41 protein-coding genes and 1 pseudogene (1 of these 42 running past the window's edge) are annotated in these 40,498 nt (G+C 71.3%); 22 read left to right on the top strand and 20 right to left on the bottom strand.

All coding sequences use genetic code 11. The features are described 5' to 3' along the window. The first annotated feature begins 213 nt into the window (after positions 1 to 213). Positions 214 to 1,245 carry a cation diffusion facilitator family transporter gene (locus Ato02nite_RS10290; protein WP_213006203.1) on the top strand — a complete coding sequence of 344 codons (1,032 nt, stop codon included), beginning with the start codon at positions 214 to 216 and terminating at the stop codon, positions 1,243 to 1,245. Positions 1,246 to 1,374: 129 nt separating this feature from the next. On the opposite strand, the gene Ato02nite_RS10285 is transcribed toward Ato02nite_RS10290, so the two are convergent. Then, the gene (locus tag Ato02nite_RS10285) at positions 1,375 to 4,080 is read right to left on the bottom strand and encodes an ATP-dependent RNA helicase (RefSeq protein ID WP_213006202.1); all 2,706 of its coding nucleotides are present in this window, start codon (positions 4,078 to 4,080) and stop codon (positions 1,375 to 1,377) included. 125 nt (positions 4,081 to 4,205) lie between these two features. Here Ato02nite_RS10285 and uraD point away from each other — a divergent pair, with 125 nt between their 5' ends. From uraD to Ato02nite_RS10250, 7 genes are all read left to right on the top strand, one after another. Continuing rightward, entirely contained in the window at positions 4,206 to 4,715 is a 510-nt protein-coding gene (uraD, locus tag Ato02nite_RS10280) for a 2-oxo-4-hydroxy-4-carboxy-5-ureidoimidazoline decarboxylase (protein WP_213006201.1), read from the top strand. Next, positions 4,702 to 5,064 (top strand): hydroxyisourate hydrolase, encoded by a 363-nt coding sequence (gene uraH / locus Ato02nite_RS10275; RefSeq protein ID WP_213006200.1) that lies wholly within the window; start codon positions 4,702 to 4,704, stop codon positions 5,062 to 5,064. The genes uraD and uraH overlap by 14 nt, the downstream gene beginning before the upstream one ends. Before the next feature lie 4 nt (positions 5,065 to 5,068). Beyond that, positions 5,069 to 5,929 (top strand): factor-independent urate hydroxylase, encoded by an 861-nt coding sequence (gene pucL / locus Ato02nite_RS10270; protein ID WP_213006199.1) that lies wholly within the window; start codon positions 5,069 to 5,071, stop codon positions 5,927 to 5,929. Beyond that, on the top strand, positions 5,926 to 7,275 hold the full coding sequence (locus Ato02nite_RS10265; protein WP_213006198.1) for an 8-oxoguanine deaminase: 1,350 nt from the start codon (positions 5,926 to 5,928) through the stop codon (positions 7,273 to 7,275). Before pucL ends, Ato02nite_RS10265 begins: the two co-directional genes overlap by 4 nt. Before the next feature lie 176 nt (positions 7,276 to 7,451). Beyond that, entirely contained in the window at positions 7,452 to 8,918 is a 1,467-nt protein-coding gene (locus tag Ato02nite_RS10260; RefSeq protein WP_213006197.1) for a DUF1996 domain-containing protein, read from the top strand. 449 nt (positions 8,919 to 9,367) lie between these two features. After that, positions 9,368 to 10,915 carry a malate synthase A gene (aceB, locus tag Ato02nite_RS10255; protein WP_213006196.1) on the top strand — a complete coding sequence of 516 codons (1,548 nt, stop codon included), beginning with the start codon at positions 9,368 to 9,370 and terminating at the stop codon, positions 10,913 to 10,915. A 3-nt stretch (positions 10,916 to 10,918) separates the two neighbouring features. Beyond that, entirely contained in the window at positions 10,919 to 12,049 is a 1,131-nt protein-coding gene (locus tag Ato02nite_RS10250; RefSeq protein WP_213006195.1) for a DUF6986 family protein, read from the top strand. Positions 12,050 to 12,106: 57 nt separating this feature from the next. Here Ato02nite_RS10250 and Ato02nite_RS10245 read toward each other — a convergent pair whose 3' ends face one another. Together Ato02nite_RS10245 and Ato02nite_RS10240 are read right to left on the bottom strand one after the other, a co-directional pair. Continuing rightward, positions 12,107 to 12,751 (bottom strand): response regulator, encoded by a 645-nt coding sequence (locus Ato02nite_RS10245; RefSeq protein ID WP_213006194.1) that lies wholly within the window; start codon positions 12,749 to 12,751, stop codon positions 12,107 to 12,109. Next, on the bottom strand, positions 12,751 to 13,953 hold the full coding sequence (locus Ato02nite_RS10240) for a sensor histidine kinase (protein WP_246606416.1): 1,203 nt from the start codon (positions 13,951 to 13,953) through the stop codon (positions 12,751 to 12,753). The genes Ato02nite_RS10245 and Ato02nite_RS10240 overlap by 1 nt, the downstream gene beginning before the upstream one ends. A 110-nt stretch (positions 13,954 to 14,063) precedes the next feature. Between Ato02nite_RS10240 and Ato02nite_RS10235 the strand changes: the two are divergent. The 4 genes and pseudogenes from Ato02nite_RS10235 to Ato02nite_RS10220 all read left to right on the top strand — a co-directional run. Next, a pseudogene (locus Ato02nite_RS10235) lies at positions 14,064 to 14,723 on the top strand (ABC transporter ATP-binding protein); the annotation flags it as partial. A gap of 56 nt (positions 14,724 to 14,779) precedes the next feature. Next, positions 14,780 to 15,742, top strand: a complete 963-nt coding sequence (locus Ato02nite_RS10230; RefSeq protein ID WP_213006191.1) for an ABC-2 membrane transporter-related protein — start codon at positions 14,780 to 14,782, stop codon at positions 15,740 to 15,742. Between the two features lies 1 nt (position 15,743). Then, entirely contained in the window at positions 15,744 to 16,286 is a 543-nt protein-coding gene (locus Ato02nite_RS10225; RefSeq protein WP_213006190.1) for a YciI family protein, read from the top strand. A gap of 20 nt (positions 16,287 to 16,306) precedes the next feature. Further along, positions 16,307 to 16,609: a hypothetical protein gene (locus Ato02nite_RS10220; RefSeq protein WP_213006189.1), complete on the top strand. Its 303-nt coding sequence runs from the start codon at positions 16,307 to 16,309 to the stop codon at positions 16,607 to 16,609. Here the strand turns inward: Ato02nite_RS10220 and Ato02nite_RS10215 are convergent. The 6 genes from Ato02nite_RS10215 to Ato02nite_RS10190 form a co-directional block, all read right to left on the bottom strand. Beyond that, entirely contained in the window at positions 16,606 to 17,142 is a 537-nt protein-coding gene (locus tag Ato02nite_RS10215) for a hypothetical protein (protein ID WP_213006188.1), read from the bottom strand. The two genes, Ato02nite_RS10220 and Ato02nite_RS10215, sit on opposite strands and share 4 nt — an antisense overlap. A 71-nt stretch (positions 17,143 to 17,213) precedes the next feature. Beyond that, positions 17,214 to 18,380 (bottom strand): FAD-dependent monooxygenase, encoded by a 1,167-nt coding sequence (locus Ato02nite_RS10210; protein ID WP_213006187.1) that lies wholly within the window; start codon positions 18,378 to 18,380, stop codon positions 17,214 to 17,216. A 132-nt stretch (positions 18,381 to 18,512) separates the two neighbouring features. Next, on the bottom strand, positions 18,513 to 19,154 hold the full coding sequence (locus tag Ato02nite_RS10205; RefSeq protein WP_213006186.1) for a PadR family transcriptional regulator: 642 nt from the start codon (positions 19,152 to 19,154) through the stop codon (positions 18,513 to 18,515). 42 nt (positions 19,155 to 19,196) lie between these two features. Beyond that, a complete protein-coding gene (locus Ato02nite_RS10200) occupies positions 19,197 to 20,987 on the bottom strand; it encodes a glycoside hydrolase family 15 protein (protein WP_213006185.1) in 1,791 nt (596 codons plus the stop codon). Between the two features lie 161 nt (positions 20,988 to 21,148). Next, positions 21,149 to 22,000: a DUF5995 family protein gene (locus Ato02nite_RS10195; RefSeq protein WP_213006184.1), complete on the bottom strand. Its 852-nt coding sequence runs from the start codon at positions 21,998 to 22,000 to the stop codon at positions 21,149 to 21,151. 63 nt (positions 22,001 to 22,063) lie between these two features. Further along, positions 22,064 to 22,459 carry a nuclear transport factor 2 family protein gene (locus Ato02nite_RS10190; RefSeq protein ID WP_213006183.1) on the bottom strand — a complete coding sequence of 132 codons (396 nt, stop codon included), beginning with the start codon at positions 22,457 to 22,459 and terminating at the stop codon, positions 22,064 to 22,066. A gap of 44 nt (positions 22,460 to 22,503) precedes the next feature. Here Ato02nite_RS10190 and Ato02nite_RS10185 point away from each other — a divergent pair, with 44 nt between their 5' ends. Then, positions 22,504 to 23,052: a TetR/AcrR family transcriptional regulator gene (locus Ato02nite_RS10185; RefSeq protein WP_213006182.1), complete on the top strand. Its 549-nt coding sequence runs from the start codon at positions 22,504 to 22,506 to the stop codon at positions 23,050 to 23,052. A 37-nt stretch (positions 23,053 to 23,089) separates the two neighbouring features. Then, positions 23,090 to 23,767, top strand: a complete 678-nt coding sequence (locus Ato02nite_RS10180) for an HAD family hydrolase (RefSeq protein ID WP_213006181.1) — start codon at positions 23,090 to 23,092, stop codon at positions 23,765 to 23,767. Positions 23,768 to 23,862: 95 nt separating this feature from the next. Here Ato02nite_RS10180 and Ato02nite_RS10175 read toward each other — a convergent pair whose 3' ends face one another. From Ato02nite_RS10175 to Ato02nite_RS10160, 4 genes are read right to left on the bottom strand one after another with little or no spacing between them, the layout of a single operon-like run. Continuing rightward, positions 23,863 to 24,438, bottom strand: coding sequence for a dihydrofolate reductase family protein (locus Ato02nite_RS10175; protein WP_246606415.1), 576 nt, complete (start codon positions 24,436 to 24,438; stop codon positions 23,863 to 23,865). Positions 24,439 to 24,457: 19 nt separating this feature from the next. Continuing rightward, positions 24,458 to 25,447 (bottom strand): allantoicase, encoded by a 990-nt coding sequence (gene alc, locus Ato02nite_RS10170; RefSeq protein WP_213006180.1) that lies wholly within the window; start codon positions 25,445 to 25,447, stop codon positions 24,458 to 24,460. 3 nt (positions 25,448 to 25,450) lie between these two features. Then, positions 25,451 to 26,749, bottom strand: coding sequence for an allantoinase AllB (allB, locus tag Ato02nite_RS10165; protein ID WP_213006179.1), 1,299 nt, complete (start codon positions 26,747 to 26,749; stop codon positions 25,451 to 25,453). Positions 26,750 to 26,803: 54 nt separating this feature from the next. Continuing rightward, positions 26,804 to 27,559: a transglutaminase-like domain-containing protein gene (locus tag Ato02nite_RS10160; RefSeq protein WP_213006178.1), complete on the bottom strand. Its 756-nt coding sequence runs from the start codon at positions 27,557 to 27,559 to the stop codon at positions 26,804 to 26,806. A gap of 68 nt (positions 27,560 to 27,627) precedes the next feature. Between Ato02nite_RS10160 and Ato02nite_RS10155 the strand changes: the two genes are divergently transcribed. Continuing rightward, the gene (locus Ato02nite_RS10155) at positions 27,628 to 28,884 is read left to right on the top strand and encodes a protein-L-isoaspartate O-methyltransferase family protein (protein ID WP_213006177.1); all 1,257 of its coding nucleotides are present in this window, start codon (positions 27,628 to 27,630) and stop codon (positions 28,882 to 28,884) included. Here Ato02nite_RS10155 and Ato02nite_RS10150 read toward each other — a convergent pair. Beyond that, complete coding sequence (locus Ato02nite_RS10150) at positions 28,833 to 30,386, bottom strand: phospholipase D family protein (protein ID WP_213006176.1); 1,554 nt, start codon at positions 30,384 to 30,386, stop codon at positions 28,833 to 28,835. The two genes, Ato02nite_RS10155 and Ato02nite_RS10150, sit on opposite strands and share 52 nt — an antisense overlap. A 104-nt stretch (positions 30,387 to 30,490) precedes the next feature. Between Ato02nite_RS10150 and Ato02nite_RS52485 the strand changes: the two genes are divergently transcribed. Further along, positions 30,491 to 30,625: a hypothetical protein gene (locus Ato02nite_RS52485; RefSeq protein WP_281419716.1), complete on the top strand. Its 135-nt coding sequence runs from the start codon at positions 30,491 to 30,493 to the stop codon at positions 30,623 to 30,625. Here the strand turns inward: Ato02nite_RS52485 and Ato02nite_RS10145 are convergent. Both Ato02nite_RS10145 and Ato02nite_RS10140 read right to left on the bottom strand, forming a co-directional pair. Further along, positions 30,615 to 31,292, bottom strand: a complete 678-nt coding sequence (locus Ato02nite_RS10145) for a class I SAM-dependent methyltransferase (protein WP_246606414.1) — start codon at positions 31,290 to 31,292, stop codon at positions 30,615 to 30,617. The genes Ato02nite_RS52485 and Ato02nite_RS10145 overlap by 11 nt on opposite strands. A 66-nt stretch (positions 31,293 to 31,358) precedes the next feature. Further along, complete coding sequence (locus Ato02nite_RS10140; protein WP_213006175.1) at positions 31,359 to 32,555, bottom strand: aminopeptidase; 1,197 nt, start codon at positions 32,553 to 32,555, stop codon at positions 31,359 to 31,361. Positions 32,556 to 32,792: 237 nt separating this feature from the next. Between Ato02nite_RS10140 and Ato02nite_RS10135 the strand changes: the two genes are divergently transcribed. Beyond that, a complete protein-coding gene (locus Ato02nite_RS10135) occupies positions 32,793 to 33,239 on the top strand; it encodes a DUF6232 family protein (RefSeq protein WP_213006174.1) in 447 nt (148 codons plus the stop codon). Between the two features lie 3 nt (positions 33,240 to 33,242). Here Ato02nite_RS10135 and Ato02nite_RS10130 read toward each other — a convergent pair whose 3' ends face one another. Then, positions 33,243 to 34,157, bottom strand: a complete 915-nt coding sequence (locus Ato02nite_RS10130; RefSeq protein WP_213006173.1) for a helix-turn-helix domain-containing protein — start codon at positions 34,155 to 34,157, stop codon at positions 33,243 to 33,245. A gap of 206 nt (positions 34,158 to 34,363) precedes the next feature. Between Ato02nite_RS10130 and Ato02nite_RS10125 the strand changes: the two genes are divergently transcribed. Beyond that, positions 34,364 to 34,564 carry a DUF397 domain-containing protein gene (locus Ato02nite_RS10125; RefSeq protein WP_213006172.1) on the top strand — a complete coding sequence of 67 codons (201 nt, stop codon included), beginning with the start codon at positions 34,364 to 34,366 and terminating at the stop codon, positions 34,562 to 34,564. On the opposite strand, the gene Ato02nite_RS10120 is transcribed toward Ato02nite_RS10125, so the two are convergent. Then, entirely contained in the window at positions 34,550 to 35,185 is a 636-nt protein-coding gene (locus Ato02nite_RS10120; RefSeq protein WP_213006171.1) for a DUF5753 domain-containing protein, read from the bottom strand. The genes Ato02nite_RS10125 and Ato02nite_RS10120 overlap by 15 nt on opposite strands. Before the next feature lie 218 nt (positions 35,186 to 35,403). On the opposite strand from Ato02nite_RS10120, the gene Ato02nite_RS10115 reads away from it, so the two are divergent. The 3 genes from Ato02nite_RS10115 to Ato02nite_RS10105 are packed head-to-tail and all read left to right on the top strand — an operon-like array spanning position 35,404 to position 38,240. Further along, positions 35,404 to 36,783, top strand: coding sequence for an alpha/beta fold hydrolase (locus Ato02nite_RS10115; RefSeq protein ID WP_213006170.1), 1,380 nt, complete (start codon positions 35,404 to 35,406; stop codon positions 36,781 to 36,783). 46 nt (positions 36,784 to 36,829) lie between these two features. Continuing rightward, positions 36,830 to 37,270: a MarR family winged helix-turn-helix transcriptional regulator gene (locus Ato02nite_RS10110; RefSeq protein ID WP_213006169.1), complete on the top strand. Its 441-nt coding sequence runs from the start codon at positions 36,830 to 36,832 to the stop codon at positions 37,268 to 37,270. Position 37,271: 1 nt separating this feature from the next. Further along, positions 37,272 to 38,240: a pirin family protein gene (locus Ato02nite_RS10105; protein WP_213006168.1), complete on the top strand. Its 969-nt coding sequence runs from the start codon at positions 37,272 to 37,274 to the stop codon at positions 38,238 to 38,240. Between the two features lie 10 nt (positions 38,241 to 38,250). Here the strand turns inward: Ato02nite_RS10105 and Ato02nite_RS10100 are convergent, their stop codons facing one another. Both Ato02nite_RS10100 and Ato02nite_RS10095 read right to left on the bottom strand, forming a co-directional pair. After that, positions 38,251 to 39,471 (bottom strand): enolase C-terminal domain-like protein, encoded by a 1,221-nt coding sequence (locus Ato02nite_RS10100; RefSeq protein WP_213006167.1) that lies wholly within the window; start codon positions 39,469 to 39,471, stop codon positions 38,251 to 38,253. Further along, positions 39,468 to 40,310, bottom strand: a complete 843-nt coding sequence (locus Ato02nite_RS10095; RefSeq protein ID WP_213006166.1) for an NAD-dependent epimerase/dehydratase family protein — start codon at positions 40,308 to 40,310, stop codon at positions 39,468 to 39,470. Before Ato02nite_RS10095 ends, Ato02nite_RS10100 begins: the two co-directional genes overlap by 4 nt. A gap of 110 nt (positions 40,311 to 40,420) precedes the next feature. Between Ato02nite_RS10095 and Ato02nite_RS10090 the strand changes: the two genes are divergently transcribed. Then, positions 40,421 to 40,498 carry the start of a hypothetical protein gene (locus Ato02nite_RS10090; protein WP_213006165.1) on the top strand. Its footprint extends 327 nt past the window's final position, so the window shows 78 of its 405 coding nt (coding positions 1-78); it begins with the start codon at positions 40,421 to 40,423; its stop codon lies off the right edge, out of view.

Genomic DNA, 40,498 nt, shown 5'->3' with positions numbered 1-40,498 from the left:
TGCGCGAGAGTCGCGGCACGTGCCGGTGTAGCGCGGCGCTGGCGTGGTGACGGCGGCCGGGTGATGGTGCGGTTGTCGACGGTGTCGCCCGTACCGGAAAGTGGGTTCGATTCTCGCGACCTCAGCCCCGAAGGCAGCTAGGCCTTGGTTGTTGCAGGTCGTTGGCGGTTGCCGCATTGTCGCGGAGCAACCCCCGCGCCTATCCTGAATGCCATGGACACGCACCAGCACGGCGGCCGGTGGCATCGCGTCAAGCACCTGATCACGCCGCACTCGCACGACAGCGCCGACCAGGTCGACTCCGCCCTGGAAGCGTCCCGGGCGGGCATGCGGGCCCTGTGGATCTCGCTCGGTGTGCTCGGCGCGACGGCGGCGGCGCAGGCGTTGATCGTGGTGTTCTCCGGCTCGGTCGCGCTGCTCGGCGACACCCTGCACAACGTCGCCGACGCGCTGACCGCGGTGCCGCTGGGCATCGCGTTCTGGCTCGGGCGGCGGGCGGCCACGCGGGCGTACACCTATGGTTTCGGCCGGGCCGAAGATCTTGCCGGCATCGTCATCGTGCTGGTCATCGCGGCGTCCTCGGTGACCGCCGCCTGGTTCGCGATCGACCGCCTGCTCGACCCTCGCACCATGACCCACCTGCCTTGGGTTCTCGGCGCCGGGCTGGTCGGCTTCGCCGGCAACGAGGTCGTGGCGCGCTACCGCATCACCGTGGGCCGGCGCATCGGCTCGGCCGCGCTGGTCGCCGACGGCCTGCACGCCCGCTCCGACGGCTTCACCTCGCTCGCCGTCGTGTTCGCCGCCGCCGGTGCCGGGCTCGGCTGGTCCTGGGCCGACCCGGTGGTCGGGCTGGTCATCACCGTGGCGATCGCGTTCGTGCTCAAGGACGCCGCCCGTGAGGTCTACCGCCGGCTCATGGACCGGGTCGATCCGGAGATCGTCGACCGGGCCGAGGAGGCGCTGCGGGCGATTCCCGGCGTCCGCGACGTGTCCGGGCTGCGCCTGCGCTGGATCGGCCACCGCATGCACGCCGAGGCGGCCGTCGTGGTCGGCGCCGACCTGAGCCTGCTGGCCGCGCACGAGATCGCCGCCGACGCCGAACACCAGCTCACCCACCACGTTCCGCGCCTGGTCAGCGCCACCGTCCACGTCGACCCGGACAGCCACCCGGGCGGCGAACACCACCTCGACCTGTCCCACGAGCGCCGCCACCGCCTGGCGGCAGCCACACGCCTAGCCTCCTAGGACGCCTGGGCCGGTTGTGCCGGCCCCGCGCGGCCGACACGCGCCTCGGCCGGGCCGGGCCAGTCGTGCCGCTCAGCCGGCGCTGGACCGGTCGTGCCGCTCGGCCGGCGCTGGACCGCTTGCGCTGGGTCAGCGGGAGCGGGGATTGACGCGTTTCGTCGGCTGGGCGGTGGTCGGGTCCTCGGGCCAGGGGTGGCGCGGGTAGCGGCCGCGGAGCTCGGCGCGAACCTGCGGGTATCCCTGCTGCCAGAACGACGCCAGGTCGCGGGTGACGGCCACCGGGCGCCCGGCCGGGGAGAGCAGGTGCAGGAGCACCGGGATCCGGCCGTCGGCCAGCTTCGGCGCGTCCTTCCAGCCGAAGGCCTCCTGCACCTTCACCGCCAGCACCGGCGCTTCCACATCGGAATAGTCCACCCGGACCCGGGAGCCGCTCGGCACCGGCAACCGCTCCGGTGCCACCTCGTCGAGCCGGCCCGCCACCGACCACGGCAGCAGCCGCCGCAGGGCCGCCGTCACGTCCAGCTTCGCCAGGTCGGCCCGTCGCCGCGCCGAACTCCGTTCCAGCCACTCGGCGGCCTGCCCGAGCAGTGCCTCGTCGGACACGTCCGGCCACGGATCGCCCAGCGCCGCGTGCGCGAACGCCAGCCGTTCCCGCAGCTCGACCGCGGTGCGTGACCAGGTCAGCAGGCCCAGTCCTTCGCGGCGCAGCCCGTCCGCCAGCGCGTCCCGCACCAGGGCCGGGTCGGGCTGCGCGATCCGCCGTTCGACCAGGGTGATCGCGCCGAGCCGTTGCACGGTGCGGGCCACCACATCGCCGTCCACCCAGGCGATCTCGGCGGTCTCGGTCAGCAGGGTCGCGGCGGCCTCCCGTGCGGTCGCCTCGTCGAGCGGTGCGCCGGCCCGGATGCGCGCCGTCCGGGCCCCGGCCGTGCGGTCGGCCGAGGCCACGGCCAGCCACGTCACTCCGCCGAGCGCGCTGCCCGGCCCCAGGTCACCGGCGGTGCCACCGGCCATGAGATACGACCGTCCACCGGCTTCCCGCACCCGGGCCACCCGCTCCGGATAGGCCAGCCCGACAACCAGCCCGGCCGCCAGATCATCCGGCACCCACCCGGCCGCCGCCTCTTCCCGCCGCCGGCTACCTCCACCGCCCGACCCACCCGCGCCGCTGCCGCTGCCGCCGCCGCTGCCGTCGGGCCTGGTGCCGCTGGCGGCGTCGCTGCTGCTGGCCGGAACAGAGTTGCCACCGGTGGCTGCCGTTGCCGGAATCGTGGTTGGGCTCTCCGCTGTGCCGGTTATGTCCGGCTCCAGGGCGGCGGCGGTGTCGGCCACCTCCGGGGCGGAGATGTCGTCGCTCGGCGTACGGTCCAGGGCTGCCGTCAGGCGGCGGACCTCGGACCGCCAGGTCGGGTCGCCGCCCGAGCGGGCCTGCCGCCACGCGGCGACCAGGTCGTCGGTGGTCGCCCGGTCGTCGTCGAGCAGGGCGACGATCTCGGCGGCCCGGCGGGGGCCGACCAGGGGCGCGCCGTCGTGCAGGGCCCGGGCCAGGCGTGGGTGCAGGCCGGCGTCGGCCAGGGCGCGGCCGCGGGCCGTGATGCGGCCGGATTCGTCCACCGCGCCCAGGTCGTGCAGGGTGCCGACCGCGGTCTGCATGGCTCCGGCGGGCGGGGCGTCGGGCAGCGCGAGGCCGCTGCCGTCGGGGTGCCCCCACAGCGCCAGATCCAGGGCGAACCCGGTCAGGTCGGCCGCCGCGATCTCCGGTTCCGGCTGGGCCGGCAGCCGGTCGTGCTGGGCTTGCGACCAGCACCGGTAGACCCGGCCGGGTGCTTCCCGGCCGGCCCGGCCGGCTCGCTGGGTCGCGGACGCCCGGGACACCGGCACGGTGACCAGGGCGCCGAGACCGCGCGCGTGGTCCATGCGGGGCACCCGGCTCAGGCCGGCGTCGACCACGGCCCGCACGCCGGGCACGGTCAGGCTGCTCTCGGCGACCGCGGTGGCCAGCACGACCCGCCGCCGCGGCCCGGGGCGCAGCGCGGCGTCCTGAATGGACCCGGGCTGCCGGCCGTGCAGCGGGATCACGTCGGCGTCGACCCCGCCGAGCCGGCCGGCCACCGTGTCGATCTCGCGGGCGCCGGGCAGGAAGACGAGGACGTCGCCGTCGCCGTCGGCCAGGGCGCGCCGGGTCGTGGCGGCCACGTGGTCGAGCAGGCGCGGGTCGACGCGCAGGCCGAGCGGCGGCGAGATCGGGGTGGCCGGGGGTGCCCAGTGCACGTCGACCGGGAAGAGGCGGGACTCGGCGCTGACCACGGGTGCGCCGCCGAGCACCTCGGCCAGGCGTTCCGCGTCGGCGGTGGCCGAGGTGGCCAGCAGCTGGAGATCGGGGCGCAGGGCGGCGCGCACCTCGACCAGGAACGCCAGGGCCAGGTCGGTGTCGAGATGCCGCTCGTGGCACTCGTCGAGGACGACCACCGTGGTGCCGGCCAGCTCCGGGTCGCGTTGCAGGCGGCGGACCAGGACGCCGGTGGTGACGACCTCGACCCGGGTGCGGCGGGAGACGCGGCGCTCACCCCGTACGGAAAAACCGACCTGTTGGCCGACCGCCTCGCCGAGCAACGACGCCATCCGGCGAGCGGCGGCTCGCGCCGCGAGTCGCCGCGGTTCGGCGACCACCACCCGGCCGTGCGTTCCGGCCAGGGCGAGCGGGACCAGCGTGGTCTTGCCGGTGCCGGGCGGCGCCACCAGGACCGCCGCCCCGGAACCGGTCAGCGATTCGCGAATTTGCGGCAGAAGGGTCCGGATCGGCAGATCGGGTAGGGCGGTGTCGGGGAGGAGCACGGGACCATGGTGACGCAGACTCACGGCGTGTTGCGGCCAGGGACGCGTTTGTGAATTCCCGCGCAAAGGTCTGCACTCGCACGACCGGGCCTGCTTGACTGATCGACACCAGGAGGGGGTCGGAGATGGATGCGGTCGAGGTTTTCAACGCTCTGCCGGCCGCACGCCTCGAGGAAGACCTTCTCGCCTGCTGCGCGGCGCCCGGGTGGGGCGCGGCGGTGGCGGCGAAACGGCCCTACCGCGAGCGACTCGAGATCATCTCGGCGGCCGACGCGGCGGCGCGCGACCTGAGTTGGGCCGAGGTGCGGGTGGGGCTGTCGGCGCACCCGCGGATCGGGGAGCGGGCGGCCGGTGATTCGAAGGAGGCGTCCTGGTCGCGGCGGGAACAGTCGGCGGCGGCGCAGAGTGCCGACGAGTTGACCAAGTCCGCGCTGATCGACGCCAACCGGGCCTACGAGGAGCGGTTCGGCCACGTGTTCCTGATCTTCGCGAGCGGCCGCACGCAGGAGGAGATCCTGGCGGCCGCGCAGGAGCGGCTGACCAACGACGAGGAGACCGAGCAGGTCATCGTGCAGGACGAGTTGCGCAAGATCGCGCTGCTGCGGCTGGAGCGGGTGCTCGATGCCCTCGGATGACGGCACGGAGCCCGAGTTCCACGCCAAGATCTCGACGCACATCCTCGACACGACGACCGGTGATCCGGCCCGCGACGTCTACGTCCGGCTCGAGCGCCGCGACTCCGAGGGCTGGCGCACGATCGCCGAGGGGCGCACCGACGCCGACGGCCGCCTGCGTTACCGCGTGCCGCTGCACGAGTGGCAGGCCGGCGGTTATCGCCTGTTCTTCTGGGTGGAGCCCTACCTGGGCGACGAGGGCTTCTTCCCGGAGGTCACCATCGCGTTCCACGTCCGCGACCCGGAGCGGCACTATCACGTTCCGTTGCTGCTCAGCCGTTACGGCTACACCACCTACCGAGGGAGCTGACGCCGTGGCGATCGTGCTCGGACCCAATCGCTACGGCAAGGCGGAGACGCGGCTGGTGCGCGTGTCCCGCGACGGCGACACCCATGCGCTGGTCGACCTCAACGTGAGTGTCGCGCTCTCCGGCGACCTGGCCGCCACCCACCTGACCGGCGACAACGCCGGCGTGCTGCCGACCGACACGATGAAGAACACGGTGTACGCGTTCGCCAAGAAACACGGCGTCGGCGAGCCCGAGGAGTTCGGCCTGCTGCTGGCCCGCCATTTCGTGGCCACCCAGCCGCAGGTGAAAGCGGCCCGGGTGAGCATCGAGTCGTTCGGCTGGCAGCGGCTCGGCCCGCACTCGTTCGCGCGCAAGGGCGATCACACCCGGCTGGCCTCGGTGCTGGTGACCGACGAGTTCGAGCAGGTCGTCTCCGGCGTCACCGGCCTGGTGCTGCTCAACTCGACGGCGTCGGAGTTCCGCGGTTTCCCCCGCGACGAATACACCACGCTGCCCGAGACCACCGACCGCATCCTGGCCACCGCGGTCGACGCCCGCTGGCGGCACCTGTCCGCGAGCGGTGACTTCGCGAAGTCCTACGCGGCTGCCCTCGACGCCCTGACCAGCGCGTTCGTGAACACCTACAGCAGTTCGCTGCAGCAGACGCTGTTCTCGATGGGCAGCCACGTGCTGTCCCAGCGGCCGGAGATCGCCGAGGTGCGGCTGGCGCTGCCCAACAAGCACCACTACCTGGTCGACCTGTCCCCGTTCGACCTCGCCAACGACAACGAGGTGTTCATCGCCGGTGACCGGCCCTACGGCCTGATCGAGGGCACGGTCACCCGCGACGACGCGCCCCCGGCCGCCGCGGAGTGGTATTCGTGATCATCATTGAGAACGCCGCGGTCGCCACCGTCGACGCGAACGACACCTACCACCCCGACGGGCACGTGGTGGTCGGCGACGACGGCCGGATCGTCGCGGTCGGCTCCGGGCACGCGGGCCGCTACCACGGTTCGGTGCGGCGGGTCGACGGCGCCGGCTGCCTGGTCACGCCCGGGCTGGTCAACACCCACCACCACCTCTACCAGTGGGTGACCCGCGGGCTGGCCCTCGACGAGACCCTGTTCGGCTGGCTGACCACGCTCTACCCGATCTGGGGCCGGCTCGACGCCGAGATCGTCGGCGCCGCGGCGGGCGCCGGGCTGGGCTGGCTGGCCCTGGCCGGCTGCACGACCAGCATGGACCACCACTACGTCTTCCCGCGCGACGGCGGCGACGTCCTCGAGGCCGAGATCGAGGCGGCCCGGCAGATCGGCGTCCGCTTCCACCCGACCCGCGGTTCGATGGACCTGAGCCGGAAGGACGGCGGCCTCCCGCCCGACAACGTCGTCGAGGACATCGACGAGGCCCTCGCGGCCACCGAGGCGGCGATCGACCGCTGGCACGACCCGTCGCCCGGCGCGATGCTGCAGATCGCGGTGGCGCCCTGCTCGCCGTTCTCGGTCACCCAGAAACTGATGAGCGAGGCCGCCGTCCTGGCCCGCCGCAAGGGCGTCCGCCTGCACACCCACCTGGCCGAGACCGACGACGAGGAAGACTTCTGCCAGGAGCGTTTCGGCTGCACCCCGGTGGAGTACGCGGAGCGCCTCGGCTGGCTCGGCGACGACGTGTGGCTGGCCCACGGCGTCCACCTCGACGACTCGGCGATCACCAAGCTCGGCGCGACCGGCACCGGCGTGGCGCACTGCCCGAGCTCCAACGCGCGGCTCGGGGCCGGCAGCGCCCGGGTGCGCGAGTTGCTCGACCATCGCGTCCCGGTCGGCCTCGGCGTCGACGGCGCCGCCTCGCAGGAGGTCTCCCACCTGGGCGCCGAGCTGCGGCAGGCGCTCTACACGGCCCGGTTGCGCGGCGGCCCGGCCGCGCTGACCGCCGCCGAGGCGCTGCGGCTGGGCACCATCGGTGGCGCCCGTTGCCTGGGCCGCGACGCCGACCTGGGCTCCCTCGAACCGGGCAAGCTGGCCGACCTGGTCCTGTGGCGTCTCGACGGCCTGGGCCACGACGGCATCGACGACAAGCGCGCGGCCCTGGTCTTCGGCCCGCCCGCCCCGGTCGAGCTGTCCCTGGTCGGTGGCAACCCCATCGTCGAGCGTGCGCAGCTGGTCCACGCCGACGCCGAGACGCTGACCCGCGCGGCGCGGCGAGCCCACCGCCGCCTTCTCCAGACTTAAGAAAAATTTAAGGCCGAGCACCCGGAAAAGCGTTATTCAGAATGGAAAACGCGGCCACCTGCGGCGACAAAAAGCGTTATTCATAAGTCTTTCTCCACGCGTTGAAACAAGCCCTCTACCTCGGCATACTCCCTTATGAATCGAGCCCCCTCGGTCATCGAAAAGGGTAGAGAACAATGCGGACCGAACCTCTCCACGCACCCCCGCGCAACCACCGCGCACGCACCCGGGTCATCGCCGCTTCGGCGGTGGCCGTGGCCCTGGGTGCCAGCGGCTTCTACATCGCCAACGCCGACGCCGCCGAGACCGTGGTGCCCGGCCGGTTGCAGGCGGAGGCCTACTCCGCCCAGTCCGGCGCGCAGACCGAGAACACCGGCGACGCCGACGGCGGCAAGAACGTCGGCTGGCTGGCGAGCGGCGACTGGCTGCGCTACGACAACGTCACGATCGGCGCGACCGTCGAGGCCCGGATCGCCTCGGACAGCACGGCCGGCGGCACGATCGAGCTGCGTCTCGGCACCACGACGGGCACGCTGCTGGCGTCCTTCCCGGTGACGAAGACCGGCGGCTGGCAGAAGTGGGACACGAAGACCGCCACGATCAAGACCCCGCCGACCGGCAGCCAGACGCTGGTAGCGGTCATGAAAAGCCCGCAAAAATCGGACTTCGTGAACCTCAACTGGTTCACGCTCGGCGGCACGACGGCCACCCCCACCACGCCCGCGACGACGAGTCCGACCACGCCCGCGACGACCCCGGCGACAGTCGCGCCGACCGGATCGACCGGAGCCGGCTGGGTGGACGTCGATCCGGCGAAATGGGCGGCCCAGCTGGCCGAGTTCAACGCGATGGCCTTCCGGCCGATCACCAACAACCCGGTCCGCGTGGCCGAGTTCAACGCCGCCTGCACGGTGAGCCACTCGAAGACCGACGACCCGATCGTCTTCCCCAACCTGCCCGGCGCCTCGCACATGCACTCGTTCCTGGGCAACGACATCACGGATGCCGCCACCACGACGGACACCCTGCTCAAGAACACCGGTTCCAGCTGTAAGCCGCTCGACGACCACTCGGCCTACTGGATCCCCACGCTCTACGAGAACGGCCAGGCCGTCGAGCCGCACGGCGTCACCGTCTACTACGGCAGCCGGCTGGCCGACACCACCAAGACGGTCCCGTTCCCGCAGGGCTTCCGCATGATCGTCGGCGACGCGAAACGCCAGGTCGACACCCCCAAGGGCGCTCCCGGCCAGTTCTGGTGCGCCGGCGCCGGCGGCGAGATCGGCCGCAGCGCCGACGGCAACTGGCCGGTCTGCGCGAAAACCGCCGAGCTGACCTTCCAGCTGACCTTCCCCGACTGCTGGGACGGCGTCCACCTGGACAGCCCCGACCACAAGTCACACGTGGGCCCGGCCGACGGAAGCGGCAAGTGCAGCGGCAAATACCCGGTCGCGATCCCGAGCCTGTCCTTCGTGATCGGCTACCCGACGTCCGGCACGACCGCCGGCTTCAAACTGGCCTCCGGCAACGCCAGCTCCATGCACGGCGACGCGTTCTTCGCCTGGGAGAACGCCGCCCTCGGACACCGCGTCAAGGACTGCATCGTCCAAAAGGCAAAGTGCAACACCGACGGAACTTTCTAACCGTACGCCGATAAAGCCCGACAAACGCACTAGCACGAACCCCGCCTCCGGCGGCTGCCGCCCGCGATCATCGCGGGCGGCAGGGTCGTAGCGCGCCTTTCGCGCGGGGAGATCCTCAGATCCTTACTCCCCGAGGTGCGGGCGTGGCCAGACGTCCCCGCCGCGCCCGCACCTCCCCGCCCCGCCGCCTTCTCGTCCCGGCGGCCTGCGTCCCGGCGGCCTGCGTCCCGGCGGCCTGCGTCCCGGCGGCCCGCGTCCCGGCGGCCCGCGTCCCGGCGGCCCGGGTCCCGGCGAGCGTGTCGATTCAGTGCTCCCGGCGTGCGGGAACTCTCCAAGATCGCGGCGGGGGAGCGGCGCCCGGTAGCGGCTGTGATCTAGTTCAGCGCTGACGGCGGGCCTGGGCTCCACTACGGTACGAGGGAGTAATCGCACCGAGAGGAGCCGACGCCATGATCGAGATCCTGTCCGACGAGGCCGTGGCGTTCGTCGCGGATCTGAACCGTCGTTTCCGGCCCCGCCGCAACGAACTGCTCGCCGCCCGTGCCGCCCGCCGTGCCGAGATCGCCTCCGGTGCGTCGCTGGGCTTCCTGGCCGAGACCGCCGACATCCGCGCCGCCGAGTGGCAGGCGCCGCCGGCCCCGGCCGACCTGACCGACCGCCGGGTCGAGATCACCGGTCCCACCGAGCGCAAGATGACCATCAACGCGCTCAACTCGGGTGCCAAGGTGTGGCTGGCCGACCTGGAGGACGCGAACACCCCGCACTGGCAGAACGTGGTCGACGGCCAGCAGAACCTGTACGACGCGATCCGCCGCACGATCACCCTGGAGACCCCGCAGAAGACGTATTCGCTCGGCGAGGGGCCGTACCCGACGATCGTGATGCGCCCCCGCGGCTGGCACCTCGACGAGCGGCACCTGCCGGTCGACGACGAGCCGGCGGTCGGCGCTCTCGTCGACTTCGGCCTCTACTTCTTCCACAACGCGAAGGAGTTGCTCGAGCGGGGCAGCGGCCCGTACTTCTACCTGCCGAAAATGGAGTCGCACAAGGAGGCGGCTCTGTGGAACGACGTCTTCACGTACGCCCAAGAGGTTTTGGGAATTCCGCACGGCACCATCCGAGCCACCGTGTTGATCGAGACGATCCCGGCCGCGTTCGAGATGGAGGAGATCCTCTATGTGCTCCGCGACCACATCTCCGGGCTGAACGCCGGTCGCTGGGACTACCTGTTCAGCATCATCAAGTACTTCCGCGACAACCCGAGCATGATCCTCCCCGACCGGGCGTCGGTCACGATGACGGCACCGTTCATGCGGGCGTACACCGAACTGCTGGTTTCCACCTGTCACCGCCGCGGCGCCTTCGCCATGGGCGGCATGGCCGCCTTCATCCCGAGCCGTCGCGACCCGAAGGTCAACGAGGTGGCTCTCGCGAAGGTCCGCGAGGACAAGGACCGCGAGGCCGGCGACGGCTTCGACGGTTCCTGGGTGGCCCACCCCGACCTGGTGCCGGTGTGCCAGGAGATCTTCGACCGCGTGCTGGGTGACCAGCCCAACCAGCTGGCCAAGCAGCGTCCCGACGTCACGGTGACCGCCGCTCAGCTGCTCGACGTGTCGTCGACCGGCGCCCAGGTCACCGAGGCCGGCCTGCGCGGCAACGTGTCGGTGGCGCTGCAGTACCTGGAGGCGTGGCTGCGCGGCAACGGCGCGGTCGCGATCAACAACCTGATGGAGGACGCGGCCACCGCCGAGATCTCCCGCTCCCAGGTCTGGCAGTGGATCCACAACGACGTCCGCCTGCCCGACGGCACGTCGATCACCGCCGAGCTGGTCGGCCGGATCGAGGACGAGGAACTGGTCACGATCCGCAAGGCGATCGGCGACGAGGCGTGGGCGTCCAGCCGCTTCGACGACGCCCGCAAGCTCTTCGAGCGCGTTGCCCTGGCCGACGACTTCGCCGACTTCCTCACCACCGCCGCCTACGACTCGATCGACTGAGCGATGCGCCTGTCCGACAATGACTACACGGAGCTGGACGTCCGGCTGGCCGAGCACGATGCGTTCCTGAAATCCCGTTACCCGGGGGAGCGCCCCGGCCGCCAGCCAGTACACACCGTGTACATCCCGGCCGACCGCCTGGACGACTTCCGATCGTGGGGTTCCGTCGCGCTCGACGCCATGAGGAACTTCCCGTGGGACGCCGACGACATCCGGGCCAAACTGGCGAGCGAGCCGATCGAGGACCTGCGCGTCGACTTCGAGGACGGCTACGGCGTCCGCTCGGACGACGAGGAGGACGAGGCGGTCCGCCGGGCGGTCAAGACCCTTCGCGCCGGCCCGGTGCCGCCGTTCCTCGGCATCCGGATCAAGTCCCTCGAAGCGGCCACCCGCCGCCGCGCGCTGCGCACCCTGGACCTGTTCCTGGACTCCTACCAGGACACTGTCGAGATCACGCTGCCCAAGGTGAGCGGCACCGACCAGGTCACGGCGATGGTCACGCTCTGCGAGAAACTGGAGAAGGCGTACGGCCTTGCGGCCGGCACCCTGACCTTCGAGATCCAGGTCGAACTGCCGTCCGCGATCCTGGCCGCCGACGGCACCGCCACGGTCGCCCGGCTGATCACGGCGGCCGGCGGCCGCTGCACCGGCCTGCACTACGGAACGTACGACTACAGCGCCGCCGCCGGGGTGGCCGCCGCCTACCAGTCGATGGAGCACCCGGCCGCCGACTACGCCAAGGCGGTCATGCAGGCCGCCGCCGCGCAGACCGGGGTCCGCCTCTCCGACGGCTCCACCAACATCCTCCCGGTCGGCACCGACGAGGAGATCCAGGCGGCGTGGGCGCTGCACCACCGCCTGGTCCGCCGTTCCCTGGAGCGCGGCTTCTACCAGGGCTGGGACCTCCACCCGGCGCAGCTGCCCACCCGTTACGCGGCGACGTACGCCTTTTTCCGCGACGGCCGCGACGCCGCCGTGGGCCGCCTGCACCGCTATCTCTCCCGCCAGGAGAGCGGCATCGCCGACGAGCCGGCCACCGCCCGCGCCCTGGCCGGCTACCTGCTGCGCGGCCTCGACTGCGGCGCCCTCACCGACGCCGGCCTGCCCCGCTCCGACCTGCAGAAACTCGCTTAGGGCCGGTCCTGCCGATCACGCCGGAGCCGCAGCCCCTCGTGATCGGCAGGGCAGCCCCTAAACCACCCGGTTCTCCCAGGCCCAGACCGCGATCTCGGTGCGGTTGCGCAGGGTCAGCTTGGTCTGGATCGTCGAGACGTGGCTCTTCACGGTGCTCAGCGAGATGAACAGCTCGGCGCCGATCTCCAGGTTGGTGCGGCCCCGGGCGATCTCGCGCACCACCTCGACCTCGCGGTCGGTCAGCGTCCGGATCGCCTTGTCCGGCACGCGGGGCGGCGCGGTGAGGTGGCGCAGCAGCCGCACGGTGACCGACGGCGAGACCAGCGCGTCGCCGTTGTGGGCGGCCCGGACCGCCTCGACCAGCAGAGCCGGGCCGGCGTCCTTCAGCAGAAAGCCGGCCGCTCCGCCGCGCAGCGCGCCATAGACGTACTCATCAAGGTCGAAGGTCGTCACCACGACGACCCGCAGCGGGTCCGGCACGGCCGGGCCGGCCAGGGCGCGAGTCACCTCGAGGCCGTCCAGCCGCGGCATTCGGATGTCGACCAGGCAGACGTCCGGCCGCAGGCGCCGGGCCTGCTCGATCGCCTCGACCCCATCGGCCGCCTCGGCGACGACCGTGATGTCCGGTTCGTCCTCCAGGATCAGCCGCAGACCGCCACGGATCATCGCCTGGTCATCGGCGATCAGCACCCGGATCGTCATCAGCGCCCGCCACCCAGCCGGTCGACGGCTCCAGCGTCCTCGGCAGCTGCGGTGGCTCCGCGTGACCGTCCTATGTCGACCGGCAGAGTCACCCGCACGGACCAGCCTGCCTCGGCGCGCGGTCCGGCGTGCAGGGTGCCGCCGAGAGTCTCCACGCGTTCCCGCATGCCGAGCAGCCCGTAACCGCCGCGCGCTGCATCCCGTGCTGCCGGGCCGCCGTGCGGTGGGTCGTGCGCGGCGTCGTCGGTCACCTCGACCGTGACGCCGGCCGGGCCCTCGCCGACGACCACCCGGACGTCCCCGGCGTGCGGCGCGTGCCGGGCCACATTGGTCAGTGCCTCGCGGACGACCCGATAGACCGTGCTGTGCACCTCCGGCGGCCACGCGGCGTCATCGCCCGAGGTGCGCAGCACGACCGGCGAGCCCGGCCGGTCGAACCGCTCGACCAGCTCGGCCAGCCGCTCCGGGCCGGCCGAGGTGGCCGCCCCCTTGTCGCTGTCGCGCAGCACCCCCACCACCCGCCGCATCGCGCGCAGCGCCTCGGCGGCGGAGGCCTCGATCCCGGACAGCGACTCGCCCACCCGGCCGGGATCGCGGCGGGCCAGGACATGGGTGGCCTGCGCCTGGATCAGCATGCCGGTGATGTGATGGGCGACCACGTCGTGCAGCTCCCGGGCCAGCTCCAGCCGCTCGTCCCGGCGCACCCGCTCGGTGGCGGCCGCGGAACGCTCGTCCAGCAGCCGTAACGCCAGGCCGACTGCGATGCCGCCGAGGCAGGCCGCAACGTTGAGCACGACGGCCGCCGAGGCCCCGGACGAGTGCGGCCGGGCGGCGAGGAACGCGCCGGCGGCCAGGGCGAGACCGCCGGCGGCGACCGCGCCGGCCGGCGCGACCGGCAGGGTGCGGACCGACGAGCCGATGAGCACGGCCAGCGCCAGAGCCATCGCCGGGCCCGGCTCGGTCGGCAGGTGGAAGGCCCGGGCCGCCGCGACCGTCACGCCGGCGACGACCAGACCGGCGACCGCCGCCCGACTCAGGTGCCGGTGCCGGGCCAGCGCGAGCCCGCCCACGACGACCGCGGCTGCCCCGCCGACCAGCCAATAGCGGACGCCCCAGCTCGCGGCGATCGCGATGGCCTCGATGCCGAGCGCGGCGAGCAGGGCGACGGCGAGCGAGGCCGTCGACGCGATGCGGATGTTCACGGGCTTCAAGGTACGAGAATCGGCGCGGCTGCGAACCGGTCAAAAGTCGGTGAGAATCATCGACTTTGGTCGGATGACGAACCCGGCCGGCCCGGCCAGGATTGACCGCCATGCACACCTTGCGCGCCGAAAGGCTCACCAAGCGTTACCGGCGACGAGCCGCCCTCGTCGACTGCGACCTGGCCGTCCCGAGCGGGCACATCGTCGGCCTGGTCGGGCCGAACGGTGCCGGCAAGTCGACCCTGCTGCAGCTCGCCTGCGGCCTGATCGCACCGACCTCGGGCACGCTGGAGGTGCTCGGCGCCCGCCCGGCAGCCGGCGCCGCACATCTGGGCCGGGTCGGGTTCGTCGCCCAGGACACTCCGGTCTACCCGTCCTTCAGCGTCGCCGACCACCTGCGGATGGGCGCCTGGCTCAACCCGGCGTGGGACGCGGCGCTGGCTGAGCGCCGCATCGCCGAGGTCGGCCTCGACCCGGCGCAGAAGGCCGGCCGGCTCTCCGGCGGCCAGCGCGCTCAGCTGGCCCTCACCATCGCCGCCGCGAAACGTCCGGAGCTGCTGATCTTCGACGAGCCGGCCGCCGCGCTCGACCCGCTGGCCCGCGACGCGTTCCTGCGCAGCCTCGTCGGTTTCGTCGGCGAGCTCGGTGCCAGCGCCGTCCTCTCCTCGCACCTGCTCGGCGACGTGGAACAGGTCTGCGACTACCTGATCGTCCTGGGCGCGGGCCGGGTCCAGGTCGCCGGCCCGGTGCGGCAGCTGCTCGCCGACCACCGGTACACCACGCTCGAGCAGCTCGTGCTCGCCTACATGTCCGGGGCGGTGGCCCGATGATCCGGATGAGCCTGCGCCAGTTCCGCCTGTCCGCCCTCGCCGGTGCCGTGCTGCTCACCCTGGCCACGGTCTACCTGCTGCGCCTCGGCGGCGCCACCCACGCCGCCCGGCTCCCCGCCGACCACCACCAGACGATGCTGTTCCTGGCCGGCGGTTCCGGCCTGGTGCCCGCGTTCATCGGCGCGTTCTGGGGCGCCCCGCTCATCGCCCGCGAACTGGAGACCGGCACCCACCGTCTCGTGTGGAACCAGAGCGTGCCGCGCCGCCGCTGGCTCGCCGTGAAACTCGCCGTGGTCGGGCTCGCCTCGATGGCCGCCGCCGGCCTCCTCAGCGCCGCCCTCACCTGGGCCGCCACCCCGGTCGACCAGGCGACCGGCGACCGGTTCAGCACGGTCATGTTCGGCGCGCGCGGCATCGCACCCATCGGCTACGCCGCGTTCGGTTTCGTCCTCGGCGCCGTCACCGGCCTGCTCCTCCGCCGCACCCTGGCCACGATGGCCCTCGTCTTCCTGGCGGTGATCGCCGTGCAGGTCGCCGTGCCCAACCTGCTGCGCCCGCACTACCTGCCGCCGGAGCGGGCGACCGTGGCGATGACCGCCGACGCCATCAACCGTGCCCGCATGCTGGGCGGCATCACCGGCGGCCCGATCATCGGCGGCCTGGAGATGCCGGATGCGTGGATCACGTCCACCAGCCGGCTCCGCACCGCCGACGGCCGCGTGCTGTCCGACGCGGCCTTCGACACCTGCTTCTCGCACGCCCCGCAAACCGGCGCGACCGGCACCTTCGGCGACATCGCCGTGTGCCTGGGCCGGCTCGATCTGCACGTCGACCTGGCCTACCAGCCGAACCGCCGCTTCTGGCCCTTCCAGTGGATCGAGCTGGCGCTCTACCTCGGCGCCGCCGCGCTGCTGGTCGCGGTCGGCCGGTGGCGCATCCGGCGCGGTACCTTCTCGTAGCGTGGAGTACTTCGTCTACTGCCGTGACCGGCCCGATTCCCTGGAACTGCGGTGGAAGCTCGCCGAGACGCACTGGTCGTTCATGGACCGCTACGCGGACGGGATGATCGCCCGGGGCCCGACCCTGACTCCGGACGGGGAGACTCCCACCGGCAGCGTGCACATCGTCGACCTGCCCGATGCGGACGCGGCCCGGGTGTTCGCCTTCGAGGAACCCAACTATCTGGCCGGCGTCTACCGGGAGGTGCTGGTCCGGCGGTTCGTCAACGAGCTCGGGCGGACCATGTGGGAGTTCCCGGGTGGCAACGCGGGCTTCCTGATCATCGGGCACGGGGGAACCGGGGATCAGGTGCCGTCCGAGTACCGCGAGCGGCTGATCGCCTGCGGACCGCTGCTGTCCGACGACGGTATTGAACGGCAGGGCACCGCGATCCTGGCCGATCTGCCCGACCTGGCCGCGGCCGAGGAGATGATGTCGCACAGCCGCGCCGGATACGACCGCGTCGAGATCCATCCCTGGCGCTTCGGCGGCCGCCCTCGCTGAGCGCGGTGTATTTTCGGGGCATGCGCCTACCCACTGCCGCGATCACCGCGGGTTCCCTCATCGGCGGATGGCAGCTCGCCCGCCGCACCGGCATCCGGCCGCTCGGCGGCGTGGTCCTCGCCGCCGGCGGTGTGCTGGCCGGCCGGGAGTGGGCCCGGCGCACCAGCCCGGCGGTGACCGGGGCGCTGCTGGCCACCTACGTCGGCGCCTTCGGCCTGTCCCACCCGCTCGCCAAGCGCATCGGCGCCTGGCCCTCGGTCCTGACCGTCGCCGCCCTGACGGCCGCCGCCTCCTACGCCGCCGCGGACCGGCCCCGGCACTAGCGCGAGCGCAGGATGGTGCCCGGGGGATCCAGGGGCGCTCCGGGGCGTGTTCCCGGGATTCGCGCGGTGTTGGCGGAGCCGATGTCGGCTACCAACTGATGACGTAACCGGCGGCCGAGGGCCAGGAGTTCGTCGCCCGTCTCGGGGGAGATCTGCTCGCTCGCATCATCGCGGGGCCGGCCGTCGGTGAAGACCAGGCCGGCTATGTGGTTCTGCAGCTCCAGGAAGGCTCGCTTGGCCGCCGCGGTCAGGAACATGCCGCCGGCATCCTGGTTGAAGTACCAATCCTGCAGTTCGTGGCGGTACTTCTGCAGGTCGGCACCGGTGGGGCGCTCGTCTTCCAGATAGAAGCGGGGAAAGTGCCGAGTGACATAGAAAAGGCGCTGGTAAGCGTCGATTCTTTGGTCGCGCAGCGTGCGGTCGTAGGCGTACTCCAGTTCGAGCGTCAGCTTGGGACGCAGCGTCAGGTAGGTGGACAACGTTCCGGCCATCGCGCCGACCAAGGCGGCGACCAAGGCAACCCAGCCAGCCATACCGTCACCGTGACAGCCGGAAGCAAACGTGCGCCGTCCGGGGCGGTCGGTCCGCCCCGGACGGCGTACGGCTAAAGGGTTTTGGCCCAATCGATGCGATACCGCTGCTCCGGGCCGATGACCTTCTCGGGGTTCATGGCGAACCTCATGAACGCTCGCATGATGATCGGCATCAGGGCTCTGCCGATCGGGCCGGGCGCCTTGACGCTGTTGGTGCGGGCGGCCCGCGCGGCCACCTTTTCCACGCGTGCGCGGCGCAGGCTTTCGTAGTGGCGGAAAGCATCGGTCACGTCGGGGATGTCGCGCAGGCATTGGGCCAGTTCGATGGCGCTTTCGATGGACAGCGAGGCGCCCTGGCCGGAGCTGTTCGACGGGGCGTGTACGGCGTCGCCGGTCAGGACCATGCGGCCGCGGTACCAGTGCGGGACGGGCGGCATGATGTGCAGGGCGCCGTTGACGGTCAGTTCCTCGGCCGGGAGTGCTCGGATCAGGTCGCCGCCCGGCGTGTCCGAACCGTAGACCTCCAGCAGTGTCTCCTTCCACCGTGGACTGGGGATGGCCCGGGCCTCGGCCACGGTGAGTGGGCGGTGCGGCAGGTTCACGCCGAACGTGGTGCCGCCGCCCAGGGCCGGCCCGTACAGGTAGAAACCGCGTTTGCCGAAGGCGAAGATCATTGTGCCGGGTTCCTCCGGCACGGTGAGTGGTGACCGGCCTTCCATGGCGACCATGCCGGTGAAGTGCGGGCCGGGCGCGGCCGGGTCGATGAGCCGGCGGACCGTGGAGTGCACGCCGTCGGCGCCGATCAGCACGTCGGCTTCGATCTCGTCGCCGTCCGCGAAGGCCGCCGTCACGCCGCCGGCCCCCTGGACGGCGTTGACCAGGCGTTTTCCGTATTGGATCGGTACGTCGGCGGCGAGGATGCGGTAGAGGTCGCTGCGCTGGACGACGTGCAGCGGGCCGGCACCGGCCAGGCCGGGCAGGTCCAGGCGTTTGCGGCCGACGGTCATGACCTGGCGGTGAACCGGCCAGGACACCTCGGCGGCCGGGGCGGCGGCGCCGACGATGTCGAGGGCGGCCATGCCGTTCGGGGCGATCGCGATGGTGCCGCCGACGCCGTCGGCGGTGGTCGGGTGGCTTTCGTAGACGGTGGCCTCGATGCCGGCCTTGCGTAGGGCCAGGGCAGCTACCGGTCCGGCGATGCCGCCGCCGATGACGGCGACGGTGCGTACTCGTGTCATGGGTTCTCCCAGGGTGGGGGAACCTCGCGCCCGGTATCCTGAGATTGCCGCCTTCGGACCGGGTCGTGGTTCCCATGATCGGATCGAGGGTTGGTCCCGGCGGCCTGTTGCAGCAGGTCGCCGGGACCGCTTCTACCTGTTTTCGATGGCGTCCTCCGCGAGCTGCCTGATCTCGTCGGGTGGCTCGCCGGTCTCGTGGAAGCGCCGCCAGTCGTCGATGCCGGGCAGCGTTCCGGTTTCCAGTTCGTCGAGCAGCGACCGCATCCAGGCCGCTTCGGCCCGCAGCATGGCCAGGTCGTACTCGACTTCGATGAGGAACAGCCGCGGCACCTGCTCGGAGGCGAGGGTCGCGACGGTGGCCTCGATGCCCCGCCCGACGGCGTCGAGACGCTGTTGCAGCAGCGCGATGACCTCGTCGGGGGCGAGCACCGGGAGCACCGAGAGCCCGGTGCGGAAGCGCGGGAACTCCGGCTCGGCGGTGGACAGCAACTCCCGCGTCCAGTCGATCAGCTCGGCCCGGCCTGCGTCGGTGATGCGGTAGACCGTGCGTTCGGGCCGTTTCCCGGCGCGGACGCTGCCCACCTCGGCGATCAGGCCGTGTTTGGCCAGGTTGCCGACGACGGTGTAGAGCGAACCCCACTTGATCTGCAGGTCGCGGTCCTTGCCCCAGCCTTTCAGGGCGGCGGCCATCTCGTAGGGGTGCATCTCCCGGAACGCGACGACCGACAGCACCCCGAGCGCCATCGGGTTGCCGACTTTCCGCCGCTTGGCCACCGAACCTCCTCGTCCACGAATGCTCGTCGACGAGTATACGACCTACTGCAAGCGCACCTCGGTCGGCGCCACCGCCGTGCTCAGGGTGCGGGCGGTGTCGATCAGCGGGACGTGGCTGAACGCCTGCGGGAAATTGCCGACCAACCGGCCGGCGGAAGTGTCGTACTCCTCGGAGAGCAGGCCGACGTCGTTGCGCAGGGCCAGCAGGCGGGCGAACGTCTCCCGGGCATCGTCCGAGCGGCCCATCAACGCGTAGTTGCTGGCCAGCCAGAACGTGCAGGCCAGGAACGCGCCCTCGCCCGGCGGCAGGCCGTCGACGTCGGTGTCGGGGTGCTGGGTGTAGCGCTGCACGAAACCGTCGACCAGGAGGTGCTCCTCGATCGCGGCAACCGTGCCCTTCACCCGCGGATCGGTGGCGGGCAGGAACCCGACCAGCGGCACCATCAGCATCGCGGCGTCGAGTTCATCCGAGCCGTAGAACTGGGTGAAGGTGTTACGGGCGGTGTCGAAGCCCTCGGAAAGGATCTCGTCCCGGATCTCGTCGCGCAGACGGGACCAGCGGTCGACCGGGCCCTCCAGGCCGAACTCCTCGACCGCCTTCACCGCCCGGTCGGCGGCCACCCAGGCCATCAGCTTGGAGTGCACGAACTGTTTCGAACCGCCGCGCACCTCCCAGATCCCCTCGTCCGGGTCGCGCCAGTGCTCCTCGACGAAGTCCATGAGTTTGACCTGCAGACCCCACGCCGGGTCGGCCGCTTTCAGGCCGGCCCGGCGGCCCTGGTGCAGCGCGTCCATGACCTCGCCGTACACGTCCAATTGGAACTGTTCGGCGGCGGCGTTGCCGATCCGCACCGGGTTGCCGTCGTAGCCGGTCAGCCAGTCGGCCTGGTACTCGTCGAGGCGGCGCTCGCCGGCCACCCCGTACATGATCTGCAGTTCCGCCGGATTTCCGGCGATGGCCCGCAGCAGCCATTTGCGCCAGGCGATCGCCTCGCTCTGGAATCCCGAGTACATCAGCGACTGCAGCGTGATGGTGGCGTCGCGCAGCCAGCAGAAGCGGTAGTCCCAGTTACGGACGCCACCGAGTTTCTCCGGCAGGCTGGTGGTGGCCGCGGCGACGATGCCGCCGGTCGGGGCGTAGGTGAGCGCCTTCAGGGTGAGCAGCGACCGCACGACGGCCTCGCGGTACTCGCCTTCGTAGGTGCAGGCCGAGACCCAGCCGCGCCAGTAGCCCTCGGTGACGCCGAGCTCGTGCAGCGGGTCGAGCGGCTCCGGCGGCGGCAGGTGCGACGGCCGCCAGGTCAGGATGAACGGCACCTGCTCGCCGGTGCTGACCTCGAAGGACGCGTGGGTCGCCATGTTCTCCCCGCGCGTCTCGACCGGGGTGCGCAGCCACGCTGCGTCCGGCCCGGCCACCGCGACCAGGTCGTCCTGCTCGCGGTAGACCCACGGCACCACGTGCCCGTAGTCGAAGCGCAGCCGCAGCACCATCTCCATCGGCACGGTGCCGCGCACGCCCTCCACGATCCGGATCACGTCGGGCGCCTCGCCCCGCGGCGGCATGAAGTCGATGACCCGCACGACGCCGTCCGCGGTCTCGAACTCCGTCTCCAGCACCAGCGTCTCGTCCCGATAGCGCCGCCGCGTCGCCACGACCTCCCCGGCCGGTCGGATGGTCCAGTGCCCGTTCTCCCGATCGCCGAGCAGAGCCGCGAACACCGCCCCGGAATCGAACCGAGGCGCGCAGAACCAGTCGATCGACCCGTCCCGCCCCACCAGCGCGGCGGTCTGCGTGTCCGCGATGATCGCGTAATCCTCGATCGGAAGAGCCATGCCGGTCCATTACCCACGGTAGGTGGCAACGAACGCAAACCATCCAGATGTACGGGCACGGGGCCGGACAACCGCACCATCGCGAACCGGCCGGCCCCACCCGGCCGAGTGGGTGGCCGGGCCCGTGCGGGCCGCTACGGCGAGGCGCGGGAGGCCCAGCATCAGGCCGGGAGGTCGTCGCCGGTCCCGAGCCGGTCGCCGACGATGGCCCACTCGGCGATCAGCGCCGCCGCCTCGTCCATCGCGTGCCGCGCCTGGCCGAAGTCCGCCGGGTCGTCGCGCAACGGCCACAACCGTCCGGCCTGGGCCCAGGAGTGTGCCCGCACGGCCGTGCCGACCGCACGGCCGGTCCAGTCGTCGAGCGGCCCGATCAGTTCGCCGAGGTCCCGCTCCCATTCCGCGGAGAAGCCGCGCCGCAACGGTGCGATCTCGTCGTAGTAGATCTGGTCGAGCAGCCGGTAGTCGGGGTGGACCTGGTCGCCGGTGGGCGGCCCCAGTTCGCGCCAGACGCCGAGCAGGGCGAGCGGCAGATCGTGATTGAGCTGCGCGTTGACGCCGATCAGGGCCGCGGTGAGCCGACTCGGACCGGAGTCGCGGGACTGCCCGAAGAGGACCGCCCACACCGCGGGGGTGTCCTCGTCGTCGCGGTTCCACCCGTCGAGGGCGGTGAAGTAGCGCTTGGCCAGCTCGACGGCGAGCAGTTCGAGGTAGACCGGCTCGGTGGCCACGGTCTGCAGCGCGCTCTGCACCCGCCGCGAGATCGCCAGGTAGAGCTGGTTGAAGGCGGCGACCCGGTCGGCGCCGGCCTGGTCCAGGACCGGCCCGACCGCCGACAGTTTCGCGATGACCGCCCCGACGCTCACGGCCGGCGCCGCCAGCGCCTCGGCCATCGGCTCCCGCGGCGGATCCCATCCACACCCGCGCGGATCCCGGGCCGGAGAAACTCGCAGCCGCGCCTGCCGAAGCGACTCCGCGGCACTGCGCACCAGGTGGCGGTCGAACGGCATCGTCATGCCGTCACCATCGTGACCCACTCGCCGAAAAGCGACACAAACGTCAGCGAGCCGACACCCGGGTCAGTCTCGTAGCGGTGCGCGGCGCGGCCGGACGACCCGGTGGGTGATGCGCCAGCCGGCCGCCGTCAGTTCGACGGTGTCCGCGTAGGTGACGCTGCCGGCCGATCCGTCCGCCATGATGCCGAGCCCTTTGGACCGGGCCTGCACGACGCCGTCGGCCGTCTCGCGCAGAACGATGTTGGTCACGTGGTGGGCGACCGGGTTGGCGTCGCCCAGGGCGAGCGCGGCCTCGCGGGCGGCGGCCAGGCCGACGAGCGTGCCACCGCCGAGGGCGGACACGTCGTAGACGACGTCCGCGGTGAACAGCTCGGTCAGGCCGTCGAAGTCGCCGCTGTCGGTGAGGTGCCCGTGCTGGTTGATCAGATCGGTGATGGCGATCCGGTCGTCGGGAGTCATGGCGCTCCTTCAAAAACGGGGATGTCCCCGGTTATTATCCGGGGATGTCCCCGGATCGCAAGCGTGCCGACGCCTCCCGCAACGCCGAGCGGCTGATCACCGCCGCCCGCGAGGCGCTCGCCGAGGTCGGTGACGACGTTCCGTTCGATGTGATCGCCCGGCGGGCCGGGGTCGGCAACGCCACCCTGTACCGGCACTTCCCGACCCGCGCCGACCTGCTCGTCGCGGTCTACGCCGACGAGGTCGACGCCCTGTGCCGGCGCGGCGAGCAACTGCTGGAGCCGGCCGATCCGGTGGACGCGCTGTTCGCCTGGCTCGACGAGTTCGTGGTGCACGTGGCCACGAAACGGCCGCTGGCCCTGGCCGCGACCGAGGGCACCGGTGACCGCCGCACCGCGCTGTTCCACCGCTGGCACACGTCGATCACGTCGATCGCCGAGCGCCTGATCGAGCGCGCCCGCCCCGGCCTGCGCCCCGGCCTCACCGCCACCGACGTCCTCACGCTGGTCAGCGGGGCCGCCCTCACCACCGACGTGACCCACGCCCGCCACCTGGTCGCCCTGCTCCGCACCGGCATCACCACCGAGCCCTGACGTTGCGGGCCGCCCGATGATCCATCAGGCTGGTCGGGTGTCCGGTCCGGTGGTCCTCTGGGATTTCGAGGGCACTCTCGCCGAACGTCCGGGCCGGTGGAGCACCTGCCTGCTGCAGTGCCTCGCCGAGGTCGCCGGCGGCGAGCCGACGGTGGGGCTGGACGACATCCGGCCCTTCCTGCGCTACGGATATCCATGGCACCGGCACGACCAGGGGCACGAGCATCTGGCCGACCCGGACGCCTGGTGGGCCGAACTGGAGGTTCTTTTCGTGGCGGCTCTTCGCGGCGCGGGGGTGCCGCCGTCGCAGGCTGGACCGGCCGCCGGGCTGATGCGGCACCGCTTCGCCGAGGTCGACAGATGGGTGGTGTTTTCCGAGGCCCGGCCCGCGTTGCAAGCCATGGCCGCGGCCGGCTGGCGCAACGCCATCGCCAGCAATCACGTCCCCGAGTTGGAGCGGCTCGTGCTCGAACTCGGCCTGAGCGAACACGTGGACACGGTATTCACCTCGGCCGGTGTCGGCTGGGAGAAGCCGAACCCGGAGTTCTTCCGGCGGGTTGTGCGGGCGATGGGCCGGCCGGATCGGGTGTGGATGGTCGGCGACAACCCGGTCGCCGATGTTCGCGGCGCCGAAGCCGTCGGCATTCCGGCCGTTCTGGTGCACACGCCGCCGGGTGTCGGGCTTCGGCAAGCGGTTGCGACGATTCTCGCGTGAGGCGCGCTACGGCGGCGGCCGGTCGCTCAGCTTGCGGGCGGCAGCCGCCGTAGGCGGGGTTCGCCGATGGTGCGGTTGGGGCCCCGACGCCGTACTCAAATGATGTTGTAAGTCAGGTGGGTCACGCCGCGGCCCTCGGTGACCGTCGGGTCGGAAAGGCGGACCGGGGTGGTGGCGAGGTTGTCGAAGAACCGGATTCCGCGGCCCAGCAGGACCGGGACCAGGGAGACGACGATCGCGTCGAGTTCGCCGGCGTCGAGGAACTGCTGGGTGATTGTTGGGGTGGCCACCGCTATGTCGCGGTCGCCGGCCTCTTTGCGGGCGGCGGAAAGGGCCTCCAGCGGGTCGGTGAAGAAGGCCGCGCCGTGCTGGTCGGCGGGGACGGAATGGCTGACCACGAAGACCGGGCAGCCGATCGGGTGCTTTCCGCCCCAGCCGTTGGTCAGGTCGAACACGCGGCGGCCGCAGATCAGCGCGCCGATCGCGCCGGCGAACGCCGGGCGCAGGTGTTCGGCGCTGGCCGGGCTGACCTGGAAGGTCATGTGTTCGACGGCGGTCGGCACGGCCACCTCACCGTTGCCGTACCAGCCGAAGAGTTCGTCGATTCCGTCGTTCTCGTCGGCGATGAAACCGTCGAGCGACATGGACATTTCCGCGATTACCTTGGTCATGCCCTACGGTCGGAGCGGCCTATCCTGCCTCGACATGACGGCGGAAGTTTTCCTCGAGAATCTTGCGGTCGGGGCGGCCGATCACCCGGAGGCGGGCCATTCCGCCGTCGGGGATGATGTCCAGCCGCACGCGGTCGGCGGGGTCGGCCGGCCGGACCGGGAAACGGTGCGGAGTGTCCGGGGTCAGGGGCGCGGCGGGCAGGATGTCGAACCATTCGCCGCCCGCCAGGGAACCGCGCAGTGACGCCGAACCGGGCGCATTGCCCTTGAAATGCGTGGTGTCCAGGTCGACGAATTCGACCTGGGTGGGGGCGGCCAAGGTGATCTCGGCCCACTCGTTGCCGTCGACGCGGCGGCGGGCCGTCTCCCAGCCGTCGCCCATGTGCCGGGCCAGCCCGGGGTTGAGCATGTTGTGCGGGCGGCCGTAGAACATGTTGCTGCACCCGGTCACATGGCCGCCGTTGGCCAGCGCGGCCACGTCGAACACCTCGGGCAGCAGGGTCGGGTCGGGCACCACGTCGCCGTGCACGCGCAGCCGGGCCACACCGCCGTCCGGGTGGATCGTGAGGCGCACGTGGGTGAACCGGCGGTTGTCGTGCACCGGGAAGAGATTGCGGGTGTCGCCGTCGAGCGGGCTCTTCGGCACGATCGGCACCCAGGTGGCGGCCTGCAGCGCGGCCGGCGTGGGGTAGCCGTCGACGGCCAGGGCGTCCACCGACGCGTGCGGTGGGTAGTTGCCGGTGAAGAACGCGGTGTCCACGTCGATGCCGTGGATGACGCCGGGCGCGCCCAGCCGGACGATCGCCACGTCCTGGCCGAGGCTGCGCCGGCGACGGGTCTCCCAGCCGTCGTAGACCTGGCCCTTGTGGTCGAACGTGCGCGGCGAGTAGGTCGGCGGCTCCGGCATGACCAGGTGATCCGCGGCGGCGAAGAACTCGTCGTTGGCGAAGACCACGCCGCCGCCGAGGGCCCGGGACGCGAGGTCGGGCTTGGTGCTGAAGTCCTCCATGGTTCAGTCCTTCCGAGTCAGGAAGCGGCCGGTGGGCTCCAGTTGCCCGCGCACCCAGGTCTTGGCGACCACCCCGTGCAAGACCTTTCCGGCGTACGGCGTGACCGGGTTCTTGTGGTGCAACCGCCGCGGGTCGACGGTGAACGTGTCGTCCGGGTCGAAGACCACCAGGTCGGCGTCGGCGCCCACCTCGATCCGGCCCTTCTGCGACAGCCCGACCAGGTCGGCGGGTCGTCGTGCCATCCAGTCCACCACGTCGGCGAGGCCGTAGCCGCGTTCCCGGGCGGCCGTCCAGATCACCGGCAGGCCCAGCTGCACCGAGGCGATGCCACCCCAGGCGGCCGCGAAGTCGCCGGTGTCCTGCCGCTTCAGCTCGGGTGTGCAGGGCGAGTGGTCGCTGACCACGCAGGTGATCAGCCCGTCGGCGAGGGCCTGCCACAGCTGATCGGCGTTCGCCGAGTCGCGGATCGGCGGGCAGCACTTGAACTCGGTGGCGCCGTCCGGGATCGCACCGGCGTCCAGGGTCAGGTAATGCGGGCAGGTCTCGGCGGTCACGCGTACGCCCTCGGCCTTTGCCTGCGCGATCAGCGGGAGCGCACCGGCCGCCGAGAGATGCAGGATGTGCACGCGCCGGCCGGATTTCCGGGCCGCCGCGATCGCCGTGGCGATGGCGGCGTGCTCGGCCTCGGCCGGCCGGGAGGCGAGGAAGTCGGCGTAGGTGGCCGACGAGGCGGCGTCGTGCAGGTGCCCGGGGTCTTCGGCGTGCACCACGAACAGCGCGTCGACGGCGTTCAGGGCGGTGGCCAGCTCGGCCGGGGAGACCGGCGGGAACTCGGGCACGCCGGAGTCGGCCAGGAAGGATTTGAAGCCGAAGACCCCGGCCTCGTGCAGGGCGGGCAATTTGTCAGCATTGCCGGGAATGGCGCCGCCCCAGAAACCCACGTCCACGTGGATCTGACCGGTCGCGGCCGCCTGCTTGATCTTCAACGCCTCGATGTCGACGGTCGGCGGCAGGCTGTTCAGCGGCATGTCGATGATCGTGGTGACGCCGCCGGCCGCCGCGGCCCGGGTGGCGGTCGCGAAACCCTCCCATTCGGTGCGGCCCGGCTCGTTGACGTGCACGTGCGTGTCGACCAGGCCGGGCAGCACCGCCGCGTCACCCACGTCGAGGGTCAGACCCGCCTCGACCTCCGCGTCGTACGGCCCGACCGCCACGATCTTCTCACCGGCGACCGCGACGGTGGCCGGGATGACCCCGGTGGGGGTGACGACGCGGCGGGACCGCAGCACGAGATCGACCATGCCTCGACCCTAGACGGCGTTCGTGTTCGGGAGATCACGTCCGGAGAGTGACCCTCAGGACAGCGACACCAGGGACGTGTGATCGTCGATCGGCAGGTCGCCGTCGGCCACCGCCAGGATCGACATCTCGGACAGGGTGAGCACCCCGGACAGGGTGGTGGCCAGGGCGGTGTCGGCGGCATCCCGGCCGGTCGCGATGCGGATCAGCGTCTGCCGGGGTGCCAGCCGGGTCGAGTCCCACACCCGCCAGGTGCCGTCCAGGGCGGTCTCCACGACCAGGTGGAAGTCCATCGGGCTCAACCCGGGGGCGTACACCGCGGCGACCCGGGCGGGAATGTCCAGCGCCCGGCAGAGAGTGGCGGTCAGGTGGGCGTAGTCGCGGCAGACCCCCGCGCCGGACAGCAGGGTGTCCACCGCGTCGGTGCTCGGGCCGCTGCTGCCGACCGTGTAGAACAGGTGGTCGTGCACCCACTCGGTGATCGCCCGCACCGCCGCGGTCGAGTCGGACGCCCAGCCGAACTGCTTTCCGGCGAACCCACCGAGCCGGTCCGACGGGCAGTAACGGCTCGGCCGCAGCGCCACGATCCGGTCCAGCTGCGAGACCGGCGCCGGCGGCGGCAGCTCGCCGACCGTCGCCCGGTATTCCACGGTCAGCTTCCCCGGCTCGGCGCGCAGATAGTGCTGGCGACCCGGCAACTCCTCCGCCTCGACCGAGAGCGTCTCGGTGGATGGGGACGGCACGGCGATCTGGAGGACCAGTTCGGCCGGTTCGGACACGTCGAAGCCGAGCATGCAGGCGATCTCACTCACGCACCGCACGGTATCCGCCGTACGTTACGACTGCCCGCATCCCCGTCGATCGGTCATAGGGTGAGGGGATGACCGGGCCGCGCGGGGAGTACCTGGAACAGATCCGGCGGGGCGGTGTCGCGCTCTCGCCGGAACTCGCCGCCGCGTTCGCGTCGGTGCCGCGCGAGGCGTTCGTGCCCGACGGGTTCCAGCGCCGCGACGGCACCCGGGTGCGACCGGCCGACCCCGAGTTCCTGCCCGCCGTCTACAGCGACGACGTGCTGGTGACCAAGATGGACGGCCGGACCCCGACCAGCTCGTCGAGCCAGCCGTCGCTGATGGCCGTGATGATCGAGGCGCTCGAGGTGACGCCCGGGCTGCGGGTCCTCGAGGTGGGCGCGGGGACCGGCTACAACGCCGCCCTCCTCGCTTCGCTCGGGGCGTCGGTCACCAGCATCGACGTGCAGAAAGACGTGGCGGTCCGGGCGCGCACGGCGTTGGCCCGGGCCGGAATAGCGGGTGTACGGGTGGAGCACGCCGACGGGTACACGGGGCTGCCGGAGGAGCGTTTCGACCGGGTGATCGTGACGGTGGGGATCGCCGGGGTGTCGCCGCACTGGCTGGAGCAGCTTTCACCGGACGGTTTCGTGCTGGCCCCGGTGGTCCACGCCGGCACCCACCCGATCCTGAAAGTGAGCCGCACTAACGTTAGCGCCCCTAACGTTAGCCACACTAACGTTGGCGCTCCTAACGTTGGCGCTCCTAACGTTGGCGCTCCTAACGTTGGTCTCACTAACGTTAGTCTCCCTAACGTTAGTGACGCGAACGTTAGTGACGCGAACGTTAGGGGTCCACACGTAACTGGCCGGCCCATCTGCGCGGCTGGCTTCATGCAGGCGTCCGGGCCACTCAACGCGGACTTCCCAGGCGCGTTCCCCCCACCGGCCTCAGCCCTGGCCGAGCTGACCTCCTACGCCCCGCCCCGGTTCGATCCGCCGCTGACCGAGGGTAACTACCGCGACCTCTGGTACGCGGCCGGCGCCTGGAACCGCCGCGCCTCGCACGCCGCCGTCCCCGGCCGCCAGCAGAGTTGCCTGGCTCTGCTCGACCGCACCGGCTCGGCGGGCGCGGTGATCCCGCCGGACGGCAGCGTCTGGGCCGGGGGCGACGAGGCCGAGGCCTACGCCTCGCTGGCCGCCGGCATCCTGGACGACTGGGTGGCGGCCGGCCGCCCGCCGCTCCAGGCGTGGCAGGTGACCCTGGAGCCGGCCGGCCCGATCTGGGTGCCGAGTTCCTACCAGGTTCCCGACCGGCGGGTCCGCCACGGGCGGCCATCCGGGTCGTAGGCCAGCCGGTAGGCCGGGATCGCCCACATCCGCTGGTACCAGGGCAGGCGCTCGGTCTGATGCGGGAAGAGCCGGCCGGGCGGGCGCGGGCCCTTCCGGCCGCCGTCCTTCCAGGACTGCAGGCGGTCGGCGGCGGCGGTCATTTCCCGTACGACATCAAGCGGGTCGATCAGGCCCTGGTCGTCGTCCCGGTCGAGGTGCTCGCGCGTCAGCGCGAGCCGCAGGTCCCGCGCGAAGCGGCGGGGCCCCCAGGAGTTGGGCGTCCGCTCGTCCATGGTCTCGTCGAGGGTGGCGCAGGACAGTTCGCTGTCGTGGGTCCACGAGCGGCGGTTGAAGTTGTCGCTGCCGACACTGCACCACACGTCGTCGACGACGCAGACCTTGGCGTGCACGTAGACCGGGGTGCCGGCGTGATTTTCCAGGTCGAAGACGTGGACGCGCTCGGGGGCGGCCTTGCGGCACAGGTTGATCGCCTCTTCGCGGCCGATCTCGTTGGGCGGCAGCGCGAACCGGCCGTCGACGTCGGGGTGCCGGGGCACGACCGCGATCAGGTGCAGGTCCGGGTTCTCCTTCAACGCCGATGCGAACAGGTCGGCCACCTCGGTCGACCACAGGTACTGGTCTTCCAGGTAGACCAGCCGCCGGGCGTTGCGGATCGCCTTGGTGTAGCCGCGGGCCACGGTGCGCTCGCCCTTCGGGGCAAAGCTGTACGGCGGGCGCATAGCCGGATATGTCCGCAAAACCTGGATATTGTGCGGCCCGCACGCGGGTGGGTCCGGCGGCTGCGGCGGTAGCTTGTCCGCGTGCTGGTCGGCGTGCCGGAGGCGGTCGACGACGGTGGAGATCGGGCCGTGCTGGTCGAGCGGGGTGGGATCGGTCCAGCGCTCCCGGAAACAGAGATCAAGGGCACCGACCACCGGGCCGCGCAGGGCGAGCTGCACGTCGTGCCAGGGCGGATTCTTTCCGTACGCCGAGGCCATCTGCACCGCCTGCGGATCACCGTGGTGGTCGGCGGCATCGCGGCGGCTGTGACACAGGTCGATGCCGCCGGCGAACGCGATGTCCAGCTCGGGATGCCCGGGATGACGCAGCACGACCAGTTTCTGGTGGTGTGAACCGCCGCGCCGGACCCGCTGGTCGAGCAGCACCTCGCCGCCGGCCGCGTTGATGTCGTCGCCGAGGTTGCGGTTCTCCTCCTCGCTGTACGCGAACTTGTCGAGGTGGGAGCGCCAGAGCAGGCCCTTGACGATGACGCCGCGCTTGGCCGCCGCGCCGAACAACTCGGCCACCGTCGGGCCGTCGTCGCGCATCCGCTCGTCCGGGTCGCCACGCCAGTCGGTGAAGAACAGATGGTCACCCTCGCGGAGGCTTTCCACCTCGGACACCAGCCGGTCAAAATACGTTATTCCGTGAATTAACGGTTCGGCCGTGTTTCCTTCGCACCACGTGGGTATGGAGGAGTCCGGGTTGCCGCGCTCCTGCGCATTGAGAAACCAATCCACCGAGACGCAGCCTTTCGAGGTCGACGAAGCCCTCACGTTATGCCGCTTGACCAGCGGGCGCACTTTCAGGGTGCCCCGCTCGCAAAATCCCGGAGGGATCAGCCATGAGCAGCGAGCCGCTCGCCACGACCACTGCCATCACCGACGCCACCGACGCCGCCGCCGCGGAGAAGGGCCTGCTCATCGCGGTCCTGCTGCTGGTCCTGATGGGTGTCTCGGCCATGCTGTTCATGGTCTGACCGCTGGTTTGACGGCTTTGACGGACAGGGTCGTGGGCACCGGATCACCACCCTCGGCAAAACCGGTCAGCACCAGGCCGGCGTCCAGAAAAGCCCGCAACAGCGCCGGCAGGGGCAGATGTGTCGCGCCGACCCGGTTGCGCACTCCCTCGGTGGTCCACGAGTTCTTCGTCCAGTGCCCGTCCAGATAACCGCGGCTGATCACCACCGCCTCCGGGTCGGAGCGGTCGGCGAAGCCGCCGCAGAACGCCGGATGCACCCCGACATGCACGAACACCCCGCCCGGTCGTAGCACCCGGGCGCCCTCCCGCAGCACGGCCGGGTAGTCCGGCATGTCGGTGTGCACCATCATCGCGACGACCGCGCCGAGCGCGGCGTCGCGGATCGGCAGCCGGGAAGCGTCACCCCGGGCGATCGGCAGGCGTTCCTTCGCGTACGCCAACATGCGCGCCGAAAGATCGACCCCTACCGGATCCCAGCCGAGCTCCCGCAGCTGAGCCGCGTGCACGCCGGTGCCGCAGCCCACCTCGAGGCAGGGCTCGTCGCCGGGCCCGAGCAGCTCCGCCAGCGACGCCCGGATGCCGATCGGGTCGCCCGGGGTCGACGCCGGCAGGAACTGATTTTCATACCAGTCGGCGATCTCGTCGTAAACCGCGATGGGTGTCATCACGTCATGCTGCCGTCATCGGGACCGGCTCGCCGCCCCGAGCGGTCCGCCCTCAGCGAACGCGGATCACAGCACCCACGTGTCGTCGCGGATGATGTCGACCGTGCCGCCCGGGCCGGTGCCGGTGACCGTCATGCCGTCGCCGCCGATGACCACGTCGGTGTGCACGCCGGACTGGTTCAGCCCGACGGCGGCCCGCTGCTCCGTGGTCATCGCCATGCCGCCCTCGACCGACCAGGGGAAGCTCTGCCCCCACGCCACGTGGCAGCCGGCGTTCTCGTCGTAGAGCGTGTTGTGGAAGACGATGCCCGCCTTCGCGATCCGGCTGTCCCGGTCGACCAGCGACACCTCACCCAGGAACCGGGCGCCCTCGTCGGCGTCGATCTGCGCTCGGATCACGTCGCCGCCCTCGTCCGCCCACACCTCGGTGATCCGCCCGTTCTTGAACGTCACCCGCAGCCCGGTGATCTGTTGACCCGCGATCACCATCGGCCGGCTGACCCGGATCGTGCCGTCCGCGCGCCGCCGGTCGGGGCTGGTGAACACCTCTTCGGTGGGAAGGTTGGGCAGATAGGGGATGCCGTCGGCGTCGATCATCCCGCCGCCGGTCCAGCGCGTGTGCGGTAGCAGGCCGACGGTCAGGTCGGTGCCCTCGCCGATGTAGTGCACCTCGGTCAGCTCCAGCGCGTCGAGCTGCTTGGCGCGGGCCCCGAGGGTGGCCGAGCGGGCCTGCCACTCGGCCGCCGGGTCGGCGGAGTCGAGCCGCATCGCGGTGCTCACCGCCGCCCACAGCCGGTCCATGTCGGGCTCGCCGAAGACCTGTTTCGCCCAGCCCGGGTTGGGTGCGGCCACCAGCGACCAGCGCATGCCGCCGAACAGCGCGTCGCGCCGGGCGCGCGCCTCGTCGTGCCGGCGGGCCGCCACCCGGACCGGGTCGGCACCGTCGAACAGGTGCGGGTCCGAGTCGCCGACCAGGCCGATGGAGGCGACCCCGGCCGCCCGCCACTCGGCGAACCGGGCGAGCGCCCACGGCCGGCTCGCGGTGAGCTCCTCGAGCGACGCGTGATCGACAGCGGAACGCTGGATCGGCCCGTCGGTGAAATTGACCTCCACCCAGCCGGCACCGGCCTGGTACGCGGCCTCGACCACGGCTCGGGCGATCTCCAGGTTTGCGGTGTCGCTGTCGACCACGACACCCTGACCCGGCTGGACGTTGACCCCGGCCCGGACGACCAGGTCAGCTAAGCGCTCGATCTGTCCCATGCGGGACAGACTAGATCAGCGCGGGGGCGCCGGTGGTGCCCGGCGAGGTGGTGCAGTTCGCGGGCCAAGGTAGAAAGGCCCACGAAAGCCACGAATCTTTCCTCGTAAAACAGGGCAAAGGTCTCTTAAATTCGAACCTGCGTATCGCAGTTAGCCGCCAGCCGACGGACTTTCCTTGTCCGCCGCTTGCTGTCAGCCGCTTGACACCTCACGATTAGTTACATCAGGGAGGTCGTCATGGCACTCAACTCGGGTACCTCGGCAGCCAGTCACAGCGGGTGGGTCGTCTTCTATCGCGGCTCCCGCATTCTCGTCACCAGCCACCACATCGATGTCATCAACGGTGGCCGTTACCTGGTCCGCGACCTGAGCCAGGTGACGCGAGTCCACTCCTACCAGTACCCGGCGAGCACCGTCGCGCTCCTCGCCGGGGCCGTCGAGCTGGTCCTCGGCCTGGTGCTCACCATGTACTTCGGGGTGGCGGCCATGTTCGGCGTGGCCGTCGTCGACGCCGCGGGCCTGGCCGCCGCGATCCTGCTCGACCACCGGCGAAATCCACGGTGGATGGAGCTGCGGGCCACCTGTCGCGGCCGGCGGATCGTGCTGTTCCGCAGTCGCAATCAGCGCGAGTTCGAGCAGGTGCGCCGGGCCGTCATCCGAGCGATCGAGACCCACCACTGGTGACGGTCACGGCGTCCGGATGGAGTCCCGGATCTCCTCGATCATCTCGATCGCGTCATCACCGGTGCGGCCGTAGTCGAGCAGGTCCTTGAGGATGTCGCGGAAGAGGCTGGTCGCATCGGACGCCGTGGTCAGCGAGTCGAATCCGTTCGCGGCCTCGACAAAGAGCACGTCGCCGTGCTGGCCGGTGTCGAACTGCAGCAGCTCGAAGTTCCCGCCGATGCCGGACTGGTGGGTCATCTCGAGCGGGATCACGGCGATCGTGTAGGCCTCCGGCTGTGCGGCCAGGTCGAGCAGGTGGGTCAGCTGCCGCCGGAGGGCGTCGGGGCCGCCGATCGGGCGCCGCAGCACCGACTCGTCGATGACCGCGACGATGCGCGGCGGCTCCGGCTTGACCAGTCGTTCCCGGAATGCCTGCTGCCGGTCCATGCGCAGTTTGACCCGGGCCAGCGTCTCCTTGTCATCGGGGCTGCGCCGGGTGGACAGGCCGGTCACCGCGCGAGCGTATTCCTCGGTCTGCAGCATTCCCGGCATGAACAGCAACTGCCAGACATTGATGGTGGAGGCTTCGCTCTCGTATGCCACGAAGCGCTGGAAATCGCCGGCGAGCCGATGCTTGCTGTACCACTGCCGGGCGCGGGAAGCGTGTGAGAGCCGGGCCAGCGCGGCCATTTCGTCGGGGTCGTCGACGCCGTAGTAGGTGAGCAGAGCACGCACCTCGAGCGGCTGGACGGTGACCTCGCCCTTTTCGATCCGGGCGAGTTTCGAGATGGACCAGCCGGTGTGGTCGGCGACGGTGGCCGGCGACAACTCGCTGGCCTCGCGCAGTTGCTTCAGCCGCGACCGGACGAGCTCGCGGGCAACGGCGGGGCCCACCTCCGGCGAAGAGGGCGCGGCGGGGGGCTCATGCACGTCGGCCATGGCCACGATCATCCAGATGCCGCCCCGATGCGTCAACGAGATCTGCGGATTGCAGGTAGCAGAAACCCATCCGCGAGACCCTATCGTACTTCGGCGCTAATGCCAGAACTTCAGGAGACATGAATGGCTCTGAATATCCGGTACTGTGAGTGATCGGTCGGCTTCATGGTGGCAGGACATGAGGCCGGACCGACGCGGGAGGAACAATGGACGATCTACGCCACCTCACCTGGCGAAAGAGCAGAAGGAGTTCCGGCGGCGCGTGCGTGGAGGTCGCCGAGAGCGGCGACTCGATCCATGTGCGCGACTCGAAGGATCCGGCCGGACCGGTGCTGACCTTCGGGCGCGATGCCTGGCGGGTGTTCGTCGGCGACGTCAGGAAGTCGGCGACGTCAGGAAGACAGTGAGCCGCTGATCGACTCGAGCAGGGCGGTCGCCTCGTCGCCGGTGACGGCCGACGCGAGCATCGACTCCGCCGTTTCCCGGTAGTGCCGGACCAGTTCCTGGTCGGTGCCGACGATCTCGTCGCCGTTGGTGCACTCGAAGAACACCGCGGCCTGGCCCTCGGCGACCTGGTGGACCTCGAAGGGGCCGGCCATGCCGGGGTGGACGCCGCGATCGAACGGGATGATCGCCAGCGTGAGGGTCTTCAGCCTGGACAGCGCGATCAGGTGTGCGAGCTGCTCGCGCATCACGGCCGGGCTGCCGACCACGCGGCGGACCACGGCCTCGTCGATGACGGCCCACATCCGCGGCGGTGTCTCGCCCTTGAGCCGTGACTCGAAGGCGCGGGCCCGCTGCATGCGCACGCCGACCTTCTCGGTGAGCTCGGTGTCGACCGGCGCCGGCCGGGTGATCTCGCCGATCACGGCGGCGGCGTAGCCCTCGACCTGCACGAAGCCCGGCAGAAAGCTCGGCTGGACCTGGAAGATCTCCGTCGACTCCTGCTCCAGCCTCATCAGCTGGTCGAAGGCCGCCGGCCCTCGAGCGTCGTTGATCTCCACCGAACCCATACCTGGCCCTCTCATCCGGTCAGCATAGTTCCGACGGCCAGCAGCCGTCTGCATTTCGCAGACGGCACTCTGTCATATGAGAACGCGCATCGTCGAGGCCGACACGGTGGCGTATTCCCGCCCTCCGCCGGCGACTCACCATCGGGTGACGCCCGAAGCGGTGAGGGATCCTGGCACGGACGTTCACCGACCGGGGGCAGCGCGACGTATCGAATATCAACTAACGTCCCAGCATGGTTCGCGGCGTTGGTCTGCTTCCGGCGCTGGTCTGGGGTGTCCTGGCCGGCTTCTGGCGGCCGCGCGGGCCGATCTTCCCGATCGACGCGATCGCCATTCTGGTCATCAGCATCGTGGTCGGGGTGTTCGCCGGGCGGATCGCGCGGTCGCGCTGGGCGATCCTGCTGGCGCCGGTTCTCTTCGCGCTGGCCGGCGAGATCACCCGGGTCGGTTTCACCGGGCCGACCGTCGACTACCCGCGGCCGACGCCGCTCGGGCTGCTCGCGCTGATCGTCGGGCGCGGGCTCTACGCGTTGCTCGCGCTGCTGCCGATGGCGGTGGGTGCGGCCTACGGTGCCGGGTCCCGGCGGCGCAGCCGCAGTGCCTGGCGGTTCGTGGGGCGCTTCGTCGCGGGTGTCTTCGCCCTGGTCGTCCTGGTCACCGGGGTGGCGGTGGTGCTTCCGGGGCGGGTCGCGCCGATCCGCGGCGGCATCTCCGAGATGGCGTACGCGGGGAAGTTCGGTCTGATGATCCGGGGAGCCCGCGCCGACGCGCCCGTGCTGCTGTTCGTGCCGGGCGGGCCGGGCGGCTCGGAGCTGGCCGCCATGCGGCAGAGACTCGGCGCGCTGGAGCAGACGTTCGTGGTGGTGACCATGGACCGGCGGGGCGGCGGGCGGTCGTTCGGTGCGCTCGACCCCACGCCGACGTTCACCGTGGACGACGAGCGGCGCACCGTGCTGGCCGTCACCGACTACCTCCGGGCCCGGTTCCGGCGCGACAAGATCTACCTGGTGGCGCACTCGGGCGGCACGATCGGTGCGACCCTCGCGGTGCAGGACTCGCCCGCGCTGTTCGCCGCCTACGTGGGGGTCGGGCAGGTCGCCGACCCGACGGCCAGCGACCGCACGCAGTATGACGACACCCTCGCCTGGGCGCGGTCGAAGGGCGACGCCACGCTGATCGCGCGCCTCGAGCAGGTGGGCCCGCCGCCCTACGCGAACATCTACGGGTACGAACCGATGCTGCTGAACGAGGACGCGGTGTACGGGACGGACAACGGGGACGCGCTGCTGGCGAACGCGCAGGCGCCGGAGCTCGGTGCGCTCGACAAGGTGCACGTGATCGCCGGGTTCCTGGACTCTTTCGACGCCTTCTACCCACGGGTGCGTGCTGTCGACTTCCGGACACAGGTGCCCTCGCTCGGCGTACCCGTCTATTTTGTTGCCGGAGACCGTGAGGTGCCCGCCCGGGTGCGGGACCTCGCGCGGTGGTTCTCGGCGCTGCAGGCGCCGCGCAAGGAGACCGTGACCCTGGGGAACGCGGGGCACCGATCGATGTTCGATCAGCCGGCCCGGTTCGAGGCGGTAATGAAGCGGGTCCTGGCCGAGAACCCGTGAGCGACGGCACTTGTTGTTTCAGATTTGAAAGAGTTACCGTGTGGGCATGGCCGAACCGCTGAGCGACACCGAACAGCGCGCCTGGCGCACCTTCATCGAGAGCTCGTGGGCGTTGCACACCCACCTCGAAGACGATCTGCGCGCCGCGACCGGTCTCAGCATGAATGATTATCACGTGCTCGTGGTGCTCTCCGAGGCGCCCGGGCACCGGCTGCGGATGGGTGAGCTGGCCGGTCACCTGGTCTTCTCGCCGAGCCGGGTCACCTACCAGATCAACTCGATGGTCAAGCGGGGGCTGGTGCTCAAGCAGCCCTGTCCCGAGGACGGCCGCGGTCAGGAAGCCATCCTCACCGACGAGGGCATGGCCGCCCTCGAATCGGCCGCGCCGCTGCACCTGATCACCGTGCGGGACCGGTTCATCGACCGGCTCGACCCCGACGAGCTCGACGTCATCGCTCGGGTTTTCGACAAAGTAAGGAAGGCCTGAGATGCCCGCCATCACGGTCGACGACGTACTGGTCCTGCCGCGCCTGCCGCTTCTCGGTGAGGGCACCGACTTCCGTTCGGTCCGTCGGCTCACCACCGCCCCCGCCGGCTACGAGGGCGAGGGCTTCCCGGTGCGCCGGGCCTTCGCCGGGGTGCCGATCAACGAGCTCGACCCGTTCATCCACCTCGACCAGATGGGCGAGGTCGACTACGCGCCGGGCGAGCCCAAGGGCACGCCGTGGCACCCGCACCGCGGCTTCGAGACGGTCACCTACATGATCGACGGGATCATGGACCACCAGGACTCGCTCGGTGGCGGCGGCACCATCACCAACGGCGACACCCAGTGGATGACCGCCGGGCAGGGCATCCTGCACATCGAGGCGCCGCCCGAGCACCTGGTCACCAGCGGCGGCCTCTTCCACGGCCTGCAGCTGTGGGTCAACCTGCCCCGGGCCGCCAAGATGATCACCCCGAAGTACCAGGACATCCGCGGCCGCGAGTCGGCCCTGCTGACCTCCCCGGACGGCGGTGCCCTGATCCGGATCATCGCGGGCGAGGTCGACGGGCACGCCGGCCCCGGCTCCACCTTCACCCCGATCAACCTGGCGCACGTCACCCTGCAGCCCGGCGCCCGGCTCGACCTGCCCTGGCAGCCGGACTACAACGCCCTGGTCTATGTGCTGGCCGGGCGGGGCACGGTCGGCGTCGAGCGGCGGCCGATCCAGATCGGCCAGCTGGCCGCGCACGGCGCCGGCGACGCGATCCGGGTCGAGGCCGACCCGGCCCAGGACTCCAACATCCCGGCCATGGAGCTGTTCGTGATGGGTGGCCGGCCGATCCGCGAGCCGGTGGCCCACTACGGCCCGTTCGTCATGAACACCCGCGAGGAGCTGGCTCAGGCCTTCGACGACTTCAAGAAGGGCCGCCTCGGCGTGGTCCCGGCCGGCCGACTCCCGCACACCGACTGAGGCGGGCCGCTCAGGGCGCCTCGATCGAGCCGTCGGGGCGCCGGACCGTGGCCGCCCAGCGCTCGTGGCCGCCGATCACCGGCGGGTGGGCGGCGGCCAGCTTCTCGTCCAGCTCGATGCCCCAGCCCGGTGCGGTGGACGGGCGGGCATGACCCGCCTCGATCACCGGTGTGCCCGGGAAGATCTCCTGGACCACGTCGGGGTAGACGTGGCCCTCCTGGATGCCGAACGCCGGGCTGGTCAGGTCGAGCGCCAGATTGGCGGCGGCGCCGATCGGAGAGACGTCGGCCGGGGCGTGCCAGGCGGTCTGCACACCGGTCAGCTCGCACAGGTCGGCCAGTTTCCGGGCCGGGGTGAGGCCGCCGATCGCCGACACGTGGCAACGCAGCAGGTCCACCCCGCCCGCACTGACCAGCCGGGCCGCCTCGGCGACCGAGACGGTCAGCTCGCCCACGGCGATCGGAACCGGCGAGGCGGCGCGCACCTCGGGCAGCCGGTCGTAGTGCTCGGGCGCGACCACGTCCTCCAGGAAGAACAGGCGGTAGGGCTCGAGCGCGCGGGCCAGCACCACGGCCTGCTTCGGGGTCAGTCGGCTGTGCACGTCGTGCAGCAGCTCGACCTCGTCGCCGAACCGGGCTCGGGCCTCGGCGAACAGGCGCGGCGTGGTCGCCAGGTAGTGGTGCACGTTCCAGCCGTCGGGGTAGGGCGCGCCCGGATAGCCACCGGGGGAGCCGGGTGCGCCGTACGTGCCGAGGCCGGGCTGGCCGGTCTGCAACCGCACGTGCCGGCAGCCGGCGTCGATGAGGCGGGCCGCGTCGTCGAGGGTCTCCTCCACCGTCGCGCCGGAGGCGTGCAGGTAGACCGGAACGTCGCCGCGCAGCCGGCCGCCGAGCAGGTCGTGGACGGGCATGCCGGCGCGCTTCCCGGCGATGTCCCACAGCGCCATGTCCACCCCGGACAGCGTGCTGTTGAGCACCGGACCACCCCGCCAGTACGACGAGAAGTGCAGCAGGCGGCCGATCTCCGAGATGCCGGTCACCGGCTTGCCGACGACCAGCGGCGTGACGTGCGTCTCGAGGGCGGCGACCACGGCCGCGAAGCGTTGGTGGAAGGTGGCGCAGCCCAGCCCGTACAGGCCCGGCTCGGAGGTGTCGATCCGCACCACGACCAGGTTGACGCCCTCGGGTGCGGTCACGATCGCGCGCAGCCCGGTGATGGTCGGCGACGTCATGCGGCGACCGGGAACGGGAACGCCGCCTCGAAGCCGAGCAGCTGCTTGGCGGGGGCGAGGTCGATCGGCACGCTCCGGCCGGGGAAGGACGGCCGCGGTACGCCGGGATGGAACTTGTCGAGGAGCCACTCGGTCGGCTGCGGCGCCAGGGTTTCCGGGGCCGCCGCGTACACCACGTGGCAGCCCGGCGTGGCCGGCCGCAGCGCCGCGACCAGCACCGCGGCCGCGTCCCGGGCGTCGAGATAACTCCACACGTCGGCCGCGCCGCGTTCCGGCTCGTGCGCGAAAACGGCCGAGGCCTCGGCGAGCCGGCCGTCCGCCGTACCGATGAAGGGCAGGCGCAGGGCCACCACGCTCATCCCGTACCGCCGGTTGATCATCGCGGCGGTGGCCTCGTCGACCTGCTTCGACAGCGCGTACGGGTCGGTGGCCTGCAGCGGCAGCCGCACGTCGATCGGCAGGTAGGGCATCCGCAGCGGGGTGCGCGCGAACGGCAGGCCGCAGATCGCGTAGCTGCTCGCGATCGCCGCCCGCTCGATGCCGGCGAGCCCGGCCCGGTCGAGCACGGTGAACGTGGCCAGGGTGTTGTGCCCGAAGACGACCTCACCGGGATCGCCGTTCGGGTTCGGGATGGCAGCCAGGTGGATCACGGCGGTCGCCGCCCGCAGCGCGTCGTCGACGACCGCGGCGTCGCGCGCGTCCCCGACGACGACCCGGTCGGCTCGGATCGTCGCGACCGGCTCCAGGACCAGCGCGGTGACCGGGACGCCTCGGGCCGCGAGAAGGTCGAGCACGGCCGTGCCGACCAAGCCGGCAGCGCCGGTCACCAGGACATGCATGGCTGCAACGTACTCCAGCAATGTCTTGATCATCACGGGCGACGAACGGCCGGGTCTCCATTATCATCGACCCGATTACGCGTGATCGATGGTGCTGTCTGGGGGGCGGCATGGCGTTTCGGGTGGAGTACAACGGCGAGGACATCCAGCTCGCCACCCTGGAAGCCGCGCTGGACTGTGCCCGCAAC

The sequence above is a fragment of the Paractinoplanes toevensis genome, from assembly GCF_018332695.1.
In the GTDB taxonomy this organism is placed as follows: Bacteria; Actinomycetota; Actinomycetes; order Mycobacteriales; family Micromonosporaceae; genus Actinoplanes; species Actinoplanes toevensis.
Note: the sequence above shows the minus strand (reverse complement) of the source record. Positions and strands in the feature narration are given on the sequence as shown.

Bases quoted from the DNA above. Each gene is read 5' to 3' on its own strand.
- Ato02nite_RS10290 (WP_213006203.1), top strand. From the start codon at position 214: ATGGACACGCACCAGCACGGCGGCCGGTGGCATCGCGTCAAGCACCTG.
- uraD (WP_213006201.1), top strand. From the start codon at position 4,206: ATGGATGCGGTCGAGGTTTTCAACGCTCTGCCGGCCGCACGCCTCGAG.
- uraH (WP_213006200.1), top strand. From the start codon at position 4,702: ATGCCCTCGGATGACGGCACGGAGCCCGAGTTCCACGCCAAGATCTCG.
- Ato02nite_RS10260 (WP_213006197.1), top strand. From the start codon at position 7,452: ATGCGGACCGAACCTCTCCACGCACCCCCGCGCAACCACCGCGCACGC.
- aceB (WP_213006196.1), top strand. From the start codon at position 9,368: ATGATCGAGATCCTGTCCGACGAGGCCGTGGCGTTCGTCGCGGATCTG.
- Ato02nite_RS10250 (WP_213006195.1), top strand. From the start codon at position 10,919: ATGCGCCTGTCCGACAATGACTACACGGAGCTGGACGTCCGGCTGGCC.
- Ato02nite_RS10245 (WP_213006194.1), bottom strand. From the start codon at position 12,751: ATGACGATCCGGGTGCTGATCGCCGATGACCAGGCGATGATCCGTGGC.
- Ato02nite_RS10230 (WP_213006191.1), top strand. From the start codon at position 14,780: ATGATCCGGATGAGCCTGCGCCAGTTCCGCCTGTCCGCCCTCGCCGGT.
- Ato02nite_RS10220 (WP_213006189.1), top strand. From the start codon at position 16,307: ATGCGCCTACCCACTGCCGCGATCACCGCGGGTTCCCTCATCGGCGGA.
- Ato02nite_RS10215 (WP_213006188.1), bottom strand. From the start codon at position 17,142: ATGGCTGGCTGGGTTGCCTTGGTCGCCGCCTTGGTCGGCGCGATGGCC.
- Ato02nite_RS10210 (WP_213006187.1), bottom strand. From the start codon at position 18,380: ATGACACGAGTACGCACCGTCGCCGTCATCGGCGGCGGCATCGCCGGA.
- Ato02nite_RS10200 (WP_213006185.1), bottom strand. From the start codon at position 20,987: ATGGCTCTTCCGATCGAGGATTACGCGATCATCGCGGACACGCAGACC.
- Ato02nite_RS10195 (WP_213006184.1), bottom strand. From the start codon at position 22,000: ATGACGATGCCGTTCGACCGCCACCTGGTGCGCAGTGCCGCGGAGTCG.
- Ato02nite_RS10190 (WP_213006183.1), bottom strand. From the start codon at position 22,459: ATGACTCCCGACGACCGGATCGCCATCACCGATCTGATCAACCAGCAC.
- Ato02nite_RS10185 (WP_213006182.1), top strand. From the start codon at position 22,504: ATGTCCCCGGATCGCAAGCGTGCCGACGCCTCCCGCAACGCCGAGCGG.
- Ato02nite_RS10175 (WP_246606415.1), bottom strand. From the start codon at position 24,438: ATGACCAAGGTAATCGCGGAAATGTCCATGTCGCTCGACGGTTTCATC.
- alc (WP_213006180.1), bottom strand. From the start codon at position 25,447: ATGGAGGACTTCAGCACCAAGCCCGACCTCGCGTCCCGGGCCCTCGGC.
- allB (WP_213006179.1), bottom strand. From the start codon at position 26,749: ATGGTCGATCTCGTGCTGCGGTCCCGCCGCGTCGTCACCCCCACCGGG.
- Ato02nite_RS10155 (WP_213006177.1), top strand. From the start codon at position 27,628: ATGACCGGGCCGCGCGGGGAGTACCTGGAACAGATCCGGCGGGGCGGT.
- Ato02nite_RS52485 (WP_281419716.1), top strand. From the start codon at position 30,491: ATGAGCAGCGAGCCGCTCGCCACGACCACTGCCATCACCGACGCCACC.
- Ato02nite_RS10145 (WP_246606414.1), bottom strand. From the start codon at position 31,292: ATGACACCCATCGCGGTTTACGACGAGATCGCCGACTGGTATGAAAAT.
- Ato02nite_RS10140 (WP_213006175.1), bottom strand. From the start codon at position 32,555: ATGGGACAGATCGAGCGCTTAGCTGACCTGGTCGTCCGGGCCGGGGTC.
- Ato02nite_RS10135 (WP_213006174.1), top strand. From the start codon at position 32,793: ATGGCACTCAACTCGGGTACCTCGGCAGCCAGTCACAGCGGGTGGGTC.
- Ato02nite_RS10130 (WP_213006173.1), bottom strand. From the start codon at position 34,157: ATGGCCGACGTGCATGAGCCCCCCGCCGCGCCCTCTTCGCCGGAGGTG.
- Ato02nite_RS10125 (WP_213006172.1), top strand. From the start codon at position 34,364: ATGGACGATCTACGCCACCTCACCTGGCGAAAGAGCAGAAGGAGTTCC.
- Ato02nite_RS10120 (WP_213006171.1), bottom strand. From the start codon at position 35,185: ATGAGAGGGCCAGGTATGGGTTCGGTGGAGATCAACGACGCTCGAGGG.
- Ato02nite_RS10115 (WP_213006170.1), top strand. From the start codon at position 35,404: ATGGTTCGCGGCGTTGGTCTGCTTCCGGCGCTGGTCTGGGGTGTCCTG.
- Ato02nite_RS10110 (WP_213006169.1), top strand. From the start codon at position 36,830: ATGGCCGAACCGCTGAGCGACACCGAACAGCGCGCCTGGCGCACCTTC.
- Ato02nite_RS10105 (WP_213006168.1), top strand. From the start codon at position 37,272: ATGCCCGCCATCACGGTCGACGACGTACTGGTCCTGCCGCGCCTGCCG.
- Ato02nite_RS10100 (WP_213006167.1), bottom strand. From the start codon at position 39,471: ATGACGTCGCCGACCATCACCGGGCTGCGCGCGATCGTGACCGCACCC.
- Ato02nite_RS10095 (WP_213006166.1), bottom strand. From the start codon at position 40,310: ATGCATGTCCTGGTGACCGGCGCTGCCGGCTTGGTCGGCACGGCCGTG.